This is a genomic window from Companilactobacillus musae, from assembly GCF_003967595.1.
In the GTDB taxonomy this organism is placed as follows: domain Bacteria; phylum Bacillota; class Bacilli; order Lactobacillales; family Lactobacillaceae; genus Companilactobacillus; species Companilactobacillus musae.
On record NZ_BIFW01000003.1, the window covers coordinates 1 to 57,671 of the forward strand.

The 57,671-nt window shown below is 34.7% G+C and carries 55 protein-coding genes and 1 tRNA gene (1 of these 56 running past the window's edge); 17 read left to right on the forward strand and 39 right to left on the reverse strand.

The features are described 5' to 3' along the window. Positions 1 to 200: 200 nt before the first annotated feature. The 7 genes from greA to LAB100_RS05695 all read left to right on the forward strand — a co-directional run bounded on the left by greA (position 201) and on the right by LAB100_RS05695 (position 9,148). The gene (gene greA / locus LAB100_RS05665; RefSeq protein WP_119325511.1) at positions 201 to 668 is read left to right on the forward strand and encodes a transcription elongation factor GreA; all 468 of its coding nucleotides are present in this window, start codon (positions 201 to 203) and stop codon (positions 666 to 668) included. 239 nt (positions 669 to 907) lie between these two features. Next, positions 908 to 1,825: a DMT family transporter gene (locus tag LAB100_RS05670; protein WP_119325510.1), complete on the forward strand. Its 918-nt coding sequence runs from the start codon at positions 908 to 910 to the stop codon at positions 1,823 to 1,825. Between the two features lie 304 nt (positions 1,826 to 2,129). Further along, positions 2,130 to 3,137, forward strand: a complete 1,008-nt coding sequence (locus LAB100_RS05675; protein ID WP_119325509.1) for a D-2-hydroxyacid dehydrogenase — start codon at positions 2,130 to 2,132, stop codon at positions 3,135 to 3,137. Between the two features lie 204 nt (positions 3,138 to 3,341). Beyond that, positions 3,342 to 4,346, forward strand: coding sequence for a D-2-hydroxyacid dehydrogenase (locus LAB100_RS05680; RefSeq protein WP_119325508.1), 1,005 nt, complete (start codon positions 3,342 to 3,344; stop codon positions 4,344 to 4,346). Positions 4,347 to 4,599: 253 nt separating this feature from the next. Next, a complete protein-coding gene (locus LAB100_RS05685; RefSeq protein WP_119325507.1) occupies positions 4,600 to 6,945 on the forward strand; it encodes a hypothetical protein in 2,346 nt (781 codons plus the stop codon). 457 nt (positions 6,946 to 7,402) lie between these two features. Then, positions 7,403 to 8,527: a 5-methyltetrahydropteroyltriglutamate--homocysteine S-methyltransferase gene (locus tag LAB100_RS05690; protein WP_119325506.1), complete on the forward strand. Its 1,125-nt coding sequence runs from the start codon at positions 7,403 to 7,405 to the stop codon at positions 8,525 to 8,527. A gap of 237 nt (positions 8,528 to 8,764) precedes the next feature. After that, the gene (locus LAB100_RS05695; protein ID WP_119325505.1) at positions 8,765 to 9,148 is read left to right on the forward strand and encodes a YxeA family protein; all 384 of its coding nucleotides are present in this window, start codon (positions 8,765 to 8,767) and stop codon (positions 9,146 to 9,148) included. 136 nt (positions 9,149 to 9,284) lie between these two features. On the opposite strand, the gene LAB100_RS05700 is transcribed toward LAB100_RS05695, so the two are convergent. Next, positions 9,285 to 9,806: a GNAT family N-acetyltransferase gene (locus LAB100_RS05700; RefSeq protein ID WP_119325504.1), complete on the reverse strand. Its 522-nt coding sequence runs from the start codon at positions 9,804 to 9,806 to the stop codon at positions 9,285 to 9,287. 14 nt (positions 9,807 to 9,820) lie between these two features. Next, positions 9,821 to 10,252 (reverse strand): MarR family winged helix-turn-helix transcriptional regulator, encoded by a 432-nt coding sequence (locus LAB100_RS05705; protein WP_119325503.1) that lies wholly within the window; start codon positions 10,250 to 10,252, stop codon positions 9,821 to 9,823. A 104-nt stretch (positions 10,253 to 10,356) separates the two neighbouring features. Between LAB100_RS05705 and LAB100_RS05710 the strand changes: the two genes are divergently transcribed. Continuing rightward, positions 10,357 to 11,730, forward strand: coding sequence for a DHA2 family efflux MFS transporter permease subunit (locus LAB100_RS05710; RefSeq protein ID WP_119325502.1), 1,374 nt, complete (start codon positions 10,357 to 10,359; stop codon positions 11,728 to 11,730). A gap of 49 nt (positions 11,731 to 11,779) precedes the next feature. Here LAB100_RS05710 and LAB100_RS11760 read toward each other — a convergent pair whose 3' ends face one another. The 5 genes from LAB100_RS11760 to LAB100_RS05730 form a co-directional block, all read right to left on the reverse strand. After that, entirely contained in the window at positions 11,780 to 11,914 is a 135-nt protein-coding gene (locus tag LAB100_RS11760) for a hypothetical protein (RefSeq protein WP_257787251.1), read from the reverse strand. Positions 11,915 to 12,087: 173 nt separating this feature from the next. Beyond that, positions 12,088 to 13,551 carry a DHA2 family efflux MFS transporter permease subunit gene (locus tag LAB100_RS05715; RefSeq protein WP_119325501.1) on the reverse strand — a complete coding sequence of 488 codons (1,464 nt, stop codon included), beginning with the start codon at positions 13,549 to 13,551 and terminating at the stop codon, positions 12,088 to 12,090. A gap of 415 nt (positions 13,552 to 13,966) precedes the next feature. Beyond that, complete coding sequence (locus LAB100_RS05720; protein ID WP_119325500.1) at positions 13,967 to 14,956, reverse strand: aldo/keto reductase; 990 nt, start codon at positions 14,954 to 14,956, stop codon at positions 13,967 to 13,969. Positions 14,957 to 15,048: 92 nt separating this feature from the next. Continuing rightward, a complete protein-coding gene (locus tag LAB100_RS05725) occupies positions 15,049 to 15,978 on the reverse strand; it encodes a DUF7916 family protein (RefSeq protein WP_119325499.1) in 930 nt (309 codons plus the stop codon). 84 nt (positions 15,979 to 16,062) lie between these two features. Continuing rightward, on the reverse strand, positions 16,063 to 16,707 hold the full coding sequence (locus LAB100_RS05730) for an SDR family oxidoreductase (RefSeq protein WP_119325498.1): 645 nt from the start codon (positions 16,705 to 16,707) through the stop codon (positions 16,063 to 16,065). Between the two features lie 221 nt (positions 16,708 to 16,928). Here LAB100_RS05730 and LAB100_RS05735 point away from each other — a divergent pair, with 221 nt between their 5' ends. Further along, positions 16,929 to 17,351: a MarR family winged helix-turn-helix transcriptional regulator gene (locus tag LAB100_RS05735; protein WP_119325497.1), complete on the forward strand. Its 423-nt coding sequence runs from the start codon at positions 16,929 to 16,931 to the stop codon at positions 17,349 to 17,351. A 12-nt stretch (positions 17,352 to 17,363) separates the two neighbouring features. Further along, positions 17,364 to 18,302, forward strand: coding sequence for a nucleoside hydrolase (locus LAB100_RS05740; RefSeq protein ID WP_119325496.1), 939 nt, complete (start codon positions 17,364 to 17,366; stop codon positions 18,300 to 18,302). 134 nt (positions 18,303 to 18,436) lie between these two features. Here LAB100_RS05740 and LAB100_RS05745 read toward each other — a convergent pair whose 3' ends face one another. The 8 genes from LAB100_RS05745 to yycF all read right to left on the reverse strand — a co-directional run bounded on the left by LAB100_RS05745 (position 18,437) and on the right by yycF (position 28,344). Next, on the reverse strand, positions 18,437 to 19,771 hold the full coding sequence (locus LAB100_RS05745; RefSeq protein WP_119325495.1) for an SLAP domain-containing protein: 1,335 nt from the start codon (positions 19,769 to 19,771) through the stop codon (positions 18,437 to 18,439). A gap of 256 nt (positions 19,772 to 20,027) precedes the next feature. After that, positions 20,028 to 20,507: a 23S rRNA (pseudouridine(1915)-N(3))-methyltransferase RlmH gene (gene rlmH, locus LAB100_RS05750; protein WP_119325494.1), complete on the reverse strand. Its 480-nt coding sequence runs from the start codon at positions 20,505 to 20,507 to the stop codon at positions 20,028 to 20,030. Between the two features lie 446 nt (positions 20,508 to 20,953). After that, positions 20,954 to 22,345, reverse strand: a complete 1,392-nt coding sequence (locus tag LAB100_RS05755; protein ID WP_119325493.1) for a S1C family serine protease — start codon at positions 22,343 to 22,345, stop codon at positions 20,954 to 20,956. A gap of 348 nt (positions 22,346 to 22,693) precedes the next feature. Then, entirely contained in the window at positions 22,694 to 23,500 is an 807-nt protein-coding gene (locus tag LAB100_RS05760; RefSeq protein ID WP_174233496.1) for an MBL fold metallo-hydrolase, read from the reverse strand. Next, complete coding sequence (locus tag LAB100_RS05765) at positions 23,490 to 24,305, reverse strand: two-component system regulatory protein YycI (protein WP_119325491.1); 816 nt, start codon at positions 24,303 to 24,305, stop codon at positions 23,490 to 23,492. The genes LAB100_RS05760 and LAB100_RS05765 overlap by 11 nt, the downstream gene beginning before the upstream one ends. Next, on the reverse strand, positions 24,306 to 25,619 hold the full coding sequence (locus LAB100_RS05770; protein WP_119325490.1) for a YycH family regulatory protein: 1,314 nt from the start codon (positions 25,617 to 25,619) through the stop codon (positions 24,306 to 24,308). It lies immediately after the preceding gene. Then, positions 25,609 to 27,504 carry a cell wall metabolism sensor histidine kinase WalK gene (gene walK, locus LAB100_RS05775; RefSeq protein ID WP_119325489.1) on the reverse strand — a complete coding sequence of 632 codons (1,896 nt, stop codon included), beginning with the start codon at positions 27,502 to 27,504 and terminating at the stop codon, positions 25,609 to 25,611. The genes LAB100_RS05770 and walK overlap by 11 nt, the downstream gene beginning before the upstream one ends. Before the next feature lie 138 nt (positions 27,505 to 27,642). Beyond that, a complete protein-coding gene (gene yycF, locus LAB100_RS05780; protein WP_119325488.1) occupies positions 27,643 to 28,344 on the reverse strand; it encodes a response regulator YycF in 702 nt (233 codons plus the stop codon). A gap of 405 nt (positions 28,345 to 28,749) precedes the next feature. Here yycF and LAB100_RS05785 point away from each other — a divergent pair. Then, positions 28,750 to 28,822 (forward strand) — tRNA-Lys (locus LAB100_RS05785). A gap of 244 nt (positions 28,823 to 29,066) precedes the next feature. Here LAB100_RS05785 and LAB100_RS05790 read toward each other — a convergent pair. The 8 genes from LAB100_RS05790 to mmuM all read right to left on the reverse strand — a co-directional run bounded on the left by LAB100_RS05790 (position 29,067) and on the right by mmuM (position 36,574). After that, a complete protein-coding gene (locus tag LAB100_RS05790) occupies positions 29,067 to 29,729 on the reverse strand; it encodes a hypothetical protein (RefSeq protein WP_119325487.1) in 663 nt (220 codons plus the stop codon). Positions 29,730 to 29,733: 4 nt separating this feature from the next. Further along, positions 29,734 to 30,261 (reverse strand): 5-formyltetrahydrofolate cyclo-ligase, encoded by a 528-nt coding sequence (locus tag LAB100_RS05795; protein WP_174233495.1) that lies wholly within the window; start codon positions 30,259 to 30,261, stop codon positions 29,734 to 29,736. A 101-nt stretch (positions 30,262 to 30,362) separates the two neighbouring features. Beyond that, positions 30,363 to 30,989 carry an NADPH-dependent F420 reductase gene (locus LAB100_RS05800; RefSeq protein ID WP_119325486.1) on the reverse strand — a complete coding sequence of 209 codons (627 nt, stop codon included), beginning with the start codon at positions 30,987 to 30,989 and terminating at the stop codon, positions 30,363 to 30,365. Beyond that, positions 30,982 to 32,040, reverse strand: coding sequence for an LLM class flavin-dependent oxidoreductase (locus LAB100_RS05805; RefSeq protein WP_119325485.1), 1,059 nt, complete (start codon positions 32,038 to 32,040; stop codon positions 30,982 to 30,984). Before LAB100_RS05805 ends, LAB100_RS05800 begins: the two co-directional genes overlap by 8 nt. A gap of 96 nt (positions 32,041 to 32,136) precedes the next feature. Next, positions 32,137 to 32,571, reverse strand: a complete 435-nt coding sequence (locus tag LAB100_RS05810) for a MarR family winged helix-turn-helix transcriptional regulator (RefSeq protein WP_246001273.1) — start codon at positions 32,569 to 32,571, stop codon at positions 32,137 to 32,139. After that, positions 32,571 to 33,524 (reverse strand): quinone oxidoreductase family protein, encoded by a 954-nt coding sequence (locus LAB100_RS05815; RefSeq protein WP_119325483.1) that lies wholly within the window; start codon positions 33,522 to 33,524, stop codon positions 32,571 to 32,573. Before LAB100_RS05815 ends, LAB100_RS05810 begins: the two co-directional genes overlap by 1 nt. A 177-nt stretch (positions 33,525 to 33,701) precedes the next feature. Further along, positions 33,702 to 35,288: a cation:proton antiporter gene (locus LAB100_RS05820; RefSeq protein WP_119325482.1), complete on the reverse strand. Its 1,587-nt coding sequence runs from the start codon at positions 35,286 to 35,288 to the stop codon at positions 33,702 to 33,704. Positions 35,289 to 35,626: 338 nt separating this feature from the next. Next, positions 35,627 to 36,574: a homocysteine S-methyltransferase gene (mmuM, locus tag LAB100_RS05825; protein WP_119325481.1), complete on the reverse strand. Its 948-nt coding sequence runs from the start codon at positions 36,572 to 36,574 to the stop codon at positions 35,627 to 35,629. A gap of 158 nt (positions 36,575 to 36,732) precedes the next feature. Here mmuM and LAB100_RS05830 point away from each other — a divergent pair, with 158 nt between their 5' ends. The 3 genes from LAB100_RS05830 to LAB100_RS05840 all read left to right on the forward strand — a co-directional run bounded on the left by LAB100_RS05830 (position 36,733) and on the right by LAB100_RS05840 (position 38,907). Beyond that, positions 36,733 to 38,076 carry an amino acid permease gene (locus LAB100_RS05830; protein WP_119325902.1) on the forward strand — a complete coding sequence of 448 codons (1,344 nt, stop codon included), beginning with the start codon at positions 36,733 to 36,735 and terminating at the stop codon, positions 38,074 to 38,076. Between the two features lie 69 nt (positions 38,077 to 38,145). Then, positions 38,146 to 38,649, forward strand: a complete 504-nt coding sequence (locus tag LAB100_RS05835; RefSeq protein WP_119325480.1) for a GtrA family protein — start codon at positions 38,146 to 38,148, stop codon at positions 38,647 to 38,649. Positions 38,650 to 38,709: 60 nt separating this feature from the next. Further along, positions 38,710 to 38,907, forward strand: coding sequence for a hypothetical protein (locus tag LAB100_RS05840; RefSeq protein ID WP_119325479.1), 198 nt, complete (start codon positions 38,710 to 38,712; stop codon positions 38,905 to 38,907). A 96-nt stretch (positions 38,908 to 39,003) separates the two neighbouring features. Here the strand turns inward: LAB100_RS05840 and LAB100_RS05845 are convergent, their stop codons facing one another. The 4 genes from LAB100_RS05845 to LAB100_RS05860 form a co-directional block, all read right to left on the reverse strand. Next, entirely contained in the window at positions 39,004 to 40,926 is a 1,923-nt protein-coding gene (locus tag LAB100_RS05845) for a copper-translocating P-type ATPase (RefSeq protein WP_119325478.1), read from the reverse strand. Then, positions 40,923 to 41,195: a cupredoxin domain-containing protein gene (locus tag LAB100_RS05850; RefSeq protein ID WP_119325477.1), complete on the reverse strand. Its 273-nt coding sequence runs from the start codon at positions 41,193 to 41,195 to the stop codon at positions 40,923 to 40,925. The genes LAB100_RS05845 and LAB100_RS05850 overlap by 4 nt, the downstream gene beginning before the upstream one ends. A 13-nt stretch (positions 41,196 to 41,208) precedes the next feature. Beyond that, positions 41,209 to 41,580, reverse strand: coding sequence for a cupredoxin domain-containing protein (locus LAB100_RS05855; RefSeq protein ID WP_119325476.1), 372 nt, complete (start codon positions 41,578 to 41,580; stop codon positions 41,209 to 41,211). A gap of 140 nt (positions 41,581 to 41,720) precedes the next feature. Beyond that, positions 41,721 to 42,356 carry a pentapeptide repeat-containing protein gene (locus tag LAB100_RS05860; RefSeq protein ID WP_119325475.1) on the reverse strand — a complete coding sequence of 212 codons (636 nt, stop codon included), beginning with the start codon at positions 42,354 to 42,356 and terminating at the stop codon, positions 41,721 to 41,723. A 317-nt stretch (positions 42,357 to 42,673) separates the two neighbouring features. Between LAB100_RS05860 and LAB100_RS05865 the strand changes: the two genes are divergently transcribed. Further along, positions 42,674 to 43,822: an ArgE/DapE family deacylase gene (locus LAB100_RS05865; RefSeq protein WP_119325474.1), complete on the forward strand. Its 1,149-nt coding sequence runs from the start codon at positions 42,674 to 42,676 to the stop codon at positions 43,820 to 43,822. Between the two features lie 54 nt (positions 43,823 to 43,876). On the opposite strand, the gene LAB100_RS05870 is transcribed toward LAB100_RS05865, so the two are convergent. The 6 genes from LAB100_RS05870 to LAB100_RS05895 form a co-directional block, all read right to left on the reverse strand. Then, positions 43,877 to 44,218, reverse strand: coding sequence for a bacteriocin immunity protein (locus LAB100_RS05870; protein ID WP_162894144.1), 342 nt, complete (start codon positions 44,216 to 44,218; stop codon positions 43,877 to 43,879). A 194-nt stretch (positions 44,219 to 44,412) separates the two neighbouring features. Further along, positions 44,413 to 45,246, reverse strand: a complete 834-nt coding sequence (gene rhaD, locus LAB100_RS05875) for a rhamnulose-1-phosphate aldolase (RefSeq protein ID WP_119325472.1) — start codon at positions 45,244 to 45,246, stop codon at positions 44,413 to 44,415. Positions 45,247 to 45,276: 30 nt separating this feature from the next. Continuing rightward, on the reverse strand, positions 45,277 to 46,569 hold the full coding sequence (locus tag LAB100_RS05880) for an L-rhamnose isomerase (protein WP_119325471.1): 1,293 nt from the start codon (positions 46,567 to 46,569) through the stop codon (positions 45,277 to 45,279). 16 nt (positions 46,570 to 46,585) lie between these two features. After that, the gene (rhaM, locus tag LAB100_RS05885) at positions 46,586 to 46,900 is read right to left on the reverse strand and encodes an L-rhamnose mutarotase (protein ID WP_119325470.1); all 315 of its coding nucleotides are present in this window, start codon (positions 46,898 to 46,900) and stop codon (positions 46,586 to 46,588) included. Next, entirely contained in the window at positions 46,897 to 48,369 is a 1,473-nt protein-coding gene (rhaB, locus tag LAB100_RS05890; protein ID WP_119325469.1) for a rhamnulokinase, read from the reverse strand. The genes rhaM and rhaB overlap by 4 nt, the downstream gene beginning before the upstream one ends. Before the next feature lie 2 nt (positions 48,370 to 48,371). Continuing rightward, complete coding sequence (locus tag LAB100_RS05895; RefSeq protein WP_119325468.1) at positions 48,372 to 49,685, reverse strand: MFS transporter; 1,314 nt, start codon at positions 49,683 to 49,685, stop codon at positions 48,372 to 48,374. A 132-nt stretch (positions 49,686 to 49,817) separates the two neighbouring features. Between LAB100_RS05895 and LAB100_RS05900 the strand changes: the two genes are divergently transcribed. Beyond that, a complete protein-coding gene (locus tag LAB100_RS05900) occupies positions 49,818 to 50,789 on the forward strand; it encodes an AraC family transcriptional regulator (RefSeq protein ID WP_119325467.1) in 972 nt (323 codons plus the stop codon). Between the two features lies 1 nt (position 50,790). On the opposite strand, the gene LAB100_RS05905 is transcribed toward LAB100_RS05900, so the two are convergent. Further along, positions 50,791 to 51,129: an ASCH domain-containing protein gene (locus LAB100_RS05905; RefSeq protein ID WP_119325466.1), complete on the reverse strand. Its 339-nt coding sequence runs from the start codon at positions 51,127 to 51,129 to the stop codon at positions 50,791 to 50,793. 92 nt (positions 51,130 to 51,221) lie between these two features. Here LAB100_RS05905 and LAB100_RS05910 point away from each other — a divergent pair, with 92 nt between their 5' ends. Beyond that, the gene (locus LAB100_RS05910; protein ID WP_162894143.1) at positions 51,222 to 53,000 is read left to right on the forward strand and encodes a glycerophosphodiester phosphodiesterase; all 1,779 of its coding nucleotides are present in this window, start codon (positions 51,222 to 51,224) and stop codon (positions 52,998 to 53,000) included. Between the two features lie 63 nt (positions 53,001 to 53,063). Here LAB100_RS05910 and LAB100_RS05915 read toward each other — a convergent pair whose 3' ends face one another. From LAB100_RS05915 to kduD, 5 genes are all read right to left on the reverse strand, one after another. Beyond that, positions 53,064 to 54,080 (reverse strand): sugar kinase, encoded by a 1,017-nt coding sequence (locus LAB100_RS05915; protein WP_119325464.1) that lies wholly within the window; start codon positions 54,078 to 54,080, stop codon positions 53,064 to 53,066. Between the two features lie 120 nt (positions 54,081 to 54,200). Beyond that, positions 54,201 to 54,854: a bifunctional 2-keto-4-hydroxyglutarate aldolase/2-keto-3-deoxy-6-phosphogluconate aldolase gene (locus tag LAB100_RS05920; protein WP_119325463.1), complete on the reverse strand. Its 654-nt coding sequence runs from the start codon at positions 54,852 to 54,854 to the stop codon at positions 54,201 to 54,203. Next, entirely contained in the window at positions 54,855 to 55,811 is a 957-nt protein-coding gene (locus tag LAB100_RS05925; protein ID WP_119325462.1) for a sugar kinase, read from the reverse strand. A 69-nt stretch (positions 55,812 to 55,880) separates the two neighbouring features. Next, positions 55,881 to 57,218: a PTS galactitol transporter subunit IIC gene (locus LAB100_RS05930; protein ID WP_119325461.1), complete on the reverse strand. Its 1,338-nt coding sequence runs from the start codon at positions 57,216 to 57,218 to the stop codon at positions 55,881 to 55,883. A 38-nt stretch (positions 57,219 to 57,256) separates the two neighbouring features. Then, on the reverse strand, positions 57,257 to 57,671 hold the 3' portion of the coding sequence (gene kduD / locus LAB100_RS05935; protein ID WP_119325460.1) for a 2-dehydro-3-deoxy-D-gluconate 5-dehydrogenase KduD. 413 nt of this gene lie beyond the right edge of the window; the window shows 415 of its 828 coding nt (coding positions 414–828); its start codon lies off the right edge, out of view; its stop codon occupies positions 57,257 to 57,259.

The following is a 57,671-nucleotide window of genomic DNA, read 5'->3' on the forward strand; positions in this document are numbered from 1 at the left end:
GAGCATTAGCCTAGCGTTGTGAATTATTCGCCTACTTTGCGAATAGTTTGCAATGCGTAGCTAAGCGGAAGAAATTGGCTTGTGCAACTCGTTTCAAAAAATCCCCATATGGTTAAATGCCACATGGGGATTTTTTTGCGTTAAATCGTTATTTGCGCTAAGTTATTGCTAGTAATCTAATTAATTCGAGGTCTTAAATTATGGAACCAACTTTTAATAAAATGACACCAGCTGGATATAAAGCTATCGAACAGGAAATTAAAGATCTAAAAAAAATTCGACCAGAGAAAATTAAAATTCTAGCTGCCGCAGCTGCCTTGGGTGATCGTTCTGAAAATACAGAATATTCCTCTGCCAAACGTGATCTAGGACACTTAGAAGGCCGCCTACGCTTCTTAGCCAAGCAGTTACAATATGCGGACGTTGTTACACCTGCTAATAATGACAAGTTAGATATTGGTAAATTCGTTACGATTGAATTTATGGATGAACACGATCAAATTACTTACCAATTAGTCGGTAAACAGGAGGCTAATCTAACTGAAAACAAAATTTCTTTTGCTTCGCCAATTGGTAAAGCTTTAGATAATCATAAAGTTAATGATATTGTTACTGTCCATGCACCCGCTGGATCTTATCAAGTAAAAATCATCTCAATTAAGATATAGATAGACTTTAAAATTTAGAAAATATTCATTATGCCTAAAGGCGATTGCTTATAATTTTTATAGAAAACGAAATCATGAGAATTTAAATATGGTATATACCTATTATGAAGAATGCCCATTTTGCGCTAACTTATATACATACCTCTGCTTTATAATGTCATGATATTAAAAAAACAATAGTCAAAACTCGACAACCACGGGTATAATAAGGTATTGATTTTTTAGGAGGATATATTTTCATGGATGAAAGTAAAAAGTTAGCCAAGAAAACCCTAGATCGAGGCTTTTGGTTAGCATTTTGTGCTTCTGCACTCTGGGGAGTTTCAGGTACCGTCTTACAGGTCGTTGCCAAAAATTTAAATATTCCTGCTATGTGGTTTATTGCTACAAGAACTACCTTAGCCGGAATTATCCTTTTAGTAGTTGGTTTAATTGTTTTACCAACCAGCGAATTCTTCGCTGTCTTTAAAAACTGGAAAGATCTCTTAAAATTAGTTAGTTTCTCCATATTTGGACTGCTAGCTAACATGTTTACTTTTTTTCACGCTATTAAGACTGGAAATTCATCAACTGCTACAATTTTGCAGTACTTATCACCTCTCTTTATTATGATTGGTGCAATTATCTTTACTAAAAAGAAAACTTCACGTATTGACGTTATCTCATTCGTCCTAGCGCTTATCGGTGTTGTTTTGATGATTACTCGAGGTGATCTGGGACATCTTTCAATACCACTTGTTTCCCTTCTCTGGGGTATTGGTAGTGGTATTACGGCAGCTTTATATATCACCATTCCACAATCATTAATTTCTAAATATCACGGAATTCTAATTACCGGTTGGGGTATGTTGATTGCTGGTATCATCTCCAATTTCTTCAGTCCTATCTGGGTCAATCCCCCCAAGATGACCACAGCCAGCGTGCTTGGCGTTGGTACTGTTATTCTACTTGGTACTGTTTTAGCTTTCCTACTCATGGTTTTGAGTACTAGATATACTACTGCAGCAATCATAAGTATTACTGATGCCGTTCAACCATTCACCACCTTAGTATTAAGCGTTATTTTCTTACACTATTACGTTAACGTAGCCGAAATCATTGGTGCTATCATTGTTGTTTTAGCTATTTATGTATTAAATCGCTACGATACCGAATAGTTATTATCAAGTCAGAATCTAAATGGTTCTGGCTTTTTTATTGATTATTTTTAATCTGATAATCCCTTGAAAAATCAGTTCAGGAGGTAGAATTAGCTGGATAAAAGATTTGATTCAACAACCACATTATTACCATTGCAAAAATCCTTCATTATCGTGTCGTCCAGTCAGTGACAGGTTTTTTTGATAAATTTCATTTTTTTCTTTATTTTATAAAAAATTGCGTTAAACTTAATATCAACCAATTATTAGAAAATGTTAATTTTTCTAACGATATTCTAATCAAAAAGAAAGAGGGATTGTAATGAAGATTTACTTATACGGAGTTCGAGAAGACGAAAAGGGTTACCTAAAAGAATGGCACAACGCTCATCCAGAGGTGACTATCGATTATACTAACCAAATTTTTAACGACGATACAGTCGATTTGGCTAAGGATGCTACAGGAGTAGTATTCCTGCAAACACAACCTTATCCAAGAACTGCTTTGAAGAAATTGCATGACTTTGGTGTCAGCAAAATTTCAGTTCGTAACGTCGGTTTGGATGGCTTTGATTTCAAGGATCTCCGTGATTATAAGTTTTCATTGACGAATGTCCCTGTTTACTCACCTAATGCGATTGCCGAACATACGACAGGCCTAATGCTTCGTTTGTTGCGTCGCGTTCCCGAGTTTGATAAAAAGTTCAATAATACTGACTTCAGTTGGTTCCCTACTATTGGTGAAGAAATCAATGGAAAAACTGTTGGTATCGTCGGTACTGGTCATATCGGTTCAGTAGTTGCTCGTATCATGATGGCCATGGGTGCTAAAGTTGTAGCATATGACATCAAGCCTAATCCATACTTGGAAAACTTGGGAGTCTACGTTGATTCTCTTGACGAAGTACTCGCTCAAGCCGACATTTTGACTTTACACACTCCACTAGCCAAGCGAGATGTTCATATGATCGATGCTGACGCTATCAGCAAGATGAAGGACGGTGCTATTATTATTAACGCTGCTCGTGGTGGTTTGATTGATACTGATGCTTTAATCGCTGCTCTCGATAGTGGCAAAATTGCTGGTGCGGGATTGGATGTCTTGGAAACTGAAAATGATGTCTTCCAAAAGAAATTCAATAATCTCGAAGAAGTTAAAGACCCTCAATTTAAAGCATTACTCAATCGAGATAATGTTATCATCACACCACACACAGCTTTCTACACTACTACTGCCGTGCATAACATGGTCTTTGATTCTATGACTGATAATCTCAAAATGCAAAAAAATGAACAGCCTAAGTATCCTGTTGACATCAACGTTGAATAAGAAATAATAGCATCTACTAAGAATTCGGCTATACTATAAATTTGCCGTTTTCTACAAAAAAACCGATTGGGCTCAAACTACTGAGTTCGTCGGTTTTTTATTTACTTTGTTATTTATTTAATTTCATTAAAAGAACATTTTTGAATCGACAAATAAATTCTGATTTAATAGGGGTGTTACTTATTAAAGGAGGACTCGATTCAAATGAAAATTTTTGCATATGGAATTCGTGATGATGAAAAACCATCACTAGAAAAGTGGAAAAAGGCCAATCCTGATGTTGAAGTAGATTTTACAAGTGAAATTTTAACTGCCGAAACTGCTCCCTTGGCCAAAGGTGCTAATGGTGTAGTAACCTTACAAACAGCTCCCTATACACGTGATGCCTTGGAAATTTTGAACAAATTTAACATTCATAATATTTCTATTCGTAATGTCGGTGTCGATAATTTTAACTTCAAGGATTTGAATGATTTAAAATTTAATCTAACAAGCGTTCCTGTCTACTCTCCTAATGCCATTGCTGAACACGCTGTGCTATTAATGGGACGTTTATTACGTCGTATCCCCGAATTCGATCAAAAGATGGATAACGGCGACTTTACTTGGTCTCCTACCATCGGTAAGGAATATCGTGAGCAAACCATTGGAGTAGTTGGTACTGGTCATATTGGACGTATAGTTATCAAAATCCTTCAAGGATTTGGTGCCAAAGTCGTTGCCTACGATGTTTATCACAATCCTGAAATTGAAGAACAAGGTTTGTATGTAGATAGCCTTGAAGAGCTTTACAAACAATCAAACATTATAACGTTACATGTTCCTTTATTTGATAGCAACAAACACATGATCAACGAAAAAGCTATTTCTGAAATGAACGATGGTGTCTATATTATCAATTGTGCTCGTGGTGAATTAATTGACACTGATGCCCTAATTGCCGGCTTAGATAGCGGAAAAATTGCTGGTGCGGGATTAGATGTATTAGACGATGAAAATTCAGTTTTTGGTAAAGTTTGGGGTAGTATTGATAAAATTCCTAATGATAAAATCAAAAACTTAGCCCAAAGACTCAACGTTATCGTTACACCACATAGTGCCTTTTACACTGAAACAGCCATTCATAACATGATTACAACTTCATTTGATTCCAATAAAATTTTGATTGAAGGTAAAAAGCCAAGTACTCTCGTTGATACTAAAAAATAATATTTTACGAAGAAAACAGAACCCATTAAGAGGATTCCGACATATTTTATATGTCTCGAATACTTTTCAATAGGTTCTGTTTTTCTTTTTGGTAAATATTACTTTTATGAATTATGATAATTATATTTTTAGAGAGTAAAAATTATAAATAAAATCAATATTTAAATACAATAAATGATGTAAAATGACTAAATCAAGTATTATACTTATTTCTTAAAAGAGACACTTTGTAATATTTAAGAGATGATCAATCATGAAAAAATATAATACTATTTTAGTAATTTTATTAACCATCATCGTATTTTTATCAACTTTAACTCCTGTCAAAGCAGTCGCCGATGATTCAGATGCCTTAAAACAGGCTCCTGATGGTCTACCTGTCAGTAATTACTTTTCAATTCTAAATCCATTAAGACCTAGCGTTGCTGATACTAATTATCCATTCATGCATAATTCTGCCAAAATTGATCCTGACAACAAAAATATCGTTATTTTAGCAAAAGGTAATGTTAATGATGAAGACCCCGACAGTAAAGACGGTGCATATGGAGCAGCTTGGTCAGATATGAATAAAAATAACTACATTGATATCACTAAACATCAGACGGTTTCTGTTTGGTTATATTTTGGATCTGGTGATTATGGTGGTTCTAATATTAACGGTGAAGGTATGGCCCTAGTCCTTCAAAACGATCCTAGAAAAAACACTAACAACCAAAGCCAAGCTCTTGGTGCAGGCTACCAAGGACTTGGTTCATTAGGTTATGACCGTTCAACTTTAAATTACAGCAATCAACTTTGGGGATTATCCAATACAATCTCTAATCCTCAAACTCCAACACCAGATTATGTAGCTAGGACAGCAATCCAAAATAGCGTTTCTTTGGACTTTAATGCAGAACGTAACGATACCATATCGGGGTCAGGATTATCTAAAAATGGTCCTATTGAACTTTATAAAACACCCATCACCTACAATTTCACTGGCTCAGCTTATGGAATCCAAGAGTACACTCTCAATGGATTTGATACTGTTGATACTTCCGATCCCTACGGTAGAAAAATATCCAAGGATTATCCTGGATACAACGATCTGATAGCCCAGCGTCCTTTACTTGACTATGCCTTACGCCAGGGCAACAGTGGTGGTAATGGTTTTGGCTCCATTTCCATGACTTACCCTGGAAACAGCCTAACTTATCAGCTTGGAGATCTATTGACCACTGCTGGAAACTATTCTTATTTCACAAATAAAAAAGCTATGTCCACAGTCCAAGCCTATACAAAATCGGCCAGTTTGATAAACGGTAGTGACAATAATCGTAAAGATATTTACTGGCATCATGTCACTTTCACATGGAATCCTGCTCAAGATATTAACGGCAATCCTACTAAAGATGGTCTCCCCGTTTCCGGTGGTACGCCAGCGTCAATCACTTATCACTTCAATGACAAAATGCCTGATGGATCAACTAATATTGGTAATACCTTTTATCAAAAGGTTGACGACACTATTCCAGTTGATCCTTCACAGTTCGATTTAACCAATGGGAATACTAAAGTCTATTGGGGAGTTACTGGTGCTAACAGCAACGATAGTAACGTTCATAGTAAATTGGCTATTTTTGAATCGATTCCTGCCCTAGCAACTGCAAAAGTATCTTCCAAAATAATTGACCACAGCTTGAATGATCAATTCATTACCGATAACAATTCTACTGTCCCTGAACGCCGTGTTTTCAACAATGATAAATTAACTTTTGATTATGCTTTAAATTTTGATAACGAATCTAGTCATCAAAATTGGAAAAATATTATTTCTAAAATAAATCTTCCTAACAATGATATTCGTTTTGACACCGCTACGATAACCTATCACACTGATTCTGGGCAAAATGATGACAAAACTGAAGTGGAATCAATTCCATTAAATTGGGACAAAGAAACTACTAACGAAATCAAACATGATTTAATTCACTCACTGGGAACTTTCAACGACGTTAACACCCCTAATAATTACACTAGCGCCAACATAGATTTTAACGGAACTGCAATCAATACTGCCGCCTCAATGATTACTGTCAATCCAGAACCGGCTGTATTCACTGGTAGTAACGCTATTGAAACGACTAGTAGTCCTCAATTTTATATTGAAAATAATTCCGGCAACAATAAACTTTTACAATTAGAAGTTTCTAAAGATTTAGATTTTCAAAATATAAATTATCAAACTGATTCCAAATTAGTAACTCGCAAATCTCCTTTTATATTAAACGTCACAAGTTTACAATCCCCTTGGATTTTGCAAGTATCTTCAAACGGTCTGTTCCTAAATAATACTGCGGATAAATTCAACGGTAACCTAGTTTATAAAGAAAATGAATCATCAGATCCTTTATCAATTTCAAACAATCTAAAAACTATTGCTCAAGATCAAAAATCATATGAGAATATGACTACTGATTACTTAGCTCGAGATTGGACCTCCGAAGACGGAATTCTCTTACAGCCTACTTCTCCACATAATAAAGTTGGAAAGTATACCGGTACAATGAATTGGGAAGTAGTTAACGCTCCCGAAAATAATGCCAAAAACTAAATTAATTTCAAAATCCTATTTGACAAACAAAAAATCAAGGTGTAAATTAGTCACCAATCAGATAATTAAAACTTATTTAATTTAATTAGACGTTGAAGAGAAGAGTAAATTAACTAGTAATTTGTAGAGTGACCATTGGATAGTGAAAAGATGGAACGAACGTTAATTGAAGATGAGCTTGGAGTCTTACCTAGGTGAAAGCCAAAGGTACGCAAGGATGCGATATCATCCCGGACATGTTAGTGTCGTTGAGGTATTTTGTGTAAACAAAATATAAATTAGGGTGGTACCACGGTAATCGTCCCTACATTGCAGAGAAAGTCTGTATATGTAGGGGCGATTTTTTAGTTTCCTTCATACAAACGCCTAACTGACGTTCGTATATTCCTTTTTACCATGATTACTTCACTTTCCTTGCTCTTAAATTAAATAAGTTAAAAACTAGGAGGATTCACTTATGACAACAAAAACATTAAACAAAATCGGATTCCAACATGTGGGAAGTTTTCTTAGACCCGAAGAACTAAAACAGGCACGAAAAGATCTTGCCGCTAAAAAAATTACTCAAGACCAATTAACAGCTATCGAAGACAAGGCAATCAAAAATCTTGTTGACAAGGAAGTTGCAGTTGGACTTGATTACGCAACTGATGGTGAATTCCGCCGTTCATATTGGCATTTAGACTTCTTCTGGGGCTTTGATGGTATTGAACATATACATTATGGTGAAGGTTATCATTTTGCTCATGAGGAAACTCGTGATGATACTGCCATTCTTTCAGGAAAAATTAAATTCAATCCTAATCATCCCTTCTTAAAACATTTTGCTTATTTGAAATCATTAACTGACAATTTAGATATCGAACCTAAGCAAACCATCCCTGCTCCATCTCAACTTTACATTGAATTGATTCGTGGAACTAATGATGACAAGATCAAGGAATTTTATCCAAATATTGTTGATTTGTACAAAGATATTGAAAAAGCTTATCACGATATTATCATTGCTTTCTACAATGAAGGCGCAAGAGTAATTCAATTAGATGACTGTTCATGGGGATTATTCTTAGATGATAATTTCTTGGCTACTCCAGACGGTAAAGCTTATGCCGAATCAGGAATTCAAGATATCTTGTTGGACCTTAATAACAAAGCCATCGAAAATTTGCCAGAAGATCTAACTATCAACACTCATGTTTACCGTGGTAATTACCATTCAGACTTTGCTTTCTCTGGTGGTTACGGTCCAGTTGCTGATACACTTTTTGCCAAAGAAAATGTCGATACTTACTTCCTAGAGTACGATTCTAAGCGTGCTGGCGGTTTTGAACCATTAGCCAAAGTATCTGGCGATAAAAAAGTTGTTTTAGGATTAATAACTTCTAAATCTGGTGAACTTGAAGATCGTCAAGAAGTCATCGACCGTATCAAAGAAGCTAGCCAATATCTTCCCTTGGATCGCCTTTGGTTATCAACCCAATGTGGTTTCGCCTCTACTGAAGAAGGTAACGTTTTGACCGAACAACAAGAATGGGACAAACTAAAACTAGTCAAATCTATTCAAGATGAGGTTTGGGGTTAATAACTATTGATAACGCTTTCATCAAGAACTACAATATAGGTGGAAATAAAGTTTATAGATGTTGGAGGCGTTGAACTATGATGAAACTTATAGCAGACTTATTCAACAGAATTGTAGACTACACACTTAACTTTGATTGGTGGTAAATCAGCTTACAAATCTGTAAGAGTAATGTAAGTAGATCAAATGTATAAAAAAAGAAAAAACTCTTAATATACTTTTCAGGAGGTAATTCAAATGAGAAGTTTTTTAAGAGTTTTTTTGTTGGGTATCGTAGTTTTGGGAATTGGTTACTTAGGAGTTTGCGCTTATGCTAAGGATAACACTAGTCAGACTGCCCAATCGTTCAATGCCGTGAATATCTTAGTCAAACGTGAACCTAAATATGTCAAAATTGATAATCGTAATGCCAAAGACGAGGACGGCTATGGCAATTATACATACAATCTTAAGAGTTACGATGACAACGGTCATGAGCATCCTATAAAATTCATGGGTATGGGTAAGTTGAAGCAGGGTCACTACCTAAGACTTGATACTAAAGGTAGCTATGTTTATTCATATAAGGAAGTATTCAAGAAAGATATGCCAAGTGATGTCTACACAAAATTAAATTTGTAATTAAAAGAAGAATAATATTTATTAAGCATTCAAGGTAGTAGAATACTTGAAATTAATAGATATCATTCTTCTTTTTTATATCCAAAATTAAACTACTAACAAAGTAGAACACTAGTCTGGAACAAATATTTTTTGATTAATTCATATTTAGTTCGTAAGCAAATCTTCTTGAATCAATTTTATCCTCAACGTGAACCGTACCTCTTCTTTTAAAGCCAAAATCAGTTATTAATTTCTGCATACGGATATTAACTGGATGTGTATCTATTCTGAAATCAGAATAATTTAATATTCTCCCAACCGTTAATAGATTTGAAAATATTTGTTTACTTAGCTGCATTCCTCGAAAACGGCTGGCAATAGCAACACGGTGAATTGTAAGATAATGATCATCACCACTCCATTTTCCATCTTCAATATTTTTATAATTATCTTCGATTTGAGTACTCAAGGTAGCCGTTCCAGCTATATTATCATCAACGATCAAAACCCAGTTGAAACCATTATTGATATCAATTTCAAATTGTTTTCTATCTGGATGTCCATCTTGCCATTGAGGACTGCCATCCTTTTTTAGAAGTGCCTTTGCTTCATCAATAATTTCCATAATGTCATCTAAATCTGATAACTTTGATTTTCTTAAATAAATTTCTGCCATTTATCTTCTTTCCCTTACTTTGAATATTTTTTAACAGTTGCCTGAATCTCTTGCATATCCTTAATTACTTTTACTAATTCTTCATCTGGTATTTTTGAAAAAAGATTTTCAATTTGCATATCAGCACGATGATTATCTTCTTCCAAAGCTAATTTACCTTTAATAGTCAATTTTAATTTTTTTATCCGACGATCTTTTTCGTCCCTTACATCAACGATTAGTCCTTCATTCTTTAATTTCTTCAATACCCGACTTAAATAACCCTTATCCAATTGCAGTAATTCCATCAACTGATTAGCTGTATCCACTCCTCGATTGATTTCCAAAAAAATTCGGGATTCTAACAATGTAAAATGTGTATTTAAATGATACTTATCCGTTAGTCTCAGTATTCTTGTATAAGAGCGATTGAATTTTCGGATCTGATCGATATTCTCTTTATCCATATAATCATTCCTAACAATTTATATAGTTGACTTTAGCAACTATAATTATTAAAATAAAAAAAGTTGCTAAAGTCAACCATTTTATTTAGGAGTATATTTATCATATGTCGAAACAAATTAAAAAATCACTCTTTATCATGGTCTTCGGGACCTTCTTTGGTGTTTTGTGCTCAACCTTAATGAACACAGCTCTACCTACATTTATGCGTGTCTTTCAAGTCAATTCATCAACTGTCCAGTGGTTAACCAACGGCTATACTCTAGTCAACGCCTTGATGATTCCTACAAGTGCCTACTTTATTAAGAAATTTTCCTTTCGACACTTATTCATTACTTTTAGTTCTGTTTTCTTAGTTGGAACTCTTTTAGGTGCAATTGCCAATACTTTTATCATGGTTATTATCGGCCGCATGATTCAAGCTATCGGTACCGGTATGATGATGCCTCTGGTTAATGTTTTAGCTATGCAATATACCGACCGCAATAAACAAGGTGCTGTCATGGGTATCATTGGCTTAGCCTTTAATTTTTCACCTATCATAGGACCCACGCTCTCTGGTATAATTCTGCAATATTTCCCTTGGCAATATCTCTTTATCTTAATTTTGCCTTTTATTATTGCTGTAGTTCTATTATCGATTTTTCAATTACCACAGGTTGAAACCAACGATAATCCTAAATTTGATGTACCTAGCCTGATAACTATCAGTTTGGGATTGCTATTCTTATTAACTGGTTTTTCAAATATTGGCCAAGCTAATTTCGTTTCCTTTAGTGTTTTAGGTTTCACTACTATTGGCTTGATCTTAATCGGAATCTTTGCAGTTATGGAAACAAAAGCCGATAGTCCAATTATCAATTTTGAAATTTTTAAACATTCGCAATTCACTTTTGCTACATTGATCAATATGTTGATCGTGCTAACTATGTATGGCAATACAATTCTTTTACCATTAATGATCCAGATGATTCTTCACAAAAGTCCCCTAATTTCTGGTCTAGCACTTTTGCCAGGGGCTCTTCTAACTGGTTTCATGTCACCAATCAGTGGTCGGCTCTTTGACAAATATCCGATTAAACGCATTGTCGTCACTGGTGTTCTAATTGATTGCTTCGGAACATTTATGCAAGCAGTTATTGACGTCAATGCTTCGGTTTTGATGTTAACGTTAGGACAAATGATTCGACAACTCGGTCTAGTTTTAATCTTGATTCCTATTCAGACACATGCTCTAAGTGCCCTACCTAAGAAATATCTCTCCGATGGGGTTGCTACATTCAATACTCTCAGGCAAATTGCTGCTTCATTTGGTACAGCTATTATTATTGCTGTAATTACAATGGCCGATAAAATAATCACTGGAAAAGCTACCAATCAGGCAGTTGGTATTCAAGCCGGATTTTTAGCCTGTCTGGGCTTTTTGATCATAGCCCTAATAACTACTCACAAATTACATCGTCCGGACTTAGAGGACTAAAAAAGAGCTAACAGACGTAAATATCTGTTAGCTCTTTTATTTTATCTAATTATTTAGATTCTTTAGTATCACGGCTTCTCAAGAAATCAAGAACAGCTTGTGTCTTAGCGCGTTTTTCTGCACCATTTTTTTGGTTTACAGGACGGCGGTGGCCAGTCATACCTTTATGTGTATTTTGTGACATCTAAAAAACCCTCCTTCCCGTTATGCAATTTAACTTATTTTATTAACCCTATTATTATAATGGGAACTAAGTTAATTTTCAACCTTATTTACCATAAAAAAAAACTAATCAATTATCATCTTGATCAGTTCTTTTTGTATCAATTGTTTTATCCGAATGACTTAGCGACTAGTCTATTCAGTTACAGTACTTTCACCTTTGTTATCCAAAGGTTCTGATTCTTTGGAACTGACTGTTTCTTTACTCTTATTATGCACACGGAATGCTAATATGAATCCAAAAACAGCTAATATTAATGTAAACATAAATCCGTAGTGAGCGCCATTAGTAAATGCTAATTTTGCTGAATGTCCGCCATTAGCAAAATATGTTGCTTGACCAGTACTCAAAAGAATTGTAGCGATACCGGTTGCGACAGCACCGATAACTTGTTGGAATGTGTTAATAATAGCTGAACCATCAGCTGATTGATAAGCATCCAATGAATTTAGACCATAAGTTTGTGATGGTGACATTGCCAAAGGCACACCAATCATCAAAACAATATGGGCAGCAATGATATATCCAAGCGAACTATTTGAGTTACTGAACAAGAACATTGCTGAACCAATGATAGAAATCAAGAAACCAAGACGTGACATGGCCTTAGCACCGATTTTATCGTAGGCACGACCAGCACCGAATGAAACGACAGCATTAATAACACCACCGGGTAACATTACGATACCAGTAAGAGCAACGGCGACACCTAAACCATTTTGTAAGTACATTGGCAAAAGGTACATTGCTGATAATGTGATACCGAAATTGATCATAACTAAAATTGAACCAGTAACGAATTCCGGTTTCTTTAAAACTGTAAAGTCCAAAGTTGGTACTTCAGCGTGCAGTTGTTGTCTGATATAAATAACTAAGAAAATCAAACCGATAACTAATGCAACTAAAGCCATAGTCATGTTTTTACTTAAAAAGCTAATTCCGAAGACAATCAAACCAAAACTAATAGTTGAAAGAATAATAGCTAACCAATCAACTTTTGGTTTAGTAACTTCAAAGACATTCGTTAAATTTTTTTCCATAATAATTAGACCAATCAATAGGAAAATAATAAATGACCAGAAGATATATCTCCATGATAAGGCACCCAAAATGATACCTGAAATTGTAGGTCCGATAGCTGGGGCAAACATAATAACCAACGCAGCCATACCTAGTGCAGCACCTAATTTGTTAGGTGGAAAAATTCTCATAGCAATTGAGAACATTAATGGCAAAATAATACCTGTAGCAATACCTTGGATCATTCTACCAACTAAAAGCATTGGGAAACTCATTGCCAAAGCAGCAATTACAGATCCCACGATGAAATCAAGTAAACCAAATCTAACTAATCCCCTAGTTGAGAAATGTTTAGTCAATAAACTTGAAAGTGGTAAGACAATTGCAATCACAAGCATATAGCCTGTAACTAACCATTGCGCTGTACCCGTTTCAACGTTAAAAGCTTTCATAATTGATGGAAGGGCAATATTCAATGATGTTTCACTGAACATTCCGACGAATCCACCAATCAGAACACCCATCAATGCTAGTAACGGATGAAGAGGTTTTGTATTTATTTGTTGAGTTTTACTCATATAAAGTTACCTCCGTTTATTGCAACAGTAGGTTAATATACCAGAAAAAAGCTTTTTTCGTAAGTTCTTTCTGAAATTATTTATATTTTTTCAAGAAAATTTAATTAAATATGCCGTCCTCCGCAACAAAGAAAATTGGGCTGGAACGTAGTGGGCACGAATTTGAACCATTTCTCCGAAATGTTTCAAATCTCGGTCTTTTTCTAAGTGACTTCATCACTAAGAAAAATTTCACTACTAAGACCATTTTCTTTGTTGCTCCGGACTAGTGTCTATATTCTTCATTTAGAATTCTATAATTTCAGTTCTACAAACCTGGATACAAAAATAACAGTACCTATTTAAAAACCATAAATATACAAACATATATCCTGTAAGTTTTTAATAAGTGCTGTTATTTAAAATTAAATTTCTACTACTTTAAAATACTATTGATTTTCTCAATTTCTGAATCTGAAAAGTCCATATTATCTAGCGTTTTCAAATTATCGTCCAAATGCTCAACACTTGTTGTTCCAATGATTACACTGGCCACAACTGGATCTCTCAAAAGCCAAGCTAATGACATTTGGCTCAAGGTTTGATTACGAGATTTGGCAACATCACTCAGATCATTGAGTTTCTTAACCAATGCATCTTTCCCGTTATCGAAAAGATATTTATTGGTGTGATGAATCTTAAATGTATCGGGAATTCCTTCAAGATAACGATCTGAAAGTAATCCTTCAGCTAATGGTCCATAAGCAATTGTGCCAGCACCGTTATCTTTCAAAATATCAGTAATTCCAGAAGATTCAACGTGATCATTTAAAATGTTCATACTCATTTGATTAAGAACAAATGGAGTTCCTAATTTTTTAAACCATGAAATAATTTCTTTGAGTTCAGTCGATTCATAGTTAGAAACACCGACATATAGAGCCTTCCCTGATTTGACGATGTCGTCTAATGTTCGAGCGGTTTCTTCAATAGGTGTTTTATCGTCATAACGGTGTGCATAGAAGACATCGACATAGTTTAATTTTAATCTTGTCAATGAATCGTTAATACCTTGAATCAACGATTTTCTTGAGGTACCAATTCCGTAAGGCCCGTCATGAATTTCATAACCTACTTTAGTCGAAATAACTAACTCATCACGATAGGGTTTCAATTCATCATTTAAAATTTCACCTAAAAGTTTTTCAGAGCTACCATAATCACCATCACCATAGTGGTTCGCTACATCGAAGTGAAAGATTCCCTTATCAAAGGCATGCAAAATGACTTTCTTTCTGTCAGCCAAAGGATCAGCACTGCCATAATTTCTCCACAATCCTAGAGAAATAGGTGGCAACATTAATCCAGAGTTTCCCGCGTGACGAACATCATTACTAGTGTATCTACCGTTATCTGCTTTATACATCTAATCCATCCCTTCATAAAACTATTAATTTAATGTTATTCCATAAAAAAATTATAATCAATCAAAAAAGTAACCGATTACATATAAAGAAATTACCTATTAATCGACCGAGCCATTCTAACAATCGCATGGCGTTGTCCTCGAATCGCTTTACTCAACGCAAAGATATTTTCAAATGGTGATTGAATACCCCAAGCAGCATCTCCGATATGTTGAATATCAACACCCGCTATCTTGTTTCGAATTGCAACATTTTGGATAAAGCTGCTGCCAGAACCTTCTTGGCTAGTTCCAATTGTGCTCATAACTAATGCACCTTTACTATGAGCTAATTTAACAATTTGTTTTAATTCATTATCATCAAATCCAGGAACCGTTCCTACGGCTGGAACCAAAATGACATCTGCACCTGCTGATAAAAATTCTTCTACTGACTGTTCGCTAACTACTGGTTCATCAACTCCAGCTCCATGCATTTTCCCAGCAATTACCAATCCCGAGAAAACATTCTTGGCAACTTCTATATTCTTAGCAATTTGGCTATTAGTTACTCCAGTACCAGGATTACCAGTCAAAACCACAAAGTTAAAGCCCAATCTTTCGACTTCTCGCAAAGTTTTTTCACTTGCTTGACGACCTTCAGGAATCTTTAAACGATCTTCAGCCATTTTAGCGTCAGGATCAACTGGTTCCAAATTAACTCCGATTGGGCGTCCAACCAACTTCTGTAATCTTTTAATACTTTGTCCGTCACGATGTACTTTTGCTTTATCAATTGTTTCTTCACCATCATATAATCCCAAAATGACTGGATTCAAAACATCAAAGAAATTCAACAAAATCAAATCAGCTCCAAAAGCTGCAGCAATTTCTGAGGTCGTAATTCCATCTAAAGGTTCATGAACGACAATATTTTCACTCAAAACTACTCGTCCTTCACTCGCTTTAATACTTTGTTTCAACTCTGTACCATTCATAGCCAACATTTCACTTGAATTAGCACTTATCAAACGTTTAACCATTCCTCTACCTCCACAATCAAATACATGGTAACAAAAAAAGAAGAGTTGCCACACGACAATTCTCCTTTCAAATAATTTAAAATTTTAATACCAAGCGGGTTTGTCACCGTCTGTATTAGGTTTATTAACACCGATTGATTCACGACTGAATTTGTCTGGTTGTTGTGCAATATCTACAACAACTTGAGCAATTGATCTTCTTGATACTTCAGTACCCTTAAATGCTTCACCCTTTTGTGTTACTTCATAGTCAACTTCTGGTTTATCAGTTAACCATGCGGGACGAATAATTGTATAGTCAAGATCTGAATCCTCAATTACTTTGGCTGCAGCAGCGTAATTTGTGATGTAGTCACCTAAGATATTCTTATTCCACTCACCAAATTTACCAGGAACTTCATCATAAATACCAAGTGTTGAAACCCAAACTAAACGAGTTTTCTTTTCAGCGTGCATAGCTTCAACAACTGCACGAGCTTCACTTTCGATGTTATCTCCAGCCAAATTGGCATAGACTAGATCAACGCCCTTCATGGCTTCAATCAAAGTCTGAACATTAGTCGCATCACCCTCAATAGCTTCAACCAATGTATGTGAGTCCGCAAAATCTCTTAATCTTTCTGCTTTTCTAAGATACAATCTCAAATCAGAATCGGTTGTATCAACAAAAATATGTTCTGCTAATCGGGCAATTTTACCATTAGCACCTAAAATCAATACTTTAGACATTTACTTTTCCCCCTGTTTAGTTTCTATTATCAATATAAGTGAGTTTCTTTTTTTATACAAAGAATGTTTCTCGCTATCTCCATGATAGCTTTAAATTGACAAAAAGCTAAATATTATAACAAATCATTAAATTTGTGAATTATATTACAATCATTATATGTTGATTCAAAATCAAGATGTTATAATTATTTCGTAATACAATGCTCTAAGGAGGATATCTTATGGCGAGTGATGTGGCTCATTTGATCAAGGTTGCGTCGAATGAAATTTCCCGTGGTATCAATACGTTTGCTGGCAAATATGGCCTAACTGGAACTCAGGTTCAAATTATTTATTATTTATCCAATTGCTCCAAAGAAACTGTTTGCCAAAAGAATATCGAATCAGAATTTAATATCCGCCGTTCCACGGCAACTAATATTCTTAAAACGATGGAAAAAAATGATTTGATAATTCGACGTCCTATCAAAAATGATTCACGCCTTAAACGAATCGTCTTATCCGACAAATCCAAAGGAATGCAAGATGCCATTGATAATTTTATGGATCAAAATGATCAAAAGATTTTATCAACATTAGGCACTTTGGAACGTCATAGTTTCGTTCATGCCCTAAAAAAGATTCCCCAAAAATTAAAAAAGTGAGGTAAGGATTTAATGACAAAAGTAATTATGGATTGTGATCCTGGTATTGATGATGCAATTGCTTTAACAGTTCTACTAGCCCACCCCGAAAAAGCTGATTTAATAGGTGTAACAACCGTTGGTGGCAATGTTCAACTCGATTACGTTACCAAAAATGCTCAAAAGCTATTAACATTTTTAGGTTCACACGCTGAATTAGCTTCTGGTCAAGCAACCCCATTAGTTAAAGAAATTGAAACAGCTAGTCATGTACATGGCAAAACTGGTATGGACGGATACGATTTTCCTGAAAATAGTTTCGACTATCCAATCAAGAGTCATAACGCCGTTACATATATGTACGATAAAATTTCTAATAGTACTGAAAAGATCAATTTAGTCGCTACAGCACCATTAACTAATGTTGCCCTACTATTAAAGACTTTCCCTGATGTTAAAGAAAAAATTGAACATATTTATATTATGGGTGGTTCAACCTTACAAGGTAATATTACTTTAGCAGCCGAATTCAATGCTTATGTTGATCCTGAAGCTATGCACATTGTCTTTAATTCCGGTTTGCCAATTACCTTATCAGGCCTAAATCTAACTGAAAACAAAGCTTATATTACAATGGACGAAATTGCTAAAATCAAAGATCTAGGACATGTTGGCGTCATGGCAAGTTCAATTCTTGATGTTTATGCTGGTCATGAAAGCTCAATCGGTATGACTAAGATTCCAATTCACGATGCCTGTGCCGTTATCAGTTTAATTGCTCCTGAACTATTCACTAAGAGCACCAACTACTCAATGGACGTTTCATTAACTAACGATCAATTCCGTGGTATGACTTATCCTGACCGTCGTGTTGACGCTGATAAGAAAAATAATATCAAGGTTCTCGAAGACGTTGACCGTGAAGCATTTGTTAAATTTATTTTTGATTCTTTAGCTAGTTATGAAAAATAATTAAAAATCAAAATAGCATCTATTAAGAATTCATTGAATATGCATATTTGTATATTCGAATTCATTAATAGATGCTATTTTTTAAATTAAAAAGTATTTACTTATAAATCTCCGCAGACGAATATTTCAATACATTATTGGTCGTCAACGTTAATTGCAAAATCTGGTTCATAATATGAATTAGCCTTCAAATCTAAGCCACTGTTTAGACGGACAGCTGAAATCCAAACCCACTCGTTTGTTGAAATTTGGCCCCAGTATGAACCGTATTTATTTACAACTAAATTGTTGATTTTCCATGCTGAACCAGCAGGTAAAGTTTGACCGTAAGAATTTGTTGATGTGTTATAAACTTTTTCATTCTTAGTCAAAGTACCAACTAAACCATTTCCTGCTGTGGGAACGGAACTATTTGTATTCGTGTTTGTATTAGTATTATTTGCAGTATCATCAATATCAATATATGCAGTTGGTACAAATTCGTTAGTAGCGATTTGATAATACATTTGTTTATCAAAATTCAATGTTTCGCCACCGATGGCCCACTTACTACCAGCAGGTAAAGTCTTGCCAATAGCGTCGCCACGACCATTAACTACGTTAACAGCTGTACTAGCAGTTCCAATTTTTCCAGCTGCACCAGAACCGTTAGTAATGTAACTGCCATTTCCAGAATAGTCGGTATTATCGCTATTAGTTGTTGGATTGGCAATTGAAATATTAGCAAATGAGATCCATTCATTAGTGGCTACTTGATAATATGTTTGCTTATCATGGTGCATTGCTTGACCCAATTTCCATTGACTGTTTACGGGTAAAGTAATTCCTGTGTCATTGCCATTATTATCAACGACATTAACTGTTTGAGTAACAGTACCTGTCTTACCGTAATTACCATCAGTTTCAACGTAATTGTCAGCAGCATTGCTTGTATCATCTGAATTATAACTAACATCTAAAGCATTAACATATTGATTGTTACCAACTTGATAGTAAACCATCTTATTAGCGTGAAGAACTGATCCTACGATCCAGCTACTTCCTGAAGGTAATACTGTACCCGTTTCATTACCATAAGCATCAACAACGTTTAATGCTTTGTTGGCAATTACGGCCTTACCAGCATCTGGGTTATCCGCAACCCATCTGCCTACTTGAGCTGTAGTATCAACCGGATTAGCAGATCCAATAACGTTTGTTACTACAGAAGCTGGAATGTATTCGTTATTTCCAACTTGATAATGAGCAACACCATTTAAGGTGATCTGTTGACCTAATTTCCATTGACTTCCACTTGGCAATGTAACGCCGTTAGCTTTACCAGTTGAATCATAAACTGGTGTAGCAACTGACACAGTACCTGTTGCACTAGCACTAACTGTTTGTTGAGGTAAAGCATTTAAAGCAGCTGGAGCTAACATGATAGCAACTGCAGAAGCTACCAAAATTTTATTTGTTTTATTTTTCATCGTTATACATCCCCTGCAAAAATACGAATTCTCTTAATATCCACCATCAATTTTATAATTATAGAAACTAAATACAATCAATCTTCAACAATCATAAGAAAATATTTAACTTTTGAAGAAATCATTTGATTAAGGAACAATGCAGCAAATGATTTATGAATTAAGCAATATTGAACACAACAAAAATAACATCTACTATTCCAAATTTATCTCTGGAGTAATAGATGTTATTTTTTATTAGCGGTAATGCCGTAATCTATTTGTGATATGTACGATGATTAATAATCATAAATGAACGATAAACTTGTTCAGTCAATACTAAACGCATTAATTGATGTGGCAAGGTAAACTTACCAAAACAAATACTGTAATCAGCACGTTTTGTCACTTCTGGACTAACACCCAATGAACCACCAATAATAAAAGTAATATCCGATGTTCCATATGTGGATAAGTCTTCAATTTTTTTAGCCAATTGTTCAGAAGTTAGTTCTTTGCCCCTCAAATCAAGTAAAATTACATATTCTTTATCCTTAATTTTGCTTAATATTCGTTCTCCCTCAATTTGTTTCACCTTTATATCTTGAGCCTCGCTCAAACTTTCAGGAGCTTTTTCATCTGGACATTCAATAATTTGAAACTTACAAAAAGCCCCCAAACGCTTGGCATATTCAGCAATTCCTGTTTTAAAGTACTTCTCTTTTAATTTTCCTACTGTAACAAACTTTATATTCATAATTAAAAAATCTCCTCAATCATTATCATACGAAACTATCCTTTAATTGCCAAATTAATTTTGAAATACGAATTATTATGAAGATTTATTTTTACACAAGAAAATAAAAGTTTGTCTGTTTTTGTGTAACACTTACCATTCTTGATATAACAAGATATTTTAATATTATATTATTCTTCCTTTAAAATTTATACACAGCTGTGGGTAATTCTGTGGAAAACTTTTCTACAAGAATCTTTCTTGAATTTAAGCACTTATACACAAGTTATTAACAATTGTGTATAACTTCTGTTTATTAGTTTTCTGAAAAGTCGAAATAAATATCCAAATTGTATAAAATTGTTCAAAAAAAGGCGTGAAACCCGCATTTTACCTATTTATAGTTTATATACACAAAAAGATCCTAATGATTATAAAAATCATTAGGATCTATTCGATTTACTCTTTTATTCACTAGTTTTCTTAGTCAAGTGAACCTTTGCTGTATTCAATTTACCATTTCTATAATACTGAACGTTAACTGTATCACCAATTGAGTGTGAATATAAGGCTGTATGCAAGTCTGCTACTGAATTTACATCCTTGTCACCTAATTTAACGATTACATCATACTTCTTCATACCAGCGGCTTTAGCAACGGATCCAGTCGTTGTACTATATACGACAACACCCTTAGTTACACTGCTTGGTAGTTTCAAGCTTGATTGTGATTCATCAGTAATCTGATCAAGATCTAAGACCTTAATACCTAATGATGGTCTCTCAACTTTACCATTGGCAACCAATTGATTGATGATCTTAACTACTTCATTACTTGGAATAGCAAAGCCCATTCCTTCAACCGAAGTACCATCAGTATTCGATGCTAATTTCATTGAATTAATACCGATAATTTGACCTGCGGCGTTAACCAGTGGTCCACCTGAATTACCAGGGTTAATAGCAGCATCGGTTTGAAGAACTGTAGCTTCACCAGTTGCTTGTCCGGTATTTTGATCTTGAGTTGTTACAGTTCTATTTGTAGCTGAGATAATACCTTGGGTCACTGTCGTAGCATATTCGCTCCCTAAAGGTGAACCAATAGCAATTACAGGGTCACCAGGAGAAACGTTGTCAGAGTTACCAAATGAGGCTGTTGCGGGCACTTTATTGCCGGCTATTTCCAAAACTGCCAAATCGGTCGTTACATCAGTACCAACTAACTTAGCTGAAACTTTAGTACCGTCTTCTAAGATAACTTCTAGTGAATCAGATCCTGAAACAACGTGATTATTTGTTACGATATAACCTTTGCCATTTTGTTTAGCATAAATTACACCAGAACCTTCACTATATTCTTGCAAGTTGCTATTCGAAGAATTTGAATTGGAGTTCGAATTAGAGTTGGAATTAGAATCTGAGTTACTGTCACTATTTCCATTCTCCTCTGCTTGACCCTGTGTCTGTGAATTATCAGAAGATCCACTATCACCAAACAAATCTCCAAAAATTGATGAAAGACTTCCATCACTAGAACTCTGTTCCTTTTGCTTCTGCAAATTAATTACGGAAACAACTGCACTGTTAACTTTCTTGTAAGCACCAGACATGGAACTTGAAGTGTTGACCTTTGTGTTGCTTACTTGTGTTGTACCAGCAGTGTTGCCAGTTGACGCCGTATCAGAAGCATTATTGCCAAAATATGTAAAACCGGCAAAGGCAATTACTACACCTAAGGCGGCCGAGATAAATGCTACAATTCCGGTCTTAAGCAAAGAATTATTACCGGAACTAATTTTTGAACCGCGTTTCTTTTCTTCAACCCTTGATTCGGATTTGTCATTCTTATCATTATTCATACAATTTTCACTTCCCCACACATTTTCTGATTCTAATATACCGTTGAATTATGAAAAAATTATGAACGACTTATGATTAATTTTGGTTATTTACTAAGGATGCCGTCCTCCGCAACAAAGAAAATTGGGCTGGAACGTAGTGGGCACGACTTGAAGCCTCTTGGCTTTGCTAACAGTCTTCAAGCTCGGTCTTTTTCTAAGTGACTTCATCACTTAGAAAAATTTCACTACTGAGCCCATTTTCTTTGTTGCTCCGGACTAGTATCTGGTTCAATTCATTGGATATATAAGTCTAAACAATAAACTTTCCATGGACAATGGACATCGTCAAAACAAATCATTCACTTTTTACAATGCAATCAAAGGATCAGCGATTGCTGGATCTGTATCATTGATTTTGAAGTCATGTCCAACACCAAAATCATGATCTTCTAATACTTGTGTCACTTCATTTCGAGCAACGGTTTTAGTATTATTCTCATGACTTAAATGACCTAAGAAAATCTGCTTAGTATTATTACCAATTACATCCATTAACGTATGGGCACCATCTTCATTTGACAAGTGACCCTTCTCACTTAAAATACGTTGTTTCAAAGGCCATGGATAAATCCCATCCCTGAGCATCTCGACATCATGATTGCATTCCATTAAATAACCATCCGCATTTTCAATCGTCTTTTGAATTCGTTCAGAAACATAACCTGTATCCGTCAAAATCACAAATTCCTTACCATTATGATAAAACTTATAAAATTGTGGATCTGCTGCATCGTGAGAAACCGCAAAACTCTCAATATCTAAATCATCCAATGACATAACTTTATTGTGGTTGAAAATATTGATCTCATCTTCAGGAATCTTTCCAATCTTTGGCATCATTGCTTCCCAAGTCTTTTGGTTAGCATAAACGTTCAGATTGTAACGTCGAGCCAAAACTCCTACACCTTTAATATGATCAGTGTGTTCATGGGTTACAAATAAAGAATCAACTGTATTGATATCCTTACCGATACTTTCCATAGCGCGCTTGATTTTGATTCCGGATAAACCTGCATCAACTAAAACATGGTGTTTAGGTGTTTCGATATAAGTGGCGTTTCCTGAACTGCTACTTGCTAAAACACTAATTTTCAAACTATCATCATTGGGCATTGTAACTACTATCTCCATTTGTTGAACTCTTAATTATGTTACCAGTAAAGGCATTGACCTTCTTAGTCGTAACGACTTTACTATCTTTATTCTTGATTGTTACAAACCAAACTGGAATATAAATCGTGCTATCTTTAGCTTCCAACAATTTAGTATAAGCTAAATTTGCATAAGATATCTTTGAATTATTTGGTATTTCCGAATTAGCGTAAAGACTTGTAATGACATCTTTTTCACTCTTAATAGCTTGCCTTTCATGCAAAATTATCATTGATTTAACATACGTCTGAGTATAACCTATCACTTCTCCATCAGAAACAGAAAAGATAAGCTGTGCTGTTTTGTCATAAACTTCGCCTAGACGAGTTGTCGCTACGTAAACTATCTGTGACCCACTCGAAAGTTGTGGCGAATATTTGTAATCTTTACCGAACAAAACATTACTTTCTTTTTTGATAAACTTGTCCATCACGCTTTTTCTATTTGAAGCTTTTACTTCAATAGGATCACTCAATGCACTTGAGATACTGTGATTAACATCTTCATAAGAAACCTTTTGATTACGTAACTTACTTACATTTTGAGCCAAACTCTCGTCAGGTTGTGAACCTAAATAATAGGCATAACCATTCTTAGTATCTAGACTTCCGAAACTAATGTTACGTTTTCTCATTTCAGTAATCGTTGACGTATTGGTATTAGTACTGCTGACCAATTGTTGACTGTTGCGGAAAGACAAGAATAAAAAGATATCTAATGAAAAAAATACTATTAAGAATATAACTTCGATTCTCTTAAAATCCATCTAATCCTCCTCCGCAGATTCATTGGTCCACTCATTATATGGTCTCCAATGTCCATCGATCTTAATATAGTACGTTGGCTTCAAGTCAACTACTTTCTCATTGTCAGTTTCTGTTTCCCACTGATACCCAACCTCAACTGATTGAACATCATTTGGTGAAAAGCCTACTCTTTGCAAGCCCTTAAAAATCTCGTTAGTTGACTTTAATTTAGTAGCTGCTTGATTAGAAGGCACTGGAACTTCCAAAACTTTATTCAAGAAATGCTCCGAGCTACCTTTACGGCTGAATTTAATTCGAATTGAACCAAATTGGCTCTTCTTAAAGATTGGGAAACCTTCAACATATTCTCTAAAGACTAAATCTTTATCTTTCCAATTAGCATTATAGAGTCGTAAGTTGGAAATCGAATTCTGCAAATTTGTAACCTTTTGATAACCACGTTGTAAGAACGCCAATTGTGTCTTTGGCACTGAAGTATCTGTGTAATCATCAAATGTTAATTCTTCAGTATTGTGGTCCGAAGTTAAACGTTTAGACTCGCCATAGTTATACGTATAAACATCATTATCTGCTGAAGTAACCAAACCATTAGTGTTGGAATCAAATAACGCCGTTGTGTACTCACTATCTTTCTTCCCACTAATTACGTACGAATAACTCTTTAATTTAATTGGTTCAGTATAAAAGATAAATACGCCATGCTTCATAATATCCAAACGAATTTTTAAATCAACATTAGCTCGTTTAACTAATTTAGTTAAAGGTATCGACGAGGCATTCTTTACCTTGGCCTTATAAACTGCATAGTTACTGTCATTTGCTAAATAAATATTTTGGTCTTTCTTATCTTTCAAATTAATTAAAATTCGATTGAACTGATTGCCCTTTTCATCTTTTAAACTGTCATTATTCAATAAATATCCAAATACATTAGTTGTTATCGAAGTTGGATATACTAGTTGCAGCATATTCTTGCCTTGAATAATTTTTTGATAATAAGCACCATCTTTTTTGGACACTTCTTTAGGACTGCTTATTTTCCAATCTTGCATAATCTTTTGAACACTAAGAGAAATATTTTCATTACTGTTATAAATCAAATGTTGCTCAGATTCATCGTGCCAAATTACTGAGGTCGGACTGATTACTTGATTCATCGGAATCTCATTTTTATTAGAATCCGCCGATGTCACATCAATATTACGTCCTCTTTGATAACGTGCTGTATTAGTCCATATAAAGAAGGATAGGACAACACTGGTAATAACGGCCACCACTAATAGTAGTTGGACGATTAGTCGACTAATCTTCATCCCATTCTCCTCCTGTTTCATTAGGATCAAATGGCAAGGAAATATAGAACGTAGATCCCTTACCTTCGGCACTGTTGACCCAGATTCTACCCTTGTGTTGTTCCACAATTTCTTTCGAAATAGATAGACCTAGACCTGTACCACCTTGTTTTCTAGAACGTGCTTTATCAACACGATAGAAGCGATCAAAGACTTTCTTGATATCTTTTCTTGGAATACCAAGTCCTTCATCAGAAATACTGATAATAATATGTTTATTAGTTTCCAACAAGCGACAAGTAATAACACCACCATCTGGTGAATACTTAATCGCATTATTCATAATATTGTCAATCACTTGGGTCATTTTATCAGTATCAATTTCGACCCAAAGATCTTTGCTGGTGAAAATTCGTTTAATACGATAATTTTTGACGACTTTCGTATCATCTTCTTTGGCATCAGCTTTTTCCTTTTTCAACATCATATCAAAACGATCCAAAATATAAGAGAAGAATTCGTTGAAGTTGACTAACTCTTTATCCAATTTAGAACGTCCTTGATCCATACGTGACAAACTCAAAAGATCCTTGATCATTCTAATCATACGATCTGTTTCTTCAGCTGTAACGCCCAAGAATTGTGGAGCCAACTTAGGATCTTTCCAAGCACCATTATTCAAAGCATCAATGTAACTACTAATACTTGTCAAAGGTGTTCTCAATTCATGAGAAACATTGGAAACAAACTGACGACGCTCACTATCAATCTTTTGTTGTTCAGTAACATCGTGTAAAACACAAACCATACCACTGATAAAACCACTATTTCTTTGAATTAACGAGAATTCCGCATTTAAAATCAACGAATTATCATCGTTTTCATCATAATCTTCATTTGCATCAGCGGTTTCAATAACCATTGGATCAGGACTTTCCAACAAGTCATCAAAGCTCGTTCGATCTTGAATTCCTAAGACATCAACTAGCGGTTGTCCGATAGTATCGTCTTCATCTCTATCCAAAAACTCTTGAGCCATTTCATTGATAACGGTTATATTACCCAAACGGTTCGTAGCAATAACCCCATCAGACATCTGGGTCAACACGCTATCTAGCCTTCGCCGCTCAGATTCAGAATTTTCGGTAGCCTCTTCAACCTTAACTGACAAATCATTAACTGCCATAGCAAGTTGTCCCAATTCATCAGGTGAGTAAACTCGAACTTGTCCGGAATAATCACCTTCCGCCATTCTGACAGCTTGTTGTTTCATTTCATCAATTGGTCGAGTAATAGCACGAGAAATGAAAATGGCTATAACTGCCCCTAACAAGCCGGCAACTAGAGAAGCTGTTAAGAAAATCAAAATGATATTGTTGATGCCAGTATAAACTGATTCCATACTAGCTCTAACATAAATTGCACCCACAACTGTACTATTATCAGTAGAAGTTACCGGTACAATTGATTCATACGAACTTCCATTTTCCTTTTGATAATAAATCTGGGTGATTTTTTTATCAGTTTTGATACTTTGTTTGATATTATCTTTCAAAGTCTGCGTTCCAACTATGTTACTACCTTCAGAATCTTTCGCCCCCACGATGATTCCACTGCGATCAATTACTTGAACATCAGTAATATCAGTACTAACACGTGTATAATCTTGAATTGCATTTCCAATATTTTCACGCGTATGCTGATCGTTATCAGTCAAATTTTCTGAAATTTGGTTGATAGTATATGCTGGTACCTGCACAGAATTCTCAAAATTAGTAACATTTTGATCCTCCAATTGCCGCACAAAATAGGCCCCAATGATTTCAATTGTGACGATTAAAATTAAAATAAACGATAATCCGATTTTAAAATTAATCGAATGTAAAAAGACAAATCTATTCTTCAAAATATCTCCACCTAAATAATTACAGACTTAATTACATTATACAGCTATGAAGATAACAAAAAAACTGACTCGCTTTCAATAACGAATCAGTTCTTGTTGTTTTCTTATTTTATTTTTCAATGATGAAACCGTTTTTACCTATTCATTGTCTGGATCACGTAAGTAATAGCCAACACCACGACGGGTCATTAACCATTCTGGTTGACTAGGATTGTTTTCAATTTTTTCACGCAACCGTCTTACAGTAACGTCAACTGTTCTAACATCACCAAAGTAATCATAACCCCATACTGTTTGGAGTAAATGTTCACGTTTCATCACTTGTCCGATATGTTGTGCTAAATAGTGCAACAATTCAAACTCACGATGAGTTAATTCAATCTCTTTACCATTTTTAGTTACGGTATAAGCATCGGGGAGAATCGTTAAATCACCAATCTTAATCTCGCTACTCTTAGTATCTTCACTATGAGCATGTGTCTGTGTTCTTAAACGAGCCTTAACACGAGCAACTAACTCTCGATTAGAGAATGGCTTAGTGACATAATCATCTGCCCCTAGTTCTAGGCCAATAACCTTATCAATTTCGGTATCTTTAGCCGTCAACATAATAATTGGAGTATCTTTAGTTTTTCTGATAGTTCTTGCTACTTCAAGACCGTCTATAACTGGAAGCATTAAATCAAGTAGAATCAAATCAGGATCGTCCTCTTCTACTTTATCCAAAGCCTCTTGTCCATCAAAAGCAGTCATGACTTCGTAGCCTTCATTTTCCAAATTATATTTAACAATATCGGAAATTGGTTTTTCATCATCTACTACTAGAATTTTTTTAGCCATATATATATCTCCTTGACGTGAATATTATACTAGTTATTAGTTATTAAAACAAAAGCACCATAAAGCTAACTTAAGGATATCGTCCTCTGCAACAAAGAAAATTGGGCTGGAACGTAGTGGGCACGAATTTGTCACTAAGAAAAATTTCACTACTGAACCCATTTTCTTTGTTGCTCCGGACTAATGTATTTCCTCTTGATTTTCTCATTTCAATTAAGAAGCTTTAACTAAAAATACTTAGAGTTAAAAGGCAATCAATATGTAAATCGGCCCCTTTTAAAGCTAAGTAAAATTGATTCAAATTTTTTTGGGTTTTTTTCAAAAAAAAGCTTGTCATAAATTTGGAGCTTATGGTATGATATATCTCGTTGGTTGAGAGAGATAAGCAATCAACGCAAGATACATGGGTGGTTAGCTCAGCTGGCAGAGCAACGGACTCTTAATCCGTGGGTCTGGGGTTCGATCCCCCAACCACCCATAGCAGTTATCGCTTAACCGATTATGATTAAATTCATAATCGGTTTTTTAGTACCCTTATTTAGCGATCATTTTAACATACTAATTCAAATGAAAGACCGTTAGTCATTGACTGGCGGTCTTCTTTTTACAGCTATTTATACTATCATTAATATCCAACTTATTATAGTAATTTGAATTTCAGCAAATTACTATAATAAAAAATAACCGTCTTGAACTTCTACGGTTATTTTTGTGATTCATTACTAAGAAGCATCAATGACCCACTTGGGGACACTAACATCGTTCCAATCCAAATTTACGTAATCTTTTGAAAATTGATTAATGTACTTAGGTGCAAAGTAATCAATCATTCTGAATCCAGCTTCAGAAATATAAATAGATAAGGTATCATCTGTTTTTCTACTGGAAATCAAAGATGTTGCATATAATTTTCTGAATACTTTATTAGTTTCTTCATTCATACCATTGGCCGCTACAATTTTAGTTCGTCTATGGCTATGACCACTACGACATTGATAAAAGACCATTCCTTGTTTTTCATCAGAAAAGATGGAGTAAAGATCATCAATTTGAAAAACCACGCCATGCTTTTTACTAAACTGAATGACCGATAAAATAAAATAGTCTAAATAATCCAAATTTATCCATGTTAATTTAGGTAAATATTCATCTAAGATCTTACCAAGTGGTTTGCTTTTAGAAATAACAAATGTGGGAACTGATAGAAAACCACTATAAGCTTCATGATGACTTATTCTAAAAGTCAAATACTGATCGATTGAATTCAACAGCGTCACGTAATCTGATTCACTATGTCTGGTACTAGTAAAACATAACATGCGATCTTGTGAATCCAAATGATCAACAATTATTTTGGCTATACCGATCTCTCTTTCACTTCTCATTAACCTAATCCATTAAGATCAATTGATCAATTTTGACGTCATGATCTTCTACTTTCCAATCAGCACTATCAAATTCCATAGTCGATGGCACTAAAGCAACTGTCTTTCCTTGGTATTTGGATAAGAAACGATCATAATATCCACCGCCAAAGCCTACACGATAATTCGAATCTTTAGCAAAAGCTAGTCCGGGAACAATCACCAAATCTGGCTCTTGATTAACTAATGCCTCATTATAAGCTGGCTCTGAAAGCCCGAAATCACTTACTATTAAATCCTCACGACTAGTAAAAGGTAAAAAAGCCATCTGGCGTTTAGGCATACATTTAGGCAAATAAACCTTCTTACCTTCGGTTAAAGCTGCTTCAACAACTATTTCAGTTGGCACTTCAATTGGACTACTGATGGTTGTTGCAATTGTCTTAGCATTTTTCCATGCAGTAGTCGCTTGCAGTTTTTTCAATAATTTTGCTGCTTCAACTTTAGTAACAGCTCGATTTTCATTTAATTTTTTTATCTGTTGCTGTCTCAATGCTTTCTTTTCTATAATAATCCCCTCCAAATAATCAATGAACTAACTTATAGTTTACCTTTACCTGCGAGTAAATTAAAACTGATAAGCTCCTTTAACAATTATTGGGAATTATTTTTTAAAAGTTCTTTTACACCCGAAATGGTTTCATTCGTTCCAAACAAAATACCTGATGGTTGTAATACTTTTGTCTGATTTAAAGTACCTAAATAATAAGGTTCAAAACCAAAATCATCAATTATCCTAGCTACCCTTTTCAAAGCTGTTTCATTATTACCAGCATAAACAATAGCTCGTTTTTGGTGGGACATTGCGGCTAAATCGTGATATCCCATATGATTAAAAGCCTTAATAACTAGACTTTCTGACAGATATTCCTGAACCGACTCCGAAGAAGTTATCTTTTGATCATAATAATCATTTTCTAATCCATCTGTTTCCCACCAATAATTCATCGAATCTATAACTAATTTTTGGGCAAATAAATGTGAATCAATTTGCTGATACTTACTAAGCGGCAAGGCCAAGATAATAACTTCAGACTTTTCAATAACATCTTTGGCAATCATTGGATGAGCACCTTTAGCCAAAACTGAAACCGAAAGTTCAATCCGTGCTGGTTCTCTTGATCCCGCAATATTTACTTCATAACCAGCGTCAATTCCCAATTTGGCCAAGGTCATCCCTAATTTACCAGCTCCTAAAATTCCTAATACAGGTTTAACCATGTTGTTTCCTCAAAATATCTTTAACCAATGGGATCACTTTGGTAGCATACAATTCAATTGTCCTGCGACGATCAGATTCTAACTGACCACCAGTACCATAAACTAAATCAAACCGTGAAATGCCCAATTCCGAAATGGTTTGTGCTATTTTTTTAGCTACTGTTTGAACAGAGCCAACATAATAAGCACCTTTAGTAACTTCAAAATCATAACGTTCTTTTGTCATAGTCGGCCAACCACGATCTAGTCCTACTTTGTCCATACTCTTTTTAATATATTTCCAACCGATATCATAAGCCTTTTGATCATCATCAAGAGTTATAATGCCATGCGAATGTACACCAATTTGACCGACTTTTGTTCGATACTCGGCTGCCGCTTTTTGATAAAGTTCTATATAAGGTTCAAAACGACTAGCCTCTCCACTAATAATGGCAAGCATCAATGAATATCCGTAATATGCCGTCCGCAAAACTGATTCTGGAGTACCACCAACACCTATAAAAACTGGTAATTTGTGCTGTTCAATTCGTGGATAAACTGTAACATCAGTCAACTTTTGAGTATATTTTCCCTCCCAAGATAGTTTATCTTTAGTAATCAATTCATTAAACAAACCGACTTTTTCTACAAAAAGATCATCATAATTTTTTAAATCATAACCAAATAACGGATATGATTCTGTGAAAGAACCACGTCCTAATATTATTTGAGCTCGTCCATTAGAAATACCGTCTAGAGTTGCAAATCTTTCATAAACACGAACCGGGTCATCCGAACTCAAAACAGTTACCGCTGTACTTAATTTGATATTTTTAGTTGTACTAGCTAGAGCCCCTAACATTATTTCCGGACTAGAAATAGAATATTCTTCACGATGATGTTCACCGAGAGCAAAGATATCAATCCCTAGGGAGTCCGCCAAACGACCCTCTTTTAAGATATTTTGGAGTGATTCACGATAAGACATTTTTTGTTCATCACGATCACGATAAGCAACGTCTCCAAATGTATCTAAACCAAACTCAAGTTTTTCAATATCCACTGTCATGATTACACTTCCTATTTAATAGGTTCAATTTCTTCAAATTATACAGCATGACATTAACTTAACCCTATTGATTAACCTTGAGTTTAAAAACAAACTTTAGTTAAGTTTCTTCAAGGTGTTTGCTAGATGATTCAAACTATTGATTAAATCTTTCTTCTCAATCTCTGACCAGTCTTCTAAAGCTGTACTGATTTCTTTACGACGTGTTTCATTAATAATTTCAGTTACCTTTTGCCCTGTTGAAGAAAGTCTAATCGCACGAATTCTAGCGTCCTGTACAGAATCCTGTGTATCGACTAAATCACGCTTTTCCAATTTATCGACTTGGCGGCTGACACTAGAATGACTTTTTCCTAACATATTAGCCAAATCACTAACATTCGTTGGCTGCATTCTGCCAATAGTTACAAATAATTGAAAAGATGTAGCCTCCAAATCTATTCCAGCATCTTGAACAAATTTCTTATCTTGATCAGTTCGATTAAAAAACGATACGATGGTAACTAAAACTTTAATTAAATCATTCTCCATTATTTCACCTCTACTACTGCTCTAGGAGTTAGTGGTGCTTGCCAGGCATTCTCAATATCATTTAATTCAAATGTCATCGTTGGAATTGTAATTTTTTCATTTGCGGCCCAGTCGAAAACTCCTTTAATAGCCATAAGTAACTCTGGCATAGAAGCACTTTTCAAACCACTCCCCAATAGTTCTAACTTGGATGAACGTAATAAAGATGATGGAAGATTAATCTCTCTTTGTCCTGAAGAAGCTCCAATACTAACAAATTTAGTGGTTTTCTTGCTATCTGCTTGTGCCGCTGCTTTCATAATTGCTAAAGCACTATCTCCCCAAAGATAATCTAAAACTACATCTACTCCTTCTTCAAAATAAGGTGCTAATTTTGTTACAAAATTATTTTTTCCTTCATCGGTCGTCATATCAAAAGAAATCTGGTCATCTGCTTCTAATTTACTTAATTTTTTAGTATTTCGACCTGCAACGATAACACGTTTGGCCCCTAAATGATAGGCAATTTTTACTGCTAAACTACCAGCACTACCGGTAGCACCATTAATTAACACAGTTTGACCCGCCACAAAATGAGCTCTACTTTTTAAAGCTACCCAAGAAGACACTCCAGGGTTTGCAATAGCTGCTGCCGTGACATTATCAATTTCATCAGGTAATGGTATGATCAATTCTTTGTTCACCAAAGTTTGTTCTGCTAAAGAACCAAAAGGAACTTCAGGTGCGACAAAATAAACTCTTTGATCATTCAAAATTCCTACTCCGTCTGTTCCAGCAACCAATGGGAATTCTTGTGAGGATGAATAATGATTTCCCATAGCTCGCATTTTAGTGAGGTTACTTAATGCAACTGCCTTAACTTGAACTTTAACTTCATTTTCATTAGTAATTGGTTCCTTAAATTCTGAATAAACTGGATAAGTTCCAGCTTTTTTTACAATAGCTGCTTTCATAATTAATTCCTTCTTTATAATAAGTAATTTATTTTAAATTAATACGTGCACTTTGCACTCAATTAAAATAACATCATTAGGTGCGTTTTGCAAATATTATTTATGGTTCTTCGTCCTAAAAAAGAACCTATCAACTATGACCTACGATTGTATGGACATAACTGACAGGTTCTTTTTTTATTTATCACTACTTTCAGAAACTGTTGGTCCTATAACTAACGATTCAGCCATCAAAATTTCATTATAGAGTTCAAAAACATAATTTTGATATTTAACTTCACTTTGCGAAATCATATCCAAATATTCGCGTTCCTGCGCTAATGCATTCATAAACGCACGCATTTCTAATTCTTTTTCTGCGCCAGTGAATTCTGGATGACGCACTACCTTAACCCACGCTTTAACAAAATCTTTAGTTCGAGTTCGCTGTTTTTGTGCCATTAAATCAAAAATAACTGATTCCTTTACATTGTCCGGCAAATACATTTTTTCGACAGCGTCAATCGCCTTATGAACCATATTGACCCGAATCTTACCAATCTCCGTTGCTATCTCATCATCAGTAGCGTCTTTTTCCAAAAGAAAACGAAATACTATTGTTGGTACTATTAAACTCAAAATGATCAAGACACTTTCTGAAATCAATACCAAGTTAAAATCACCCGTTTTGACATGAAATTCGGCCAAAGTATATGCCAATGCCAAAGTAACAGCCCCATGTACTCCACCTAGAGCAAAAATCCAACCTGATTTATTATTAAAATTCAATCTTAATCTTCCATAAATATAACGTGTTAATACATTGGCAATATACAAAACTATCCCTATGAGTAACCAATTAAAGGAATTATAAGTGAACTTTTCTTTAGAGATTATTTGTAGAAACATAAATCCCAAAATAACAAAAACCATACTATTTAAAATCTCGGTAATCATTGAAACCAAATCAAATCCTAAGTGGACCTGTGGTGCATTAGTTAAACGACTTCGTTGAGCCTCTGCATTATGTACTAATCCCGCTACTACTACTGCAATAATTCCAGAAACGTGTATCATCTCTGCCAGATAATATAGAATCAAAGGCGTCACAATATACAGTAAATTTTGAGCATTCAAGGAATTATATGACGTTCTTATCAAAATTTGTCGAAAAATCACTATAATCCACGCTGCAGCAAATCCGAATAAGACCCCACCAACAGCTGATTTCAAAAAATCAATAATAGTCTCACCATAATTGATATAGCCATTGATATACCATAAAGTAGCCATGTTTAATAATATAATTCCTGATGCATCATTGAACAATGATTCCATCTTTAAATAAACACCCTCAGACTGCGGTGCTTTCAAACCATTAGTAACTGATTCCATTGCCGTTGCATCTGTTGGAGTACTAATTGCAGCCAAAATAAAAGCCAAAGGCAAACTAACACTCCCAATTGTCCAAACTCCGAATCCAGCAATAATCAAACATAAAATAACCAAAAAAACAGTTGTCTGAATGATATGTTTAATCTCTTTACCAACCGCATTCAAACGTGTAGCTTGACCTTCAAAAAATAATAACGGAGCTACAATAGTTCCAATAAAAATATCCGAGCTGAAATTTTGAATACGACTGCCTAGATCAGGCACCAAAAAAATAATTCCACCTACAATCATACTGATATAACTGACCGAAATTTTTGAAAAGACTTGCGATAAAAAAATACTTACTACCGCAGCCAATATTAAAATAAAGGTCGAAATCATCAAATTCATAATGAAATCTCCTCAACAAATTTTTATCCTCTAATCAGAATAAATATAGCATAATCAATTTTAAAAATGGTGTATAACCTTTGCTATTCAGTCATTTAGATTTTTAACTATAAAAAATACAGTATCTATTAGTCAATTTCAGGTATGTATAATATCTGAATCTTCTAATAAATACTGCAACTTTAATTAGCTTCCAGTCGTGCACAGAATTTTTATTGATAACGGCACCTTTCAGCCAACCAATACTTATGAAAATAAAGCTTATTTTCTCCAATTTGTTTCACATGGAACATATGGTATTCAAAATATTTTTTAACACTATATATAGTAGTGGAATTTTAGTTAATAAATTTAGCAATTTCATTAATATCTTTTGGTGTTGTTCGACAACAACCACCTATTAATTTAGCACCCGCTTCAAGCCACTCTGGCACTAAATCTTCAAAGGTATCTGCTTGAGGATTTGCTTGCCAAGTTTTTGTTTCGGGATCATAAATATCGCCATTATTAGGATATACAATAATTGGCTTATCGGTAACTTGATTAACAATGCGGACGATATCTTGGATATTTTCTAAAGTGGTACAGTTAACCCCAATTGCCGAAATCTGTTCAACATCATTAAAGTATTTAACAGCTTCTGCTAAGGAAGTTCCATCACACAAAGTATCACTATCTTGTACGCTAAAAGTTAACCATGCATCTTGTTCTGGAAATCTTTCTTGCAATAAATCTACCAATGCATTAGCTTCATCAAAATTAGGTTGCGTTTCAAAAGCAAATAAGTCTACTCCAGCTTGATCAAGTAGCTGCATTCTTCGTAGATGAAACTCTTGATACTCTGCTTTGGTTAAGTCGTAGTCACCTGTATACTCACTACCATCGGCCAAATAAGCTCCATAAGGTCCGACACTTCCGGCTACTAAAGGATACTTAGCACGTTTGATTCGTTCATCATGCGATAATTTATCGTAATATTCTGACCGTGCCTTCTTAGCTAATTGGACAGCTTTAGTAATCAAATTTTCACTATCGGTCTCAGTTAAACCCAATTCCATAAATTTTGAAATATTAGCTTGATATGTATTTGTAGTTGCAACATCAGCTCCATTTTCAAAATAACTTTTATGAACTGATTTGATGGCTTCCGGATTTTCAATCAAGGCCGTTGCCGACCAAAGTTCACTGTCCGTTTTTACACCGTGCTTCTCTAATTCAGTTGCCATAGCTCCATCGACTACAAGTCCTGTTCTATTTTTTAAATTTTCAGCAATCAAATTCTTCAAATTAAACATCTCCCACGGCTTTTAGATACTTGCCATATAAAATAATCTAGTCTATCATAAAAATTAAACTTTTTTAATTTTATTCTAATTTAAACTATTATACAAGGTGATTGCTCTTGGAAAACGAAAAAAATACACACATCAATCTAAAAAGAAATATGGAGTCACGTCACCTTTTTATGATTTCACTTGGTGGAGTTATTGGTACTGGGCTATTTCTTAGCTCTGGTTATACAATTCATGAAGCCGGTCCTGTGGGAACGATTCTAGCTTATGGAATTGGTGCTATTGTTGTTTATTTAGTCATGCTCTGTCTAGGTGAATTGTCCGTTGCCATGCCCGAAACTGGATCTTTTCACGTTTATGCTGACCGTTATATCGGACCGGGAACAGGATTTACTGTTGCCATTTTATATTGGTTAACTTGGACTGTAGCGCTGGGTTCAGAATTTACCGCAGCCGGATTGATTATGCAACAGTGGTTCCCACACTCTCCAACTTGGATTTGGAGTGCTTTATTTATGGCTGTTATTTTTATTTCTAACGCTTTATCAGTTCGATTCTTTGCCGAAACTGAGTTTTGGTTCTCTAGTATTAAAGTTATCGCTATCGTTCTCTTTATTATTGTTGGTTTTTTAGCCATTTTTGGTGTGATCCATATCAAAGGAACCACTCAAGCCCCAATGTTTACTAATCTCTTTAAAGATGGGCTCTTTCCCAATGGCTTTAAAGCCGTTTTTACAACAATGCTAACTGTTAACTTTGCTTTTTCCGGAACTGAATTAATTGGTGTCACAGCTGGTGAAACTAAAGATCCTGGCAAAAACATTCCACGTGCTATTCATACAACCTTGATTAGACTAATCATATTCTTTATTGGTAGTATCGTCGTCATGTCAGCTTTGATCCCTTGGCAAAAAGCCGGCGTCAATCAAAGTCCTTTCGTTCTAGTCTTTAAGAGTATTGGTCTTCCATTTGCTGGAGATTTGATGAACTTTGTCGTTTTGACAGCCATCTTATCGGCTGCCAATTCTGGACTTTATGCTTCAACAAGAATGCTCTGGTCTCTGGCCCATGAAGGTATGATTCCTTTAAAATACGCCAAAACTAATTCTCATGATGTTCCAATGATTGCTCTATGCTTGAGTATGATAGGAGGCATTTTGGCATTGGTTTCCAGTGTCGTTGCAGCATCTACTGTTTATTTGGTCCTAGTTTCTATTTCCGGACTGGCAGTAGTAATCGTTTGGATGGCAATTGCTTTGTCAGAAATCAACTTTCGTAAGAGTTTTCTCAAATCGGGTCATTCTTTAGATGAACTTAAATTCAAAACACCTTGGTATCCTTTTGTTCCTTGGGCAGCTTTTATCATGAGTTTATTATCTTGCGTCTTAATTATTTTCGACCCTAATCAACGTACTGCACTCTTTTATATGATTCCTTTCTTGATACTCTGCTACGCTGTTTATTATGGTAAGGAGTATCTCAAAAAACATAAATAACTATTAATTGTTTCTCCCTTGATAAAAAGGTTTAATATTAAGATATAAGCTCAAATCGGGAGAGATATTATGAATAAAAAAACAGAACTTGATGAAAGTCCATTAACAAAAGTTATTGACGATGTATCTGAGGGTATCAATGACGCTGGGATAGTCTTTAACAGTGAGGAAGATCCTGCTATTGAAGAAAGCAATGGTAAACAAGCCGTTCGTTACTTACTCTGGGGATTACTTTCTGTTGTTGTAAACTTCGGTACATTCTTTATTCTTTATCACGCACTACATTTGAATTACCAATTCGCCAATATCGTTGCATGGTTCTTAGGAGTTCAAGTTGGCTTCTGGGTCGATCGAATCATTGTCTTTCGTCACAAATCCAACACTGCTTTTCGTGAGATGCTAGCCTTTTATGGCACACGAATTTTAACTTTTCTTATTGAAAGTGCCACTCTTTGGGTTGGAATATCACTATTGAGTGCTAACGGTACTGGTTCTAAGGTCGTCGGTCAGATTCTAGCCATCGTTGGAAATTACATCTTATCTAAGTTCTTTATTTTTAAAAATAAACACTAGTCAAAATATTAGTTTGTCTTCTCCTATTTAGGTATACTTGTTAAAAATGAGGAGAAATGATTGAAAAAGAAACTTCAAAAAATTTTAAAATTAAATGTTTTGCTGACTGCTTCAATTATCATCTGTGATCTATTTATTTTGCATCATCACAATACCAGAGATAATCCTGTGGCACATCAAGTGGCCGCTTCTCACCAAATGAAATTAAAATTTCATTTTAAACCAACAGGCACTATGTTGAAGAAGATCAAAATCTAGATATACAAAAAGAACAGCATCTACTAGAAGTTTCAGGTATTTTACGGATATACCTTGAATGCTTCCTAATAGACGCTGTTCTTTTTGATTAAATAATTAAACTGTCTGAACTTTGGTCTCAATTTTAGTTTTATTGAGCAAAACAGAACTAGTAACAACTGACAAGGAACTAAATGCCATTGCTAACCCTGCTAATTCAGGGCTCAATGTTAAACCTGCGGCAAAGAATAACCCGGCTGCCACTGGAATACCTAAAACATTGTAAATAAAAGCCCAGAACAAGTTAAGCTTAATTCTATTAAAAGTCTTTCGACTTAATTCCAAAGCTTTAGCAACATCACGTAGATCATTCTTCATCAGAACAATTCCACCTGATTCAATAGCAATATCGGTTCCGGAACCCATGGCGATCCCTACATCGGCCATAGTTAAAGCAGGAGCATCATTGATACCATCACCTACGAAAGCTACCTTTCCTTGTTTCTGAAGTTCTTGAACATGGTCAGCCTTATCTCCAGGCAAAACATCCGCAATAACTTCATCAATACCAACTTCTTGAGCAATTGCCTTTGCAACTCGCTCATTATCACCTGTTAACATCACAGTTCTCAAGCCACGAGCTTTCAAAGTGGCAATAGCCTCCTTAGATGTTTCTTTAGGTGCATCTTGTATAGCAATCAAACCGATGATCTTTTTATTTAATCCAACAAAAACCACAGTCTTAGCTTCATTTTGGAGCTTTATCATTTGTTTTTGTAGCTCTGAGTCAATTGTGACATCAGACAATAATTTATCATTTCCGACAAAAGCTTTTTGTCCTTTGATTTGAGCTTGAACCCCTTTACCTTCAATAGCTTGGAAGTTTTGGGCTTTATCGACAATAGTAATTTTTGTTGCCTTATCCATGATTGCTGTTGCTAGAGGATGCTCCGATGATTCTTCCAAAGTTTTAGCAATAGTCAAAACTTGCTCTTCGTTACCGACAATATCCGTAACTTCAGGTTTACCTTTAGTGATTGTACCCGTTTTATCCATAACAACTGTTTTTACGTCATTAACATCTTCAAGAACTTCTCCATTCTTGATCAAGATACCCATTTTAGCGCCACGACCAGTTCCTACCATCAAGGCAGTAGGCGTAGCCAAACCAAGCGCACATGGACAAGCAATAACAACGACAGAAACCGCAAAAATCAAGGCATTAGCTAATGTAGCGCCAAGAAAAACATACCAAACTAGGAAAGTTAGTATTGATAGTATCAATACTACTGGCACAAAAATCTCTGAAACTTTATCAGTTAAGTTTTGGATTGGAGCATGACTGTTTTGAGCTTTTTTTACTAACTCAACAATCTGTGAAAGCATCGTATCATTACCAACTTTTTCAGCTTTAAACATAAAGGTTCCATTACTATTCATAGTCGAACCAATAACTTTATCGCCTACTTGCTTAGTTACAGGCATACTTTCACCAGTAACCATTGATTCATCAACTGTGGAACTTCCCTCAGTAATGACACCATCAACCGCAATCTTTTGACCAGGTTTAACTCGAATCAAATCACCGGCAATAACTTCTGACAAAGGAATCTTAACTAGCTTTCCATCACGCATTACTTCAGCATCTTTAGCTTGGAGATCAACCAATTTCTCAATCGCGTTAGAAGCATTATTACGCATCTTTTCTTCAAAAACTTGTCCTAATAAGACAAATGTTACAACAAAAGCAGCACTTTCAAAGAAAACTGACTGATTGGTAAACATCGCATAAATACTGTAAATATATGCTGTAGCAGTTCCAATAGCGACCAACGTATCCATATTAGAATGATGTTTCTTAAATGATGCCCATGCACTTTGTAAAAATGGTCGTGCAGCTACTGCCATAACAATAGTTGTCAAAACAAACTGTGTCCACTCACCACCAGGAATCATGATTCCAAAAGGCATCAGGATCATACCTATTAGCATCGGTAATGAAAAAATCAAAGATATCCAGAATCGTTTAGTAATTGTCATTTGATCACTACCTTTCCTTTAAACATATCCATTCCACAACTAAAATCAAATTCACCGGTTTTATCAGTTGAAACTTTCACAGTTTGAGCCTTATTCAGTGGTAATTGTTTTTCAAAGCCCAATTCTTGAGAATGAACAACATCTAAACATCCCTGCTCATTAGTTCTTGTAAATGTAATTTCTGCCGGAGCCCCTTGTTTTAAGTTTATAACTTGAGGTTGGTAACCTCCTGCAACTGTAACGTTAACCTTTTGTACCTTCTCAACCATAATCGTTTATCTCCTATTTAATAATTAATTTGCCATGGAACATATCCATACCGCAGGCCCATTGAAATTCACCTGATTTGTTGGTATCAATCTTGACAGTTTGCTTTTCATTTTGTGGTAATTCTTTATTAATACCAAAGTCTGAAAAAACTACTCGATCCAAGCAACTTGATGCATCTTTTCTAGTAAAGTTAATCGTTGCTGGAACACCTTTTTTCAAAGTAACTACTTCGGGTGAATATCCCCCATTGACCTCGATATCCACGCTTTGATTATTGTCAGTCACATCGGCCGTGGCACTAGCTACTTGATGATTGCCGAAGAACCACCAAAGTATAAAACCGATAACTGCCAATCCTACAATTAACACTAAAATCCTTGTCATAATTTTCCTCCTCAATTACGTTTACAAATGTAATCTACGTTTATTACTTTATTCTTAAAGTTTACATTTGTCAACTGAAATAACAAAAAAATAAAGTCACCTTTCTACGGGTAAACTTCATGTAATTACTTAGAAAAAGCCTAATAAGACACTTTTACTCCTATAAAGTAGCTTGCCAAAAAAGCTGCCTGTTCAGCATTTACTTTCAAACCTCGAATAAAATTTTGATCTAAATCAATTGTTTCAAAATGACAGTCACTGAAATCAATCCCCTTTAAAGCTGTCCGCATACTAATCATTTCATTCAAATCACAATTTTTAAAAATAGTTTTTGATAACTTATTCTCATTAAAGCTAACATCCTTGAGACTATCATTTTCAAAATGTACTACTTTTAAATTTAAGCGATTCAAATTAGCCAAGTCCAATAAACAGTTTCTAAAAACTACGTTATTCATAAACGATTCGTCAAAATTTGTTCCAATCATTTTACAATTTTCAAATTCAACTCTAAAAACACTTGATTCCTCAAAATGACAATTGGACAAATTACAGTTTTTAAAGATCACATCAGTCATATCAGCTTTTTCAAACTCACAGTCGATAAACGTTAAATGTTCCAAAATAGTTTGTTCTACTATCGGATGATTAATTCTTTGTTGTTCTATTAATTCATTTTTTAAATGAAGATTGCTTAATACGTAATCTTCATCGTTGTAAATATCAAAAAAAGAACCCTTGGTTAAGTAATCCTCTACAATTTTTGGATGATCCATATTCCTACACCTCTTTTTCAAATAATACCAAAAATTTCGTCTAAAAAAATTAGAAAGAAATCTCTACTAGACAACATTTTTTGATATTGTATAGAATGAATTTTTTGAAACAAATCTTAGAATCAATCTCTCAAGCACATTTGATTAAAAATTCTCATCAAAAAATAATTTATTATTCCCTAAAAGGCTTTATATCAACAATTTTTAACTCTAATATCCTAGGTCCGTTTAAGTAAGACAATTCAGTATCTTTATTGCGTTGAATTTATCAAATAAATGTTACGATTATTGAGTAAAACAATTTGGGAGGTCTTTGAATGGAACATCTTAGTAAATCACAAGCTCTAGAAATTTTAAAAAATTTAATTGCTATTAAGTCTGTTAATGATCATGAGAAAACCGTTGCTACTTACTTGCAAAAACTACTAGCCCAATATGATATCAAGTCCGAAATAAAACCTATTCGCGGTGACCGTGCTAATTTAATAGCCGAAATCGGTCAAGGAAAACCGGTTTTAGGAATCTCCGGCCACATGGATGTTGTCTCACCAGGTAAACTTGAGGACTGGAATAGCAATCCTTTTGAAATGACCGAAAAAGACGGAATGCTTTATGGTCGTGGAATTACTGATATGAAATCAGGTTTGGCCGCAATTGTTATAACAATGATCAATCTTCATGCACAAGATTTGCCAAAAAAGGGAACAATCCGCTTAATGGCAACTATGGGCGAAGAAGTTGGCGAAGAAGGTTCCAGCTACTTTCTCAAAGATGGATCTATGAAGGATGTTGATGGTTTAGTTATTGCCGAGCCATCAGGTTATAATATCGGTTACGCCGAAAAAGGCTCCATGGATATTAAATTTATTTCCAAGGGTAAAGCTAGTCACAGTTCTATGCCTGAAAATGGATATAACGCTATCGATGCTTTGATGAATCTTTTGATTGAAGCCAATACTACGTTCCGCGATGATCAGATCAAGGGTGATTCAATCGGACCACTTGTTTTCAATACTACCTTGATAAAGGGTGGAACACAGGTCAACTCGATTCCAGATTATGCAGAAGCAGAGGCAAACGTTAGAACTATTCCCGAATATGATAATCAAAAGGTCATTGCAACTTTGCACAATTTAATTAAAAAATATAATGACCAAGGCGCTCAAATTAGTACTGATATTTATATGAATGAAGGACCTGTTTTAATGAGTCCCAAGAATCCTTTAATTACACCAACTAAAAAATTAATGGAAAAGTACACTACCGAAACAGTTCATGTTGCTCCAATTTCCGCTGTTACTGATGCTTCAAATCTAGTTCAAAATAAACCAATTGAATTTCCATTTATCGTGGCTGGACCCGGTAACAATACACCTCACCAAATTAATGAGAACTTGGACAAACAAATGTACTTTAATTTTATTGATATTTATGAAAAATTGTTCATCGACTTTTTAGAAAAATAAAAAATTCCTATATGCTAACTGTCAAAAATGGTTAGCATACAGGAATTTTTTTGGTTAAAAGAACTCTGATTTCGTATCATAACTTGCATAATATAGACCAGTATTACCAGCCTTTTGTGCAATAACACCTAATTCATTAATAATAGATTCCTCTTCTTTAGGAAAATAAATCTTATGAGCAGGACCCATACTATAAATATAGGAAACTAGCTTACTAATCAAACGCTCTGGATATTTATTGTCCGCAATAGTTTTATTAACTTGTTGCAAAACATCAGTTATATCTTGAAGGCCCTTATTATCTTGATAGTCATCCCGCTTAATCAATAAATCATATAGTGATTTAATAAGTTCCTTACTTTTTGTTACATCGTGTTCTTTTTGTTCTGTACTCATTATCATTATCCCCCTTCTATCAACTCTAATATAGTTGTTTGACATTGGGGATTCAAGCTGTTGTTCTAAGACACTTGTTTCTTTATATTTTAGACATTATGGGCGTTATAACGATGATATTTTCTTCTTAAAATTATTGTAGAATAAAAAAACTATGAGTAAAAATTTTACCCACAGTTTTTATTTAATATCAATTAGCTATTTACTGGTTCCATTGATAAGAACTTAGGATTTGGTGTAACGCCAAATGATTTAGCCAAGTCTCTAAGATCATCATCAGTAATACTTTGAAGAATATTACCACCTTGGCTTTGAATTGCTGTATAGATCATGCAAGCTTTTTCTACAGTTTCAATCAAACCATAAACTTCGTCCATACTATCGCCACTAGCAAAGATTCCATGATGTGGCCACATAACAACTCTGAATTCACTCATCTTATCAGCTGTAGCTTGACCAATTTCATTTGTACCTGGTGTCATATAAGGAATGATACCAACACCTTCTGGGAAGACAACCAATGATTCAGCTTGCATCTTCCATAATAGACGACTGACACTAGCCTCATCTAATTCATGTGTGAATGACAAAGCAACCCAATTTGTTGGATGACAATGCATTACAACACGTTGATCTGAATCAACCTTTTGACGAGAAATATGAGTCATTAAATGTGCTGGGAATTCACTTGTAGGTTGTCCGCCATCGTTAAAGCCCCAGAGAAGATCTACGGAATTACCTTCTTCAGTGATACGAACAAGTCCAGTATCACGTTCTGGATAGTTATGAACATTCTTGAAATAACGTCCTGTTCCTGTAACTAGATAGTATTGTCCAGCTAAGGCTGAGGCATCGAATTTAATAGGAATATTTCTCAATGTTTCCTTCAAATCATCAAATTGGTCAACTTCTTCTTGTGTTAAACGAAGACTGACATTACCACCATTTCTTTCATCCCAACCATGTTTGTACAATTCGTTGGTGATTTCACACATTTTTTCTACATACTTAGAATCAATAAATTTCATAATTGTTAAGCTTCCTCTCAACCACTTAGACTATTCAGTCACTAAATTTGAATCACGTTTGAATTGAACATCTTTTTCATATTGGTGAATGTTCTCTAACCAATCTGTACCAACTGGTGTGTTATTTTGTAGACAGAATTCATCCCAAACGGCACCAAATGGATATGATTTCAATTCTTCTGTTTCAGCCAATCTTGTTGTGAAGTCGAAGTTTTCTTCAGCTTTCTTCAATTGGTCAATAGGTTCCAACATAGCTTGTAAGAATGCCTTTTGAGTAGCACGTGCACCGATTACCCATGCAGCAACACGGTTAATAGTTGCATCAAAGAAATCAAGTCCAACGTTTGTCTTACTCAATTCATTATCACGAACTAATGAACGAGCAATACGAATCAATGCATCATCAAAGATAACTACGTGATCACTATCCCAACGTACAGGACGAGATACATGCAACATCAAACCTTTTCCAAATGGTAGGAAGGCTGAGAATTTATCAGATACATCTTCTGTTGGGTGCCAGTGACCTGCATCAATAGTCCATAGCTTGTTTCTAGTAATAGCATAATTATTGTAGAAGAGATGTGAACCAACTGTATATGATTCAATACCTGTACCAAATAGCTTACCTTCAAAGGCTTCAATGGTATTTTTCTCGTCATAATCTTTTTCAATAATTTGATCTAGTGAATCAATTAAACGAAGACGTGGTGTGGCTTTATCAATAGGATTATCTTTGAAGCCATCTGGAATCCAGAAGTTATTAACTGATTGTTGACCTAATTCCTTACCAAAGTAGTTAGCAATTTCACGACTGATCTTACCATGTTCAATCCAGAAATCACGAACATCTTTATCAGGGCTTGCTAATGTAAAGTTATTTTTAACCATTGGATGTGAGAAGAATGTTCCATTCATATCTAGGCCAATCTTTTCTTGTTTAGCCCAATCAACCCAATACTTGAAGTCTTCAGTACCAATATCATTGATACCTTTCTTTTTGCCATTTGTAACGGCATAAATAGCATGTAGTTGAACTTTATGACTACCAGGGATAAGTGAAAGAGCTTCACTTAAATCACTTGTTAATTCATCTGGTGTTCTAGCAATACCAGGATAGTTACCACTAACACCAATACCACCTGTTAATTCTTGACTAGGGTTTAAGAATCCGTGAATATCATCCCCTTGCCAACAATGAACTGACAACTTAAGTTTTTGAAGATCCTTTAGGACTTGGTCAGTATCAACGCCAATTTCAGCGTAACGTTCTTTAGCTTCTTTATATGCTTTTTCAACTGTTTCAGTACTTGTCTGTGTCATTTTTATTACTCCTCCATTAATCTAAGTGAAATACTTCATCTAAGTCGACAGTCACAGGACTTTTATCCGGATTAGTATCCATCAATGGTTCCATGTAAGCCCACCATTTTTTAGCTGCATCTGTTTTAGCAATATCATTGTATTTTTGAATATTGTCTACTTCCAAGTAGGCAAACAACTCGCCATTATCTTTATTAAGATAAATTGAATAATTATGTGCCCCAGCTTCTTTCAAAGCTTGATGCATTTCAGGAAAAAGATTGTTATGTCTTTTGGCATATTCTTCATATGCATCTTTATGTAAGTACATAATCTGCGCTAATCTTTTCATTGAACTGTCACTCTCCCTTTATTTTCAAGAAACTCTTGATAACGTTGTAAGGTATTACCATACTTATCTGATTCAGGCTTGAAAGTCTTGATTTCAAAGGAGTCATGAATCATCTTCCGACCATCAGCAATGTTATTGATATCATTCTTAGTAATCATTTGTACAATCAGATTACCAATTGCTGTTGCTTCACCCGGCCCTGCATAAACCTCTATATTTGATAGAGTACTTGTTAACTGATTCAATAATTTAACGTTTGAACCACCACCGACAATATTGAGTGACTCAAGTTTATAGCCCAAAATCTTATCTAACTTTTGAATTTCGTTTGCATAATACAAAGCTAAGTTAGAATAGATAGCCATTGCTAATTCTCCCGGTGTTTCAGGAACCGTCTGTTCAGTTTCTTTGCAATACGTTTGAATTTCTTGAATCATGCTGCCAGGATTAGTAAATCTCTCATCATTAACATCCATAAATTGTTGGAAAGGTTTAACTTGTTGAGCTAATTCGGCTAAATCTGAAAAACTATATTCATCATTGAGTTCTCTCTTAACACATTGAATCATCCAGAGTCCCATAATATTCTTTAAGAATCTATAGGTACCATAGGCACCCCATTCATTGGTATAGTTTTCTTTAAACGCCATCTCACCGTTCTCAGGAACATTTAGTTCAGTCCCTAATAATGACCAAGTTCCAGAACTCAAGTAAGCCCAATGATCATTTTCTCCGGGTGCTCCCAACACGGCAGATGCTGTATCATGAGTAGCAACAGTAACAACTTCTGTCTCAGGTAAATCAAACTCCTTATGCCACTTATGACGAATATTGCCTAAAATTGTTCCTGATTCAACCAAACGTGGGAACTGATCTTGCGATACATTAACTTTGTCTAATAGATTTTTATCAAATAATCCTTCACGTAAATTTAACATTTGAGTAGTTGACGCATTAGTAACTTCTGTTACCGCATTTCCTGTTAAAACATACCCAATGTAATCAGGAATCATCATGATCTTATCAGTCTTTTCAAGATCATCTTTACTTTCTTCATACAATTGATAAAGAGTATTGAAATTAAGAAATTGAATTCCTGTCTTCTTGTAGATATAGCTCTTAGGTAAATCTGATGTGAGTTCTTTCATCGCATCTTTTGTTCTTGCATCACGGTAACTAATTGGATCTTGAATCTTCTTACCATCCATTCCTACAAGAACATAGTCAACTGCCCAAGTATCAATTCCCAGCACAACATCTTCATAACCAGCAGCTTTAATTTTTTCAAGTCCTAGAAAAATTTCATGAATAATTGAATCAATATTCCAACGATCATGACCGTTTTCCATAGTAAAACCATTTTTAAAACGATACATTTCTTTTAATTGAAGTTTCTTACTTTCTATCGTCCCTAACATTAAACGACCACTTGAAGCTCCAATATCAACAGCAACGTAAGATTTAGTCATATCTAAGCCTCTTTTCCACTAGTTGTATTAGTAACGGAGTTATTAACTTTTTTACCTTCACCGTGATATCTTTCATTAGTAATTTCATCCAATGATTTACCACGAGTTTGTGGTGTCCAAATAGTACCAATAACTAACGAAATTAATAACAAACCAATCATGAACATTCCTGCTGTCTTAAAGCCCATTGTTGACAAAACAGTTGGAAAGATAATTGACCAAACACCGGCTGATGCACGAACAACGAAAAACATGACACCTTGTGAACCTGCACGATACTTAGTTGGAAATAACTCAGTAGCCCACAAAGCGTACCAAGCTTGAGCACCAATACCTGCTGAAACACCCCAGAGAATAACGAATAGCCAAAGGCTGGTCCAACTCATTCCCATGAATGTCAATACTATCCATGAAGCAGCACTCATAGCTCCGCCAACAAAGAAGAAGATTCTGTGATTTACTTTATCTCCGTACTTTGCAAATCCAAAGTATGTGGCAATGGCAGTGAATATCCAAAGAATTGCTTGCAACAAGTTAGCTTGCATGTTTGTTAAACCACCTGCTGTTTCGTATACATATGGCATGAAGAATCCCATTGCTCCAGCAACCAAATTCCAAAACATATATACACCAATCAAAAATAGAATAGATTTAACACTTACTGAACTTGAAAATAGGTCTCTGTAAGGATGTGGTTTTTCACCTGTCATTTTCTCCTTAGCTTTTTGTTTTTCCCAGTCTTCTGATTCATGCAATTTTCTTTGTAGATTCCATGCAATAAGAGCAACTACAAATAAAATTCCAAATAAAATACGATTTCCTAATAATTTCAATGGTGAAAATACAACACCAAGAATAAAGATTAATGCTGGTCCCATTGACCATGCAAACTGTGATATACCGATATTCTTAGCTCTATCATTACTTTCAGATGTTTCTGAAATATATGTCCAAGATGCTGGAACACCAGCACCTACAGCTATTCCTGTAATGGTAAATCCTAGCAATAACATTGGAAAATTCATTGAAAATGCAACAATCAAAGTTCCCAACATATAGATCAACATGTCATAGGTATAAATGATTTTACGACCATACTTATCAGACAAATGACCACCAAACAAAGCACCAATTGCAGCTCCGAATGCATTAGCACTCAAAGCTCCCAACAATCCAACTTGGAAACTATTGAGGTTAAATTGACTTGTCCATAAAGTCAATCCACTGGCTCCCGCAACAATACATCCTGAGTCAAGAAAGTTAGTAAGTGAAACTGCAAAAGTGGATTTCAACGAACTACTTTTTTTATTACTCATAAGTACACCTCACTGTCTTACTTTTAAGTAAGCGCTAACATCAACTTACAGTTACTAATATAAGCGTTTACATTATGTGGTACAATGTCATCAGATTATATAATTAGTAACATATTCACAGGAGGGGATTTCTTGAACCCTAGAGTATTAATGCGTCTAAAACAACATGAACTCATTGAAATTGAACAGTTAAAAAATGGTCGTCACATTGTTGATATCCCCAAAGAGGCCATATATAACAATAAAAAAATATCAAATAATAAAGTAATTAATAATTATTTTTTTAGAAATCGCGATGTTTATATTAGCAAGCATCCACGTTTTGCTCCTTATCCCACTCATTCTCACCAATTTTTAGAAATTAATTATATGTTAAATGGATCATGTGACCAAATTGTGGACAACAAAAAAATACATCTAAATCAAGGGGATTTGTTACTCCTCGATGTTGGATGTACTCATTCTATTGATCGCTTAAATGAAAATGACATTTTAATTAATTTACTATTTCGAGATCAAACTATTGGTATTGATTTCTTAGATGAAATGAGACGTAGCGATTCTATATTATATGATTTTCTTTTAAAACAGGCCTCTGGACAAAGAACCTCAATTCATTACATTATCTTTAGAAATAATATAGATAATGACATTCGATATACTATGGAAGATGTTATTACTGAATATTATTCTAAACGTGAATTTTCAAATACAATCATCAAAAATTATTTACAAATTTTACTAACAAAATTAGTAAGACATTATCGTGTTCCCATGGAAAGAAAAGATCCTAAACAGCAATTAATTGTAAGAATCTTAAAAAACATCTCCACCGACTATAGAAATATCTCACTAGAGGACTTAGCAAAAAAGTATGGTTATAACAAAAATTATTTAAGTAATTTTATAAAAAAAGAAACTGGTAAGACTTTTAGCAACTTCCTATTACGCCAACGTCTTATTCAAGCTCATAGTTTAATTACCTCAACCTCAATGCCTATTTCTGAAATCATTAATGAAGTTGGTATGAAAAATAAAACTGACTTTTATAAAAAATATAAAAAATTTTATTTATCGACCCCTAGTTCAGACAGAAATAAATAATCTATTGATCCTTTTCTATTTCAATTGCTAAAGCTCCGAATTTCTTTTCTTTTTCACGAGAATATATCTCAGTATTTTCACGATCCAATTCAGCGACTGTTTCTTCTTCCGGACTGCCAATTATAGAACCCGAATATTTTTGAAATAAATCTTTAAATGTTGGAAATACTTCTAGTTTTAAAACTGTCGTAATTAACTCTTGCTTTGTTTCCAGATCCGTAAAAGTAATCTTGTCTCCTACTTTCAATTTTGATCTCTTATTATCGTTCAACCTAATTTCAATCTTTTTAGTACCATTTTTCATCGCCAAAAAAGGTTGATGATTTAAGTGCATTTCCATAAATTTTACTTCCTTTTTAATTTTTAGAAATTATAACTCCTATAAATACTATAATTATGTATTATATAGTAGAAACAAGATGGGGGAACATTATGGGGATACTTTCAGAATTTCGACAACAAAATCATAATTTTTGGCGTTATTTTTGGAAATACAGTCAAATAATTATTTTAATTCAATTAATCATTCATTTCATTTTAATTCCAATTCTAAGCTTCTTAGCTAACGGAATTAACTATTTAGGTAATGTTAACTACGTTTCTTATACTAACGCGTTAGAACTAATAACACACAAGCCATTGGTGGTTCTAGGGCTGATAATAGTCTTGCTTATTCTATTATTACTAGTCTTTGCCCAGTTCACTTTATTATTAGTTAGCTTTCAAGCTATTAAATCACATGCTAACCTGAGCTGGTGGGATTATCTCAAGAGCGTCAGTAAAAATCTCTTTGGATTACCATTTAAAGCATTTGGTTTCTTCCTATTATATTTCTTAATTATTACACCCTTTGGGAGCTTGGGATTATCTTCAACTCTATTGAGCAAAGTTAAGATTCCTCAATTCATTTTAGATTGGCTTTTTCAGGAACATCTACCCTTAGGGATTCTTTTGATTATTGCTTATATAATTATTCTATACATTGGTATTCGCTGGATTTTAGTATTACCTTCAATGATTTTTGAAAATAAGTCTATTAGAACTTCAATTCAACATAGTTGGAATAAAACACGCGGAAAATCTCTTTATTATCTAGGTATATTCCTTGTCCTATTAGCCGCCGTCTCAATATTTATAACCGTCACAACTAGTATTTTAATTATCCTACAACATGTTATTGATCAAGTTAGTTTCCTTAAAACCATCGATTTTCCTATGGCTGTCATCAACATGACCATTATTCAACTACTTAATTACATTAGTGGTATCTATGCTTCTGGAATGGCAATTCTAATCATTCTTAGTGAGACTAACACCAATTATTTTTATCCACGTCAAAAACATCATTCACATAAATGGTTCTGGGGAATTTTAGGAACTGTCGTTATTGTCAGTTTTATTAGTTATGATATAACTTATTTCAATAATTGGTTGCTAGAACCACCATTAACAATATCTCATCGTGGGGTTGACGATGGCAATGGCATTCAAAACACAATTGAATCTCTCAACGCCACATCAAAAGAGAAGCCCGATTATATTGAAATGGATGTTCAGGAAACAAAAGACCATAAATTCGTCGTTTATCATGATAATACGCTCAAAGGTTTAGCCAATATTAATAAAAAACCTAGCCAAATGACTTTAAACGAATTAACCAATGTAGAGATACATGAGAATGGTAAAACAACGCATATAGCAAGTTTTGACGACTATCTTGCTACAGCAACAAAACTGCATCAAAAATTACTAGTAGAGTTAAAGGATGTCTCTGGTAACAAACCTGATTTTGTGAGTCTCTTTGCCAAACGTTATGGAAAAGGACTTGCCAAGAATAAAGCCATGGTTCATTCATTAGATTACGACTACATTGAAAATACTAAAAAGTTATTACCCAAAATAGACACCAGTTATATCCTACCGTTTAATTTATTCGGAGTTCCTTACACAAACTCCAATGCCTTCACAATGGAATATACGACGCTAAACGATTCTTTCATCGATCAAGCACATCTCCAACAAAAAAAGGTTTACGCTTGGACTGTCAATGATACATCCGATATGGATCATATGATTTTTATGGATTCCGACGGTATTATTACTGATAATCTCAGTGACCTTCAAGATGAAATACATACACTTTTCAAAGATTCCAGCTACTCTAAGCGTATGACTATCTACGTTACACAAATGCAAGATCCGTTTGAATAAAATAAAAAGAGAGAAAATTCTAAAATTTCAGAATTTTCTCTCTTTTTATTAAAAATATATTTTTTAACGATTCATTGCAGAAGCGCCACCCATATTATTTAAAATCTCATCTTCACTTACTAAGTTTAAATCACCAGAAACAGTTAACTTCAATACACTAGCTGAAATAGCATAGTTAACTTGTTTTTGACCATCATAATTGTGTAGGAATCCATGAATCAAACCTGCACCAAAGGCATCACCACTAGCTACACCTTCATATACGTGCATATTGTAGATTGGACTTTCGTAGAATTTGTTATCTCTCAATGATAATGCAGACCATTGACTGTCTTCTACTGAATGAATATTTCTAAGGATACTTGCAACGGTATGGCAATTTGGATATTGACTTACTACCTTACGCATTCCTTCTTTAAAGCTTTCCTTTTGATCAATTCCATGTTCCATATCACCATCAAAAGCTTTTATACCAAGACTTGATTCAAAATCTTCATCATTTGCTAAACAAACATTCACATAAGGCATAACCTTCTTAGAAAATGCTTGAGCCTCTTCAGGAGTCCACATCTTACCACGATAATTAGTATCGAAAACAACTGTAATATTATGTTCCTTGCAATATTTAACGGCTGTCAAGATTGCCTTTTTTAATTCTGTAGAAATAGCAGCAGTAATACCTGAGAAATAGAAGTAATCAACTCCATCAAGTAATTTTTCCCAATCAAAATCTTCTGCCTTTGATTCAGAGAATGAACTGTTAGCACGATCATAAACTACGTTAGTACCACGAACACTGGCACCTTTTTCAAAGAAGTAAATTCCCAAACGTGATCCACCACGTAAAACGTTACTTGTATCGACACCAAATTTACGTAAAGTTCCTAGAGCGGAGTCTCCTAACAAGTTATTTGGAAATTTTGTAACATAAGCTGCATTATCTCCTTGTAAAGATAGTGAAACTGAAACATTTGCTTCAGCGCCACCATAAGTAGCTTCAAACGCATCTGACTGTAGGATTCTCTTATTTTCAGCTGGCTTTAAACGTAACATCATTTCACCAAAAGTTAATACTTTCATTGATTACACTCTCCCTATATACAAACCCAATTTAGTACAAAAAAAGTCACGATCACTTATCCTCATAACCATTGGTAACAACGAAGATTTGGTTTCATGACTTAATTTCTATAAAGACAACTATTTTTTAATTATCTCTTCAAACTTCTTATGAAATGCCTCGGCATTATCCTTAATTTCATCGTATTTATCATCTTTACCTGGTCCAACCAAGCTACCACCGACACCAACTACAAAGGCCCCATTGTCAAACCATTCGTTCATATTATCCAATGAAACGCCACCGCTAGGCATGATATTAGCGTATGGGAATGGTCCTTGAATTTCTTTGATTACACCTTTACCAGCAATTGATCCTGGGAAAATCTTTATCAAATCTGATCCATATGTTAAAGCACTTTGAACCTCAGTTGGTGTAAAGCAACCTGGTACATAAGGAACATTATATAAATTACACAATTTAGCTGTTTCAGAATTAAAAGAAGGACTTACAATAAACTTTGCACCAGCAATAATAGCAATTCTAGCTGTCGGAGCATCAAGAACTGTTCCTGCACCAACAACAACTTTATCGTCTTCTGAAAATTCATCGCTTAAATGTTTAATTGTTGTATCAGCATTAGGTGAAGTAAATGCTAATTCAATAGCCTTAACTCCTCCGTCAATACATGCCTTAGATATTTTATAAGAATTCTCTTCACTATATCCTCTAACAACAGCAACTACACCATTTTTTTGAACGTTTTTTAATGCTTCATATTTAAGTAATGTCATTTATTCCTCAACCTCATTTTCTAAATAATATTTATTTAATTCTTCTCTAGTCGGATAGCCATCGTTATCTCCATGCGTTTGAACTTGTAAAGATCCAATCGCATTTCCACGTCTAGCAGCTTGATTATACCCTTTTCCTTCAAGCAATGCCGTAATAACTCCTAATGCATATCCATCTCCAGCTCCAACGGTATCTACAACTTCGGAAACTTCGAAGCCTGGAACAATCCAACTATGACCATCTTTTGTTTTTACATATGACCCTTTAGGACCTATTTTTACAAAAACAGCTTTTGCCCGACCATTTAAATAAAAATCAGCTATTTTTTCTGGATCATCAGAACCTGTCAAAATTTTTCCTTCATCCTGTCCAGGTAAAACAATATCCGCATAAGATGCCAAACGATTTATTGTTTTAATCATTGTTTCCTTATTTGGCCACAAATCTGGTCTCAAATTAGGATCAAAAGTTAGCGTTATTCTCTTTTTGTTAAGCATTTTTGCTAAAAGAATACTTGTTTCTAATGTCTTTTTTGACTTCGATGGAAAAATCCCCGTTAAATGAGCTATTTTTAAATCACTCATATCAATAGAATCAATAACACTAGAGTCAATATTTGATGCAGCTGAATTTTTTCTAAAATTAAAAACATCTGGATCCCCATGACTAATCAATTGTTTCATTTGATACCCAGTCATATATTTATCTGTTCCCAGTAAATATTTAGTACTAATTTTTCTTTTATTCAATTCATTTCTTATAAAGTCCCCTTGTGGATCATCTCCAACTTGACCGATATAGTCCACAGAATGTCCTAATCGCCTTACTCCAACAGATACATTTAGTTCTGCCCCACCAAAAACCTTATTAAAATGAACGGAATCAGAAATAGTTTTATCAACATCTGTAGAACAGAACACCACAAGCGGTTCTCCAATGGTTAAAAACTCACTCATTTTGTCCACCTTTTATAAATAAATAAAAAATCTCCCTGAAGATTTTGACTCCAAGAAGATTCCTTATAATTACAATCCTTTCTTGATTTGTTTTCTATTCCAGAACATCATTCCGGCCACAATAATTGTAAGAATGGCTGCACCAATAATTGGTAGATTTACAGTTCCTTCATATACTATCCATGCTAATGGACTAGCAGCAAAATCAATACTTGCGACTGATGAAGTTCCAGCAGGAATCAAGCTAGATTCAACGATTCTTACAGCTTTAGTAAATATACCAGCTAAGGCAGTTGCTGAAAGAACACCTAATACCAAACTAACAATACCTACTAATAATGTCTTTAAAACATTTCCCTTAGTATATGGAAGTACTAATGGGAAGATATAAATTAATCCAGATAGACTGGCCAATGGTAGGAATTCGTTACCAGGAATAACAACAGATAGGAACAAGATAATAGGAATTAATAGTAAACTAGCAACCAATGTAACAGGATGTCCAATTACTAAAGCTGGAGTCATACCAATATTGAATTCTCTATCTTTAAATCTGTTCTTAATAATTTCTTGTGTACGTTTTGAAATTGGTGATAATCCTTCGATGAATAATCCAGTGATCTTAGGGATCAATACCATAACGGCGGCTAGAATAACACCTAATTGTAAAATCTTGGCAACTGGATAATGTGCCAAAGCACCAATCAACATACCAATAATTACACCTAAAACAATTGGATCACCTAAAACACCGAATTTCTCTTTCATTTTATCAGCATCGATATCTACCTTATTAAGTCCAGGAATACGATCTACAATCCAATTTACAATAACTGCAAATGGAATAAAGCTGACACAAAACGCTTGCGGGATAGAAATTCCCTCTAGATCTTTACCATAAAATGCTTCAACCTTCTTTTGAGATCTATCTGCACCAACTAAAGTAACAATAATAGTTATAACAGCAGCGAATAATCCCCACCAGAAGTTCTTGGTAGCAAAGTAAACAATTGAACCAATAAAAGCAAAGTGCCAATAGTTCCAAAGGTCAATATTCAATGTCTTTGTAGTTCCAATAACTAACATCAAGACATTAACCAATAGACCTAATGGAATAATAATTGCACCTACTGATGTGGCAAAAGCAACTTGTGAAGCAGCAGGCCAACCAATATCCAATGTATATAAGTGTAGATGATAAGTTTTTACCATCGCATTAACAGCAGGTCCAATGTTATCTGATAACAATTGAGTAACTACACTCAAACCGACAAATCCAACACCGACTTTAAGACCTGAAACTAATGATTTTCCCCAACCCATTCCGATAAGTAGACCAAGAATCAGAAAGATGATTGGCATCATTACACTAGCACCTAAAGACATAATGTAATTTATTACAGCCATGTTTTACCCCCCTTAGAGCATCTATGACATTTATTGAATTAACGTACTAAATATCCACCATCAACAGGAATAATTGCACCATTGATATAAGCAGCAGCATCACTTGCTAAGAATACTGCAGGTCCCATCAATTCATATGGTTCTGCCCAGTGACCCATAGGAATTCTTCCAAGAATTTCATCGTTACGTGACTTATCTGCACGAATTGGAGCAGTATTTTCAGTCTTAATGTATCCAGGTGCAATGGCATTAACAGTAACGTTATAAGCACCCATTTCTGATGCAAATGCTTTTGTCAAACCAGCAACACCATGTTTTGAAGCTGTGTATGAAGGGATAAACTTACCACCTTGGAATGAAAGCATTGAACCAATATTGATAATTCTTCCTGATTTTTGTTCAGCATATACTTTTGAAACTTCTAGTGATAAGTGATATACGGCGTTCAAGTTA

Bases quoted from the DNA above. Each gene is read 5' to 3' on its own strand.
- LAB100_RS05870 (WP_162894144.1), bottom strand. From the start codon at position 44,218: ATGAGTACAGAACAAAAAGAACACGATGTAACAAAAAGTAAGGAACTT.
- LAB100_RS05895 (WP_119325468.1), bottom strand. From the start codon at position 49,685: ATGAGTAATAAAAAAAGTAGTTCGTTGAAATCCACTTTTGCAGTTTCA.
- LAB100_RS05800 (WP_119325486.1), bottom strand. From the start codon at position 30,989: ATGGTTAAACCTGTATTAGGAATTTTAGGAGCTGGTAAATTAGGGATG.
- LAB100_RS05930 (WP_119325461.1), bottom strand. From the start codon at position 57,218: ATGGCTGTAATAAATTACATTATGTCTTTAGGTGCTAGTGTAATGATG.
- rhaM (WP_119325470.1), bottom strand. From the start codon at position 46,900: ATGAAAAGATTAGCGCAGATTATGTACTTACATAAAGATGCATATGAA.
- LAB100_RS05855 (WP_119325476.1), bottom strand. From the start codon at position 41,580: ATGACAAGGATTTTAGTGTTAATTGTAGGATTGGCAGTTATCGGTTTT.
- LAB100_RS05705 (WP_119325503.1), bottom strand. From the start codon at position 10,252: ATGGATAAAGAGAATATCGATCAGATCCGAAAATTCAATCGCTCTTAT.
- LAB100_RS05860 (WP_119325475.1), bottom strand. From the start codon at position 42,356: ATGGATCATCCAAAAATTGTAGAGGATTACTTAACCAAGGGTTCTTTT.
- LAB100_RS05810 (WP_246001273.1), bottom strand. From the start codon at position 32,571: ATGGAGAATGATTTAATTAAAGTTTTAGTTACCATCGTATCGTTTTTT.
- LAB100_RS05905 (WP_119325466.1), bottom strand. From the start codon at position 51,129: ATGGAAATGCACTTAAATCATCAACCTTTTTTGGCGATGAAAAATGGT.
- LAB100_RS05850 (WP_119325477.1), bottom strand. From the start codon at position 41,195: ATGGTTGAGAAGGTACAAAAGGTTAACGTTACAGTTGCAGGAGGTTAC.
- rhaB (WP_119325469.1), bottom strand. From the start codon at position 48,369: ATGACTAAATCTTACGTTGCTGTTGATATTGGAGCTTCAAGTGGTCGT.
- LAB100_RS05730 (WP_119325498.1), bottom strand. From the start codon at position 16,707: ATGTCTAAAGTATTGATTTTAGGTGCTAATGGTAAAATTGCCCGATTA.
- LAB100_RS05685 (WP_119325507.1), top strand. From the start codon at position 4,600: ATGAAAAAATATAATACTATTTTAGTAATTTTATTAACCATCATCGTA.
- LAB100_RS05690 (WP_119325506.1), top strand. From the start codon at position 7,403: ATGACAACAAAAACATTAAACAAAATCGGATTCCAACATGTGGGAAGT.
- yycF (WP_119325488.1), bottom strand. From the start codon at position 28,344: ATGGCTAAAAAAATTCTAGTAGTAGATGATGAAAAACCAATTTCCGAT.
- LAB100_RS05820 (WP_119325482.1), bottom strand. From the start codon at position 35,288: ATGAATTTGATGATTTCGACCTTTATTTTAATATTGGCTGCGGTAGTA.
- LAB100_RS05735 (WP_119325497.1), top strand. From the start codon at position 16,929: ATGGCGAGTGATGTGGCTCATTTGATCAAGGTTGCGTCGAATGAAATT.
- greA (WP_119325511.1), top strand. From the start codon at position 201: ATGGAACCAACTTTTAATAAAATGACACCAGCTGGATATAAAGCTATC.
- LAB100_RS05670 (WP_119325510.1), top strand. From the start codon at position 908: ATGGATGAAAGTAAAAAGTTAGCCAAGAAAACCCTAGATCGAGGCTTT.
- LAB100_RS05715 (WP_119325501.1), bottom strand. From the start codon at position 13,551: ATGAGTAAAACTCAACAAATAAATACAAAACCTCTTCATCCGTTACTA.
- rhaD (WP_119325472.1), bottom strand. From the start codon at position 45,246: ATGAAATTTATTGATTCTAAGTATGTAGAAAAAATGTGTGAAATCACC.
- LAB100_RS05700 (WP_119325504.1), bottom strand. From the start codon at position 9,806: ATGGCAGAAATTTATTTAAGAAAATCAAAGTTATCAGATTTAGATGAC.
- LAB100_RS05760 (WP_174233496.1), bottom strand. From the start codon at position 23,500: ATGCCCAATGATGATAGTTTGAAAATTAGTGTTTTAGCAAGTAGCAGT.
- LAB100_RS05680 (WP_119325508.1), top strand. From the start codon at position 3,342: ATGAAAATTTTTGCATATGGAATTCGTGATGATGAAAAACCATCACTA.
- LAB100_RS05765 (WP_119325491.1), bottom strand. From the start codon at position 24,305: ATGGATTTTAAGAGAATCGAAGTTATATTCTTAATAGTATTTTTTTCA.
- LAB100_RS05725 (WP_119325499.1), bottom strand. From the start codon at position 15,978: ATGGTTAAACGTTTGATAAGTGCTAATTCAAGTGAAATGTTGGCTATG.
- LAB100_RS05710 (WP_119325502.1), top strand. From the start codon at position 10,357: ATGTCGAAACAAATTAAAAAATCACTCTTTATCATGGTCTTCGGGACC.
- LAB100_RS05805 (WP_119325485.1), bottom strand. From the start codon at position 32,040: ATGACAGTGGATATTGAAAAACTTGAGTTTGGTTTAGATACATTTGGA.
- LAB100_RS05835 (WP_119325480.1), top strand. From the start codon at position 38,146: ATGAATAAAAAAACAGAACTTGATGAAAGTCCATTAACAAAAGTTATT.
- LAB100_RS11760 (WP_257787251.1), bottom strand. From the start codon at position 11,914: ATGTCACAAAATACACATAAAGGTATGACTGGCCACCGCCGTCCTGTA.
- LAB100_RS05755 (WP_119325493.1), bottom strand. From the start codon at position 22,345: ATGAATAATGATAAGAATGACAAATCCGAATCAAGGGTTGAAGAAAAG.
- LAB100_RS05770 (WP_119325490.1), bottom strand. From the start codon at position 25,619: ATGAAGATTAGTCGACTAATCGTCCAACTACTATTAGTGGTGGCCGTT.
- LAB100_RS05910 (WP_162894143.1), top strand. From the start codon at position 51,222: ATGGGGATACTTTCAGAATTTCGACAACAAAATCATAATTTTTGGCGT.
- LAB100_RS05865 (WP_119325474.1), top strand. From the start codon at position 42,674: ATGGAACATCTTAGTAAATCACAAGCTCTAGAAATTTTAAAAAATTTA.
- LAB100_RS05920 (WP_119325463.1), bottom strand. From the start codon at position 54,854: ATGACATTACTTAAATATGAAGCATTAAAAAACGTTCAAAAAAATGGT.
- LAB100_RS05740 (WP_119325496.1), top strand. From the start codon at position 17,364: ATGACAAAAGTAATTATGGATTGTGATCCTGGTATTGATGATGCAATT.
- LAB100_RS05925 (WP_119325462.1), bottom strand. From the start codon at position 55,811: ATGAGTGAGTTTTTAACCATTGGAGAACCGCTTGTGGTGTTCTGTTCT.
- rlmH (WP_119325494.1), bottom strand. From the start codon at position 20,507: ATGAATATAAAGTTTGTTACAGTAGGAAAATTAAAAGAGAAGTACTTT.
- LAB100_RS05720 (WP_119325500.1), bottom strand. From the start codon at position 14,956: ATGTATAAAGCAGATAACGGTAGATACACTAGTAATGATGTTCGTCAC.
- LAB100_RS05815 (WP_119325483.1), bottom strand. From the start codon at position 33,524: ATGAAAGCAGCTATTGTAAAAAAAGCTGGAACTTATCCAGTTTATTCA.
- LAB100_RS05745 (WP_119325495.1), bottom strand. From the start codon at position 19,771: ATGAAAAATAAAACAAATAAAATTTTGGTAGCTTCTGCAGTTGCTATC.
- LAB100_RS05675 (WP_119325509.1), top strand. From the start codon at position 2,130: ATGAAGATTTACTTATACGGAGTTCGAGAAGACGAAAAGGGTTACCTA.
- LAB100_RS05830 (WP_119325902.1), top strand. From the start codon at position 36,733: ATGGAGTCACGTCACCTTTTTATGATTTCACTTGGTGGAGTTATTGGT.
- LAB100_RS05880 (WP_119325471.1), bottom strand. From the start codon at position 46,569: ATGACACAGACAAGTACTGAAACAGTTGAAAAAGCATATAAAGAAGCT.
- LAB100_RS05695 (WP_119325505.1), top strand. From the start codon at position 8,765: ATGAGAAGTTTTTTAAGAGTTTTTTTGTTGGGTATCGTAGTTTTGGGA.
- LAB100_RS05845 (WP_119325478.1), bottom strand. From the start codon at position 40,926: ATGACAATTACTAAACGATTCTGGATATCTTTGATTTTTTCATTACCG.
- LAB100_RS05915 (WP_119325464.1), bottom strand. From the start codon at position 54,080: ATGAAAGTATTAACTTTTGGTGAAATGATGTTACGTTTAAAGCCAGCT.
- LAB100_RS05790 (WP_119325487.1), bottom strand. From the start codon at position 29,729: ATGAGAAGTGAAAGAGAGATCGGTATAGCCAAAATAATTGTTGATCAT.